Raw genomic sequence first — 55,469 nt, forward strand, 5'->3', positions numbered from 1 at the left:
TTCCATCAGGGCCAGCGGATCATCTTGATCCGCACCACAGGCCGGATATAAGTCTGCAGCCTCGTCCTATCAGTCACACATCGAATATCACCTGGCAAACCGGGAGGCGTCCATATAAGACACCGTGAACGCTTCTCGCCCCAGCCGTCTTGCTGTACGCATCGCCCTGCTTTTCAGCATCTGTGCGCCCACGCTCGCGCTCGCGCAGGTCAAGATCGGCCTCGTGCTTTCGCTCACGGGCCCGGCCGCCTCGCTCGGCATTCCCGCGCGCGACACCGCCGCGATGTTCCCCACCGAGATCGCGGGCCAGAAAGTCCAGTACATCGTGCTCGACGACGCCTCCGACACGACCCAGGCCGTGCAGGACACGAAGAAGCTCATCGACGAACAGCACGTCGATGCGATCATCGGCTCGTCGATCACACCGAACTCGCTCGCGATGCTCGACGTGATCGCGCAGGGCGAGACGCCCACCATCTCGCTCGCGTCGTCGGCGAAGATCATCGAGCCCGTCGACGACAAGCGCCACTGGATGTTCAAGACGCCGCAAACCGACGCGATGATGGCCGGCGCGATCATGGATCACGCCGCCGCGCACAACGTGAAGACGCTCGCCTATATCGGCCAGGCCGACGCGCTCGGCGAGACCTTCTATGCGGAGATCGCCAAGGCCGCGCAGCAGCACGACATCAAGCTCGTCGCGAACGAGCGCTTCAATCGCACCGATCCGGGCGTGACGGGGCAGGTGCTCAAGATCGTCGCGGCGCACCCCGACGCTGTCGTGGTGGGCGCGGCCGGCACGCCCGCCGCGCTGCCGCCCAAGGCGCTCAGGGAGCGCGGCTACAAGGGCGTCGTCTATCACAACCACGGCGTGGGCAACCGCGACTTCCTGCGCGTGTGCGGCGCCGACTGCAACGGCACCTTCCTGCCCGCAAGCCCGGTGCTCGTGGCCGCGCAGTTGCCCGAGGACCAGCCCGGCCGGCGCCACGCGCTCGACTATATTTCGCGTTACGAGGCACGCAACGGCGCGGGCACCGTGTCGGCGTTCGGCGCGTATACGTGGGACGCGGGGCTCTTGCTGCAGAACGCGATACCCATTGCGCTCAAGTCGGCTGCGCCCGGCACGCCCGCGTTTCGCCACGCGCTGCGCGACGCACTCGAAGCGACGCACGGGCAGCATGACACCAACGGCGTCGTCAACATGAGCGCCACCGATCACCTCGGCCTCGACGCGCGAGCACGCGTGATGGTCGAGATCCGCGATGGCAAGTGGGCATATCAGCCGCATTGACGAGCCGCACTGCCAGCGCATTTACGTAATCAGCAATCCGAAGCAAAGGAGGTCCGCCCATGAACGATCCTTTTTACGCCCGCTATCACGCGCTGCGCGTGCGGCGGCACGAGCACGGCATCGTCGAGATCGTGATGAGCGGCGAGGGCACGAACAAGAGCAGTCTCGCGACCGCCGACGCCAACATGCACCGCGAACTCGCCGAGATCTGGCGCGACGTGGACCGCGATCCCGACGCGCGCGTCGCCGTGATTCGCGGCGAGGGCAAGGGCTTTTCGGCGGGCGGCGACCTGCAGCTCGTCGAGGACATGGCCACGCATTTCGACGTGCGCGCGCGCGTGTGGCGCGAGGCGCGCGACCTCGTCTACAACGTGATCAATTGCGGCAAGCCGATCGTCTCGGCCATGCACGGTCCGGCGGTGGGCGCGGGGCTCGTCGCGGGACTGCTGGCCGACATTTCCATCGCCACCAAAACGGCGCGCATCATCGATGGCCATACGCGCCTGGGCGTCGCGGCGGGGGACCACGCGGCGATCGTCTGGCCGCTGTTGTGCGGCATGGCGAAGGCGAAGTACTACCTGCTGCTGTGCGAGCCGGTGAGCGGCGAGGAGGCGGAGCGCATCGGCCTCGTCTCGCTCGCCGTGGACGAGAACGACTTGCTGCCGAAGGCGTTCGAAGTGGCGAAGCGCCTCGCCAACGGTTCGCAAACCGCGGTGCGCTGGACCAAGTACGCGCTCAACAACTGGCTGCGCATGGCGGGGCCGAACTTCGACACGTCGCTTGCGCTCGAATTCATGGGCTTCGCGGGACCCGACGTGCGCGAGGGCGTGCAGTCGCTGCGCGAGCGGCGCGCGCCGCAGTTTCCGGGCGGCGATCCGTTCTGACGCATTTTGGTTCGTGCTTTGTGCCGATTTCTGCTTTTACGCGCGCTATCATCGAAGAGATCGTTTCGAGCCGCCCACGCGCGCGCATTTGACCACCTATCTATGCGAGGGAGTACCGCATGACCGACTCAGCAGGCACCATGCCGCCGTTCCCGGGTTTTCCAGGCTTTCCGCCCGCCGAAATGCTCGACCAGATGTGGGGGATGATGCGCCTCACGCCGTTCGGCGGCGCGTTTCCGGGCGGCGAACCGGGCGTGGCGCAAGCCTTTGGCCCGCCGCTTTCGATGATGACAGACATGATGACGCCGCTCACCAACATCGAGGAGCTCGACAAGCGCATTACCGATCTGCGCGCCGTCGAGCAGTGGCTCAAACTCAATCTCGGCATGTTGCAATCCGCCATCCAGGCGCTCGAGGTACAGCGCGCCACGCTCACCACGCTGCGTGCGTTCGGCGCGTTCGCGCAGGCACAGATGACCCCGACGCACGCCGAATCCGAAGCGCCGAGAGCGGGCGCCGCACGCGAGCGGGCCGCCGAACCGGAGGCCGCGAACGCAGGCGCTGCGTCCGAGGGTGCGGCTGCCGCGCCGCCGGGTTTCGACGCCGCTTCGTGGTGGAATCTCGTGCAGGCGCAGTTCAACCAGCTCGCGCAATTCGCGATGGCGCAGCCCGCGGCCGCGGCGCAGGCCGCGCAAGCGGCGGCGGAAGCGGTGAACGAGGCGCAGGCGAAGACCGAAGCCGCCACGGCCAAACGCAGCAGCACCGCCAAGCGGAGCAGCAACACCGGCAACGCCAGCAACGGCAATGGCAACAGCGGCGGCGCGGGCCGCAGCGCGCCGCGCGGCGCGAAGAAGGCGCCGGCGCAGCCGGAATAAGGCGCGCCGCGTCACGTCACGAAGAACCGTCGCGCGGGACGCAACAGCAAGGCAACAGAAGGCCGACTGCGGGACAAAAGCGAAACCAGCAACGGGGAGCGTCGGCATCATGCGGCTAGCGCTCGTGATGATGGGCGGCGGCGCGCGGGCGGCCTGCCAGGCCGGCGCCTTGCGCGCGCTTGCCGAACTGGCCGGCCAGGCCGCGCCGGCGCGCCGCGCCGCGCCCTTCACGGTGATTTGCGGCACCTCGGCGGGCGCGATCAATGCCACCTCGATCGCCAGCCACGCCGACCAGTTCGCGCACGGCGCGCACGCTGCGCCGCGCACCTTGTTCGACAGCACGCCGCTCGCGCGGATGCTCCCGCACGCGCTCAATTTCCATCGCATCGAGCAGATGCTCGACGAGCGGCTGCTCTACGCCCTCGCCGTCACGGCGTTGATCGAGCTGGGTTACCGCGACACGCTCGCGCAAAGCGATGTTCTTTTGGCTTGGCTCAAAGCTCCAACAGACGGCGCGAGCAACGATTTTGGGGCGCGGCGGAACTGAAACACCGGCATGCTATTATTGTGTAAGGTTTTTCTGGTCATTTGTGGGGGTTGCGGGCGGCGTTGCGGCGCTTCGCCGCGCAGGTTCCACGGCCTTGACGGGCGGGATGTTTGCCCATTGAAAAATCAGCCAGCGAGGTGTGTCAAAAGGACGTCGACGTGGGGTGCTAGAGTGCGGCATTGTGTCGCAAAGGCCCGCGGCGATGGCTTGCACGCCTCGCGGGTATCGGTGGTGATCAGCGGTATCAGGCGGCCGGGTTCGAGGAACGGAGCAGCTACCCAGAATCCACGACGGCGCCTTCATTCCGGTTGGCTGGATTGTCGTGGGGCAACGCGTGTTGCGTTCGCCGGTCTGCGATTGCGTCCAGAGGGCCGGATACCGCGTAAAATTAAATGCTTTTTGCCTGCGCGGCCGCGTTGTATGCGGGCACGCGGCACGCTACGAATTCGTCATGCGCGCGTTTTGCGCAGATCAGGGGCGGGACTATGAACACGATGCTTTATCCGGAACTTTACAAATCGCTCGAATCGGTCCGATGGGACATGGAAAAGGACATTCCCTGGGACAAGTTCGATGCGTCGCTCCTTACCGATGAGCAGGCCGCGACCATCAAGATGAACGCGATCACCGAATGGTCGGCGCTGCCGGCCACGGAAATGTTCCTGCGCGACAACCATCACGACAGCGACTTTTCGGCGTTCATGAGCGTGTGGTTCTTCGAGGAGCAAAAGCATTCGCTCGTGCTCATGGAATACCTGCGCCGCTTCAAGCCGGAAATGGTGCCGACCGAAGAAGAGCTGCACGCCGTGCGCTTCGAGTTCGATCCGGCGCCGCCGCTCGAAACGCTCATGCTGCACTTCTGCGGCGAAATCCGCCTGAACCACTGGTATCGCCGTGCCGCCGAATGGCACACGGAGCCGGTCATCAAGGCCATCTACGAAACGATTTCGCGCGACGAAGCGCGTCACGGCGGCGCTTATCTGCGTTACATGAAGAAGGCGCTCAACAATTTCGGCGACGTCGCGCGTGCGGCGTTTGCAAAGATCGGCGTGCTGATGGCTTCGGCGCGCCGCACCGAAAAGCCGCTGCACCCCACGAACCTGCACGTGAACCAGGCGCTGTTCCCGCGCGACACCGTGCAGTCGCGCCTGCCCGACCCGGAATGGCTCGAGCGCTGGCTCGACGAGCAGATCCGCTTCGACGACGGCTGGGAAAAGAAGGTGATCGAGCGCATTCTGCACAACCTCTCGATCCTGTTCGAGCGCACGTTCACCACGGCACAGGAGCTGAACCGCTATCGCAAGGAAGTAGTGCAGCGCCTGCAAGCCGAGCAAGGCACGCAACTGCCGGCCTGACGCGCCGGGACATCTCGCGTGCGTGCCTGGTGGCGCGCCGCGACCGGGACGGCCCGAAGCGCTTCTCGCGTGACGGGCCGTTTTCATTGGCGCGCGTCTCAACGGCTTGCCCCATGCGGCTTGACCCATGCGGCTTGCCCGATGCGATCCGCGCCCATTTTTTATCCGAGCCTCATTCCATGCCCGCTTCCTTCGAACGCAAGATCATGACCCGCGAGGCGCTCGCGCAACTGCGCGCCTCGCTGCCCGGCCCGGTGGTGTTCACCAATGGCGTCTTCGACATCCTGCACCGCGGACACGTCACCTATCTCGCCGATGCGAAGGCGCTGGGCGCCACGCTGATCGTCGGCGTGAACAGCGACGCTTCGGTGAAGATGCTCGGCAAGGGCGACGACCGCCCCATCAACAACGAGAACGACCGCATGGCGCTGCTGGCGGCGCTGGAGAGCGTGGACTGGGTCGTGCAGTTCGGCGAGCAGACGCCCGTCGAGCTGATCGGGGCCTTGCGCCCCGATATTCTCGTGAAGGGCGGCGACTACGACATGGACGCGCTGCCCGAGTCGGCGCTGGTGCGCGGCTGGGGCGGGCGGGCGCTCGCGATCGCTTTCGAGCACGACCGCTCCACGACGAAGCTGCTGCAGAAAGTGCGCGCGCAGGAAGGATCGAAGTAAGTTCTGACGACCGTCCGCACCGTGCGGCGGACGATGCAAAACCGGCCGCAGGCCGGGCCGCCCAAGGTTTGGGCGTGCCCAGCCTGCGGCCGGTTGCGTTTGAAGCGTGGCTTACTGCGTGAGGGTCGACGCCTGCACCGACGGATCCGCCACCGGGCCGCCGACGGTCGGCACGTCGGCCGACTCGGAGGGCCGGATTGCCTTCACAACCAGCCGCTCGGGGTGGATCTGCCGGTTCAGGTGCTGGGTTTCGCGCGTACCCGACGAGGGCGTCGGGCCGAACACGCCGCCAATGGCGGCAAAGGCCAGCCCGTTGGCGAGAATCAGAATGGCGATCAGCCAGCGCAGCATCGTGTGAAGCTCCTTCGAAATCGTTCGTTCAGGTTCAGGGCCAGATGTGGGCGGCGCGTGGGCCGCGCGCGTCTCAGGACTGCGCCGCGATGAGCGCGAGGCCCGACAGCACCAGTGCATCGTGGCGAGTATGCGGCACCTTGAGCGCCGCTGTCACTTCGGCCGCCGCGCCGCCGCTCACCACGAGCCGCACCGGCATCCTCCACGCATCCTGCAGATCGGCCCAGGCGCGCTCGATGAGCGCGGCCTGCGCGAGCGCACAGCCCGCCGAGATCGAGCTTCGCGTGTCGGTGGCGAAGGCGATGCCGGGGTGAGCAGCATTCGCCATGCCGCCGGCGACCACGGGCAGTTGCGCGGTGTGCTCGCCGAGCGAGCGCATCATGAGCGTGAAACCGGGCGCGATCATGCCGCCGACGAACGTGCCGTCGGCGCGCAGCGCTTCGAGCGTGGTGGCCGTGCCGAATGTCGCGATCAGGAGCGGCTCGTCCGGATACGCGGCGTGCGCGCCGATCATGCCGGCCCAGCGGTCGCTGCCGAGCGCGTCGGGCGTGGCATAGCTGTTCGTCACGCCGCACTGCTGCGCGCAGGCCCGCACCACGGTGCGCGAGAGGCCGGGCCAGTGCGCCTCCACCAGCGCGCCGAGGCGTTCGCCGACTGCCGCGCCCGCGACGTTCGAGATCCACGCGCCGGCGGGCCGGGGCAGCGTCGCCCAGTCTTCGCTTCCGGTTTGGCGTGCGGCCTTGGTGGATTGCGCATCGTCGTCGCGCACATGATCCATCGTTCCCGCGTGCAGGCGCGACCCGTCTGGCGCGACGAGCGCCCATTTGATCCGGCTGTTGCCTGCGTCGATCAGGAGGAAGGGGCCGCGGCTCATGCACCGCTGTCCGCGAGCCGCAGCGACACGTCGCCGGCCGTGACGGTCTCGCGCCCGCCCGGCGTATCGAGGAGCAACTGGCCGCGCTCGTCCACGCCGGCCGCCGTGCCGCGCAGCAGCTCCTTGCCTTGCTCGTAGATGGCGACCTCGCGGCCTGCGTACGCGTGGCACGCATTCCAGCGCGCCTGGAAGGGCGCAAAGCCCGCCGCGCCGAAGCGTTGCAGCGCGGCTTCGAGCGCGTTGAGTTCGGCGGCGAGCGTGTCGGTGAGGTTGGCGTTCGGCCACGCGCGCGACAGCGCCGTGGGCGTCGTGCCGGGCACGACCGCCGCGCTGCCGCCCGCGGCGTTGAGCGCCTCGACGCTGGCGGCGAGCGCATCTTCGCCGCGCACGTTCGTACCGATGCCGATCACGACCGCCGTGGCGTCGGCGGTGGTCCAGGCGGTCTCCACGAGGATGCCCACCAGCTTGTCGCCTTCGAGCAGCACGTCGTTGGGCCATTTGAGCGCGATTTGTCCGGGCGCGGTCACGGGCAGCGTACGCAGGCCGTCCACCAGCGCCGAGCCGACGGCGAGGCTCAAGCCCGCGAGCCCTTCGATGGGGCGCGGCAGCACGCAGCCGATCGAGAACAGCAGCGCGTCGCCGGGCTGCGCGACCCAGGTGCGGCCGCGCCGGCCCCGGCCGGCCGTCTGCAGATAGGCCACGCGCACGATCGGGCGTGCGAGCGCGTCACGCTGTTGCGGCAGCGCCTTCAGGCGCGCCATGAGGTCGGCGTTGGTCGAGCCGGTTTCCTCGACGATCTCGATGGGCCAGTCGTGTGCGGCCGGACCGAACAACGTGATCGCGCGGTTGCGGTCGATGCGCCAGTCGCCGGCGCTCGGAGTCTCGGGGGTGGGGGGCGTCGCGTTCATGTCTCATATTGTAGTGGCTGGGGCGCGGGTAGCAGCCCGCCACGCTGGTTTCGACCCGAAATGTGGGCAATCCACATGCCACCCACAGGCGGCCCACAGGTTATCCACGGAATCGTCCACAGGGTCGAAGGTGGCAATCACCCAGCCGGTCCCCCGCAATTTGCCTAATCTTTGGGCAATTCACAGGCCGCCCACAGGCGGTCCACAAGTTATCCAGAGAGTTGCCCACAGTTCGCCTTGTGTCTGAAAGCCAACCGTGCGCTTTCGGACCGACGAAACGGGGCGCGTTCGCTACAATGTTTGCTCACCCCGTCCGTCGAGTGCTTACCCTTGAATCAAGACACGCCGCCCGGCCTTGAAGTCTCGGCCGGCACCCACGGAAAGACCGTGCGCCTGTCTGGCCAGTGGACAGCGCTCGCGCTCGCGCGCGACCGCGATCAGGGCGGCGCCGCGCGCCGTCTGCGTGCGCTCGCCGAAGAGCGCATCGGCGAATGGGACCTCTCGGGCGTGGAGCGCATGGACCACGTAGGCGGCCAGGCGCTCTGGCGCGTCTGGGGCCACAAGCTGCCCACCGACCTCGTCGACCTCACGCAGACGCAGCGCGACATCTTCGAGCGCATCGCCCTGCTCGACTCGGTGCGCGAGCCGGCGGAGCGCATCGTGCGCATCGATCCGGTCACCCAGCTCGGCCTCGCGATCTTCTCGTTCTTCGACCACCTGTACGGCGGCATCGCCATGTTCGGCCGCGTGATCCTCGATCTGCTGCTCGTGGTGCGCAAGCCCAAGGTCACGCCGTGGATCGAGATTTCGGCGAACATCTACAACGCCGGCGCGCGCGCGCTGCCGATCACGGCGCTCGTCGCGTTTCTGATCGGCATCGTGCTGTCGTACCTCTCGGCGCAGCAATTGCGCCTGTTCGGCGCGAACCAGTTCATCGTCAATATCCTCGGCCTCGCCGTGATCCGCGAGCTCGGGCCCGTGCTCTCGGCGATTCTCGTGGCGGGACGCTCGGGCTCGGCCATCACGGCGCAGATCGGCGTGATGCGCGTGACCGAAGAACTCGACGCCATGCGCGTGATGGGCATCTCGCACGGCCTGCGCCTGATCCTGCCGCGGGTGATCGCGCTCGGCATCGCGATGCCGCTGCTCGTGATCTGGACCGACATCATTGCGTTGCTAGGCGGCGCGATCGCGGCGAAGATCGTGCTGGGCATCGACATTTCGTGGTTCATGCGCTCGATGCCCAGCGTCGTGCCGATCGCCAATCTGTGGATCGGCCTCGGCAAAGGTGTGGCGTTCGGCATGCTGGTGGCGATCGTGGGCTGTCACTTCGGCTTTCGCATCAAGGCGAATTCGCAGAGCCTGGGCGAGGGCACGACCACGTCGGTCGTCACGTCGATCACGATCGTGATCCTCGCCGACGCCGTGTTCGCGATCCTGTTCCAGAACGTGGGGCTTTCATGAGCACGACTGGCACGACGGTTACGACGATCGAGACGAAAACGACCGGCACGATCACCACGCCGCTCAAGGAGGTCGCGCAGGATCTGCCGCTGCCGACCATCGGCGAGCCGGTGATCGAGGTCCACAACCTCTCGAAGCGCTACGGGCGCAACGTCGTCCATCAGCATCTGAACCTCGAAATTCGCCGTGGCGAGATCGTCACGCTGGTGGGCGGCTCGGGCTCGGGCAAGACCACGCTCGTGCGCCAGATTCTCGGGCTCGAGAAGCCGACCTCGGGCACCATCAAGATGTTCGGCGAGAACATCACGACCATCGACGCCGAGCGTGCCCGCCTCATGCGCACGCGCACCGGCATGCTGTTCCAGCAGGGCGCGCTGTTCTCGTCGCTCACGGTGTTCGACAACATCGCCCAGCCGGTGCGCGAACTCGGCAAGGTGCCGGCCGCCCTGCTGCGCGACATCGTGATGCTCAAGCTCGAAATGGTCGGGCTGCCGTGCAAGCACGCCTCGAAAATGCCGGCCGCGCTGTCGGGCGGCATGATCAAGCGCGTGGGTCTCGCGCGCGCGATCGTGCTGGAGCCGGAGCTGCTCTTTCTCGACGAGCCCACGGCCGGGCTCGACCCGCGCTCCTCCGACGAAGTGGTGGAGCTCATCAGCACGCTGCACCGGGCGTTGGGGCTCACCGTGGTGCTCGTCACGCACGACCTCGACGCCATGGTCGCGCTCTCCACGCGCGTGGCCGTGCTCGCCGAGCGCCGGGTGCTCGTGGCGGCGCCCGTGGAGGAGGCGGCGAGCGTCGATCATCCGTTCATCCGCGAGTACTTTCTGGGCATGCGCGGTCGCCGCGCGCTCCAGGCGCTGCCGCCCGAGCGGCGCGCGAAGCTGCCGCCGGCGGCGCTCGCTCCCGCAGCCGTGGGGTACAAGCCGTGGTAGGGCCCGCGCTCGCCTCTATCCGGCCTGACCGGCTCAACCGGCGCGCCGCGGCCGCCAAAGAAGGAATCTGACGATGGAAAACAAACCGCATGCGTTCTGGGCGGGCATGTTCACGATAGGGCTGCTGATCGTGATCGCGCTTGTCGTCGTCTTCTTCAGCGCCGATCGGTCCGTGCGCGTGCCGTACGACCTCATCTCGCGCTCGAGCGTGACGGGCCTCTATCCGGACGCGGCGGTGCGGTTTCGCGGGATCGACGTGGGCAAGGTGCAGTCGATCAAGTTCGATACCCAGCATCCGGGCCAGATCCGCATTCGCATTCTCGTCGACCAGAAGGCGCCGATGACGCGCTCCACCTTCGGCTCGCTCGCGCTGCAGGGCGTGACGGGCATTGCGTTCGTGCAGCTCGACGACAACGGCGTGGACCTCTCGCCGCTGCATTCTTCGCCAGCGCGCGTGGCCGAGCTGCCGCTGCGCCCGGGCTTGCTCGACCAGCTCCAGCGCCGCGGCGACGCGCTCCTGCGCAAGCTCGACAACATTGCCGGCGACATCGACCAAATGCTCTCCGAGGACAACCGCAAGCAGGTGATGCAGGCCGTGAACAGCCTGCAGCAGGCCGCGAGCAGCGTGAACGTGCTCGCCGGGCAACTCCAGCCCGCCACGAAGCAGCTGCCGGGCGCGGTGGCGGAACTGCAGCACACGCTGCAGTCGACCAACACGCTGATCACGAGCATGAACCGCCCGGACGGCCCGTTCCAGACCAACCTGAACAAGGCCGGCACGGCGGCGGCCCAGGCGGGCGCGGCGCTCACCTCGATCGACGTTTCGATCCAGGACCTGTCGGCGCGCGTGGGCTACGACACGCTGCCGCGCGTCGACTCGCTCACCGACGACGTGCGCTCGGCCATGCGCGCCGTGGACCGCGCGGCGGGCGCCTTCAGCACGAGCCCGCGCAGCGTGCTGTTCGGCGGCGCGCCGCAGCCGGCGCCGGGGCCCGGCGAGGCGGGCTTTGCGTGGCCGTCGGCTGCGGGGACGAAGTAGGCCGCGCCGCTGCCCGACGGCCTGACGCGGCACCATTCGATGCAGTTTCGCGCGGCGCATGCGCCGCGCGCCAAAGAAGGAAACGCAATGTCACGCACATCACGCCTGCCACGATCGATGCAACGCGCCGCAACCGCCGGCTCAGCCTGGCTGGCGGCGCTCGCGCTCGGCGCGCTGCTCGCCGCCTGTGCGAGCAATCCGGCGATCAACGAGGCTCGCTACGACCTCGGGCTGCAATCGTCGCAGGAAGCGCCAGGCGCTCAGGCCGCCTCCGGGGCGCCTGGCGCGCCGGGTGCCAGGCCGCTCCTGAAGGTGCTGGCCGTGAGCGCGCCGCCGCCGCTCGATAACGACGGCATCCTCTACCGGATGAATTTCGACTCGCAGCGCACGGCGCGTTACGCGAACAGCCGCTGGACGATGTCGCCGGCGCGCCTGCTCACGGAACACCTGCGCACGTCGCTCGGCGCACACGCGACGGTGCTCGCGGGCGGCGACGCCGTGCAGGCGCCGATGCTCAAGGTCGAGCTGTACGAGTTCGAGCAGGTGTTCGAGAGCCCGACGCAAAGCGCGGGCGTGCTGGCGGCGCGCGCAACGCTCATGCAAGGCGGCAGGGTGCTGGCGCAGCGCTCGTTCGCCACGCGCGCGCCGGCGCCTACGCCGGACGCCGCGGGCGGCGTGCGTGCGCTGCAGGCGGCCAGCGACGATTTCGCCAATCAGGTGGGCGCGTGGCTGAGCACGCAGTCGTTCGCGGGCACGCCTTGAGGGGCATGGAGAGGCGTCGCGCGATCACAATGCGCGGCGTGACGTTGGGGGGCAAGGGCGGGATAGCGGCATGATCGAAGCGGGACGGCTCCGGCTGCGCGCCCCGCACGGCGGGCGGCGCGGGATGGACGGCGACGAGGGTGGTCAAAGCGGTGGCCAGAGCAACGGCCAGGGCGCTGGCGACGAACGCGGTGCGATCGCCAGCGGCGACACGCCCGCGCCCGCGTCATCAGCGTCATCGCCAGCCGCCGCGCGCGAGTCGCTGCCGCGCCAGGCCTCGACGCTCTCGCGCCAGGCGCTCGCGCTCTACACGGCGCTGATCGTTTATGGCTCGTGGTATCCGTTCACCGGCTGGCGCTCGCTCGGCCTCAGTCCCTTCGCCTATCTCGGCGATCCATGGCCGCGCTACTGGACGGTGTTCGACATCGTCACCAACGTGCTCGGCTACATGCCGTTCGGCGCGCTCGTCGTGCTCGCGGCGTGGCCGCGCTGGCGCGGCTGGCTCGCGGTGCTGCTCGCCGCCATTGCGGGCACGCTGCTCTCGGGCGTCATGGAGGCCGTGCAGACCTGGCTGCCCACGCGCGTTGCGTCCAACCTCGATCTCGCCTCGAATGCGCTCGGCGCCTTGCTCGGCGCGCTCGTGGCGGCGCCCGCCACCGGCGCGCTGCTCGAGCGCGGCTTCCTGCGCCGCCTGCGCTTTCGCTGGTTCGAGCGCGACGCGGCCGTGCTGATGGTGCTCGCGGGGCTTTGGCCGTTCGCGACGATGTACCCTACGCCGCGCCTCTTCGGCTTGGGCGAGTGGGCGCGCGCGCTCTGGCAGCGCCTCGACGGCTCGATGCAGGACGCCGTGATTGCCTGGACGCCCGCCGCCTGGCATCTGCGCTCGCTGCCCGACATGCTCGCCGCGCGCCTGCCCGATAGCGGCTGGGAAGCGATCGTCACGACGCTGAACCTGTTCGGCGCGGCGGCGTTCGCGACGCTCCCCATGCGCTCGCGGGCGCCGCGCGCGCGGCTCGTCATCGCGCTGATCGTGGTGACGCTCGTCGTCAAGGTCGGCGCGACCTTTCTGCAGTCGCAAAGCGGGCTGATCTTCGACTGGGCGACGCCGGGGGCGCTCGCGGGCCTCGTGTGGGGCACGCTGCTCGCGTTGCTCGCCTTGCGCCTGCCGCGCGCCGTGCGCGCCGCGGCGGCGACGCTCGCGCTCGCGGTGGCCCTCGTGTTCGTGAACGTGCTGCCCGTGAACCCGTACTTCGACGTCGTGCTCGCGGACTGGCGGCAGGGCCGCTACCTGCACTTCAACGGCCTCGCGCGTTGGCTCGCCTGGACATGGCCCTGGGCCGCGCTCGCGTGGACGGCGTTCTCGCTCGAACGCGCGTGGCTCGTGCGGCGCGCGCGCCGCGCCGCGAAGCGCGCTCGCCAGGACCGGTGAGGGCGCGCGGCGCTGGCCTGAGCGTTCACGCCGCGCTCGTTATAATCGACCGGATCGCCGCGCTGCCACGCTCGCGCGCCACGCAGTCTATTGCCGCCAAGGCGGGCCAGACGCTTTCGGCAAGCCTGCGCTCCCTGCACGACACTCACCGGTGCCTCACGCCATGACCGATTCGTTCTACAAGTACCACGTCTTTTTCTGCCTGAACCAGCGCGACCCCGGCGCGGACCGCCCGAGCTGCGCGAATTGCAACGCCCAGGCCATGCAGGAATACGCGAAGAAGCGCGTGAAACAGCTGGGCCTCGCGGGCCCGGGCCAGGTGCGCATCAACAAGGCGGGCTGTCTCGACCGCTGCGAGGAGGGTCCGGCCGTCGTCGTGTATCCGGAAGGCACGTGGTACACGTATATCGACGAGAGCGACATCGACGAAATCGTCGTCTCGCATCTGCAGAACGGCCAGGTGGTCGAGCGCCTGAAGATCGATCGCTGATTGCCCCAATGCACGGCCAAACAGTACCCGTAAGGACTGCCGCACGATGAACGCCCAGACACAAAAATTCCAGATCGACGGTCCCGTCGGCAAGATCGAATGCGCGCTCGACGTGCCCGACGCCGGCACGACGCCGCGCGGCATTGCGCTCGTCGCGCATCCGCATCCGCTCTTTGGCGGCACGATGGACAACAAGGTTGCGCAAACGCTCGCGCGCACGCTGGTGCAGCTCGGCTACACGACCTACCGCTCGAACTTTCGCGGCGTGGGTGAAACGGCGGGCACGCACGACAACGGCATCGGCGAACAGGACGATCTGCTCGCACTCATCGCTTACATGCGCGCGCAACCGGGCCAGGCCGACGTGCCGCTCGTGCTCGCGGGCTTTTCGTTCGGCACCTTCGTGCTCTCGCACGTCGCGAAGCGCTATCTCGAAGCGGGCGGCGCGATCGAGCGCATGGTGTTCGTCGGCACGGCCGCGAGCCGCTGGGAAGTCGCGCCCGTGCGCGACGACACGCTCGTGATCCACGGCGAACTCGACGACACCGTGCCGATTCTCTCGGTGTACGAATGGGCGCGTCCGCAGGAATTGCCGATCGTCGTGATTCCGGGGGCAGAACATTTCCTGCACCGCAAGTTACATATCCTCAAGCGCATCATCGTCGAAGCGTGGCGCTGAAGCGTCGGCCCGCAGTTGGCCCCGCAGTCGGCCCCGCTGTTTCGGGGCCCGATGCAAGCCGTTCGTCACCACGCGTATGCCCGGCGAAATGCGTGAAAAATGCACGACAGGTATGCGCAAACGTGTGACTTAGCGAAAATTCGCCACGACGTGGCGCGTATAATGTTCGCCAATTTTGTGCTTGCTGCGCCGCGACCGGCGCATGCACGGCACCCGCATTCCGGCTTTCACCGACCGTGCGCCGCATGGCGCGCTACGTTCATCCCGTCCCAATTCAGCCCGACCTGAACCTATGCGTTTTCTCTCCTCCGGCCAACCGTCTTCTTTCGTTCCTTCCTCCGTCGTTCGCAATGTCACGCTCGCAGCGCTGCTGCCCGCCACGCTCCTCGTGAGCGCGAGCGCGTTTGCCCGCACGCCCGCACCCGCCGGCGCGAAAGTGCAGGCACAGCCGCAGGCGCAGGTGTCTGCCGGCGCGGCAGCAGACCAGGTGCTTGGCGGCCTGCCGCCGCCCGGGGTGAACGCGCGCTCGTGGGTGCTCGTCGATGCAACGGCGAACCAGGTGCTCGCCTCCGGCAACGCCGATGAGCGCGTCGAGCCCGCATCGCTCACGAAGCTCATGACCGCGTACCTCGTGTTCGAGGCGCTGCAGACGAAGAAGATCTCGATGGACCAGATCATCGAGCCGAGCGAAGCCGTGCGCCGCGTGAAGAACGACGAGTCGCGCATGTTCATCGAAGCGAACAAGCCGGTCTCGGTGCATGACCTCGTGTACGGCATGATCGTGCAGTCGGGCAACGACGCGGCCATCGCGCTCGCCGAGCTCGTGGGCGGCAGCGAGGCGAACTTCACCAACATGATGAACGCCGAGGCGCAAAAGCTCGGCATGACGCACACGCATTTCGCCGACGTGAACGGCATGCCCGACCCGAATCACTACACGACGGCCGGCGACCTCGCCAGGCTCTCCGCGCGCCTGATCCGCGACTATCCCGAGTACTACGAAATCTTCTCGGTCAAGGAATTCAAGTACAACAACATCAAGCAGCCGAACCGCAACCGCCTGCTGTGGATCGACCCGACCGTCGACGGTCTGAAGACCGGCCACACCGAAGCTGCGGGTTACTGCCTGATCGCATCGGCCAAGCGTCCGATCGCGGGCGGCGCCTCCCGCCGTCTCGTTTCGGTGATGATGGGCGAGCCGAAGGAACACGACCGCGTGCAGGACAGCCTGAAGATGCTGAACTACGGCTATAGCGCGTACGACACCACGCGCATCTATCAGGCGAACCAGGCCGTGGCGACGCCGCGCGTCTACAAGGGCACGCTCGACGCCGTGAAGGTCGGCGTGCAGAAGGATCAGTTCGTCACGCTGCCCAAGGGCGCCGCCGACAAGGCCAAGCCGCAGGTCGAACTCAGCGGCCCGCTGATCGCGCCGCTCGCGGTCGGCCAGCAGGTCGGCTCGGCGAAGTTCGTGGGCGCGGACGGCAAGGTGCTCGCGCAGGTTCCGCTCGTCGCGCTCGAAGCCGTGCCGCAGGCCGGTGTCGTGGGCCGCGTGTGGGATTCGCTCATGCTCATGGTCAACAAGAAGAAGTCATGACGTCTGCTTCAGCGACCCAGGCGGGCGAGCCGCTCGTCTGGCTCAACGGCGAGATCACGCCGCTTGCCGAAGCACGCATTCCCGTGCTCGATCGCGGCTTCATCTTCGGCGACGGCATTTACGAAGTCGTGCCCGTCTATGCGCTCGCCGATGATGAAGGCACGCTGCGCGTGCCGTTTCGCATCGCGCAGCATCTGGCGCGTCTGAAGCGCTCGCTCGAGAAGGTCGGCATTGCGAACCCGTTCGACGAAGCGGGCTGGCGCGCACTCGTCGCGCGTCTGATCGAGGCGAACGAAGCGGCGGGCGCGCTCGCGCGCGATGCGCACGCCAACTTCTACGTGCAGGTGACGCGCGGCGTGGCGCCGCGCGGCCACGCCTTCCCGGCGGCGGCCACGCCCACCGTGTTCGCAATGGTCAATCCGCTCAAGCTGCCGGGCGTTGCGCAGCGCGAGCAAGGCGTGCGCTGTGTGACGGCGGAAGACAAGCGCTGGCTGAATTGCGACATCAAGTCGACCTCGCTGCTCGGCAACGTGCTGATGGCGCAGCACGCGGCGGAAAACGACGCGTTCGAAACGATCCAGCTGCGCGACGGCTGGCTCACCGAAGCGTCGTCGTCGAACGTGTGGATCGTGAAGGGCGGCGCGCTCTTTGCGCCGCCGCGCAGCAACCGCATTCTCGAAGGCATTCGCTACGGCCTGATCGAGGAGCTGGCCGGGGAATGCGGCGTGCGCTTCGAAGCGCGCGAGATCGCCGAAGCCGAGCTGCGCGAGGCGGACGAGATACTCGTGACCTCGGCAACCAAGGAAGTGCTGGCGGTCGTCGCGCTCGACGGCAAGCCGGTAGGCGGCGGCAAGCCGGGCCCGGTCTACGCGGCGCTTCACGCGGCGTACCAGCGCGCGAAGCAGCGCGAGGCGCAGGCATGGCGCGCATCAGCCGCCGAGCTACAGGAAGTGGAGAAATGAACGTGACACAACAGGCAAACCACCCCGCAGCGAAAGAATCGCTGATCGAATTCCCCTGCGACTTCCCGATCAAGGTGATGGGCAAGACGCATCCGGAATTCCAGGACACCATCGTGACGGTGCTGCGCGAATTCGACGGCGGCTTCGACGCCACGACCATCGAGACGCGTCCGTCGAGCGGCGGCAACTACACGGGCCTCACCGTGACGGTGCGCGCCACGAGCCAGGCGCATCTCGACGACATCTATCGGGCCCTCACCGGGCATCCGATGGTGAAGATCGTGCTGTAAGCGGGCAGAAGGCGTTCGCATGAAAAGGGCCGCAACGTGCGGCCCTTTTTGCATCCGGCGCCCACCCAGTGGGTCGTCAGGGCATGTCGCCCACGCGCGCGCGTTGCGCCGCCGCGGCCGCCGTCATCAGCGGACCGGCTTCGCACGCGTCCTCGTAGAGCCGCCGAAAGCGCGCGACCTCGTCGAACACCCAGTCGCGAAACGCCTGCACGCGCTCGGTCTGCATGCGTTGCGGCGGGCAGATGAAGTAGTAGCGCCACGGGCTCGGACCGTCGATGTCCTTGAAAAGGCGCACGAGGCGCCCGAGCGTGATCTCGTGCATGGCGAGCGAGCGGCGCACGAGCGCGATGCCCTGGCCGTCCATGGCCGCCTGAAGCAGGTTCGACGAATCCTGGTAGAGCACGCCGCGCTTCGGTTCCGGCAGGTCCTGGAGGCCCGCGGCGTCGAACCACGGCCGCCAGAGTTCGTCGTCCGAGCGCAGCAGCGGCAGCTTCGCGAGTTCGCACGGGTCGGTGGGCAGCTTGCCGCCGTTGAAATCGGGTGAGCAGGCGGGAAAGAAGATCTCGTCGAGCAGCAGCTCGGCGTGCAGTCCCGGATAGTGTCCGTAGCCGAAGCGGATGGCGACATCGACGTCGTCGCGCGCGAAGTCGGTGAGCGAATTCGTCGATTGCAGTTCGACGTCCCACTGCGGATGCGCCTCGATGAAGCGGCCGATGCGCGGCGTGACCCAGCGCGCCGCGAACGACGACAGCATCGAGACCACGAGCCGCCGGTCGCGGTCGCCGGCGCGGATCTCCTGGGTGGCGTGCGCGAGCTGGCTGAGCGCGTCGCGCACCTGGCCGGCGTAGCGGCGGCCGGTGTCGGTCACGCGCACGCGTTTGCCGTCGCGGGCGAAGAGCGCCACGCCGAGTTCCGCTTCGAGCGCGCGGATCTGGTGGCTCACGGCGCCGTGCGTGACGAAGAGTTCGTCGGCGGCGCGCGAGAAGCTCTCGTGGCGGGCGGCGGCTTCGAAGGCCTTGAGCGCATTCAGCGCGGGTAGCTGACGCAGATCCATATCGTATTTTTTCTCACATAGCCGTGAAAATTGATCGTTTTGCTCGATCCCTTATGGTGTCTACGATTGTAGCTATCGGAGCAGGTCATTCGGAGTCGGAAATGAGAGAAATTTCTTCGGATATCACGTTTGAAGTGGCGGCCGACCAAACGGCCTCGGTGCGCGTCACGCGCAGCACGCGGCTGACCGTCAAGTGCGGCACCGTCTGGGTCACGCGCAGCGACGACACCGCCGACTACTGGCTCGAGCCCGGCCACACGCTGCGGCTGCGGCGCGGCGAGCGCCTGTGGATCGGCGCGGAAGGCGGCGCGGCTGCGTGGGTGGGCTTCGCGGCGCCGGCGCGCCTCGGTGAGCGCGTGGTCGATCTGGCCGCGCGCGCCGCACAACGCGCAGGCGTTCACATCGGCGACGGCTGGCGCACGGTTTGACCTGACGGCTAGCAAGTCAAAGGCGGCGGCGAAGGGAGCCCACCCATCGCCGCCGTTATCCGCAGCATGCCCGGCGCGCTCGTCCCGAATTCGGTAAACTCCCGAAATCATGTGCGCCACCCCGGTTTCACCCTCGCAAATTCCTTCCGACCCCGGCGCGGCCGCGGTCGCGTCTCAAACGGCAAGTTCGCCCATCGTCGTGCGCTGGCGCGGCAACGAGGCTTATCAAGCAAGCTTCGACGCCATGCGCGAGTTCACGGCCGCCCGTGACGCCAGTACGCCCGACGAAATCTGGCTCGTCGAGCATCCGCCCGTGTTCACGCTCGGCCAGGCCGGCAAGCCCGAGCACCTGCTCGTGGCGAACAGCGGCATCCCGCTCGTACAGATCGATCGCGGCGGGCAGATCACGTATCACGGGCCGGGCCAGGTGGTGGCCTACCTGCTGCTCGACCTGCGGCGCCGCAAGCTGATGGTGCGCGAGCTCGTCACCCTCATCGAGGACGCCGTGATCGAAACACTGGCGGCGTATAATCTCGCGGGCGAGCGCAAGGCCGGCGCGCCCGGCATTTACGTGCCAGAAGGCGCCAGCGGCGCGAGCGCTTTGCATGTGGGCGCCAAGGTCGCCGCGCTCGGCTTGAAGATCCGCAACGGCTGCAGCTATCACGGCGTGAGCCTGAACGTGTCGATGGATCTGAGCCCATTTCTCGCGATCAATCCGTGTGGATACGCAGGTCTCGAAACCGTCGACATGGCGACGCTTGGCGTTCAGGCGAACTGGCGCGACGTAGCCGGCACGCTGGCGGCGCAGCTCGAGGCGCATCTCACGGCTCACGCAGCAATACTTCCGACGGTAGCCGAAGCGGCTGCCACAGACCCTTCAGCCGAAGCGGCCGGGATGAACCCGGCCGCAGAGGCGGCTGAAAAGGATGCGGCCGCTTACGCGGCCGCGATGGACCCGGCCGAAGCGGCCATATCAGGCGGGCAACCGCCGCAACCGCAGGCTGACGTCGCACCGGCGGCCTGACTGGATCGAAAGCATGACTGACGTAACCGCGAACCCCGCCGCAAACTCCGCTGGCACGAGCGCCGACGCCGTTGCCTACGACGCCACCGCAAAACAGAAGGCGCAGGCCAAGACCTCGCGCATTCCGATCAAGGTCATTCCCATCGAGAAGCTCAAGAAGCCCGAGTGGATCCGCGTGAAGGCGGCCACGGGCAACTCGCGCTTCTACGAAATCAAGAACATCCTGCGCGAGCACAACCTGCACACGGTGTGCGAGGAAGCGAGCTGCCCGAACATCGGCGAATGCTTCGGCAAGGGCACCGCGACGTTCATGATCATGGGCGACAAGTGCACGCGCCGCTGCCCGTTCTGCGACGTGGGCCACGGCCGCCCCGATCCGCTCGATCCGGACGAACCGGCCAACCTCGCGCGCACCATCGGCGCGCTCAAACTTAAGTACGTCGTGATCACAAGCGTGGACCGCGACGACCTGCGTGACGGCGGCGCCGGCCACTTCGTGGAGTGCATCCGCCAGGTGCGCGAGCAGTCGCCCGAAACGCGCATCGAGATTCTCACGCCGGACTTCCGAGGCCGTCTGGATCGCGCGCTGCAGATCCTCAACGCCGCGCCGCCGGACGTGATGAACCACAATCTCGAAACGGTGCCGCGCCTCTACAAGGAAGCGCGCCCGGGTTCGGACTACGCGCACTCGCTCAAGCTGCTGAAGGACTTCAAGGCGCTGCATCCCGAAGTCGCGACGAAGTCGGGCCTGATGGTGGGCCTCGGCGAAACCGAAGAGGAAATTCTTCAGGTGATGCGCGACCTGCGCGCGCACGATGTCGACATGCTGACGATCGGCCAGTATCTTCAGCCTTCGGAGCACCACCTGCCGGTGCGTTCGTACGTGCATCCCGACACCTTCAAGATGTACGAGGAAGAGGCGTACAAGATGGGCTTCACGCACGCGGCCGTTGGCGCGATGGTGCGTTCGAGCTATCACGCCGATCTGCAGGCGCATGGGGCAGGGGTGGTTTAAACATCCCCCGCTTTCTCGCAAGCACGCAATCGAAAAGCCCGCTGAAAAGCGGGCTTTTTGCTTTTTTGCATCGCGCTGCGCTCGAACAGCGCGACACACCCATCGATTCCAGCGCCATCCATCTCAACGCGAAAAGCAATGCTCCAGCAGCGCCATTAGCTAACGCGGATAAGTTAGAACCGCCCGCCGCCAGACTCCCTATAGTCGGAACCTTCATTCACTCGAACGTCGTTCCGCCGGAGTCTCTCGATGAACCCTCGCGCTCTCCCTGCATTCGCACGCCGCCCGCACATCGCCGCCGTCGCATTCGCCGCGGCCTGCCTCGCCAGCGCGTTCGGCGCGCCGCGCGCGCACGCCGAAACGCGCGAGGTCGTGATCGCGTATCAGGACATGGTGGTGCCGTGGCGCTACGCGCAGGCAACGGGCGAAGTCGAGAAGGAAACGGGCTACAAGGTCACCTACCGCAAGCTCGCGAGCGGCGCCGACGTGATCCGCGCGCTCGCCTCGGGCTCGGTGCAGCTCGGCGAGGCCGGTTCGAGCCCGATCGCGGCCGGCCTCTCGCAGGGCGTGGATCTCTCGCTCTTCTGGATTCTCGACAACATCAACGACGCCGAAGCGCTCGTCGCGCGCGACGGTTCGGGCGTGACCAGCATCGCGGGCCTGAAGGGCAAGACGATCGGCGTGCCGTATGTCTCGACCTCGCACTTTCACGCGCTCGTCGCGCTGCAGAACGCGGGCGTGAATCCCGCCGACGTGAAGATCGTCAACCTGCGTCCGCCCGAGGTCGCGGCCGCCTGGCAGCGCGGCAACATCGACGCGACTTACATCTGGGACCCCGTGCTCGCGCAGGTGAAGAAGAACGGCAAGGTGCTGATTACGTCGGGCCAGGTGGCGAAGGCCACGGGCAAGGCGACCTTCGACGGCTTCGTGGTCGACCGCAAGTTCGCGAAGGACAACGGCGATTTCGTCGCGAAATTCGTGAAGGTGCTGGCCGCCGCCGACGCCGACTACAGCGCGCATCGCCCAGCATGGAACGCGGCCTCGCCGCAGGTGCTGGCGGTGGCGAAGGAGTCGGGCGCGAATGCCGCCGAAGTGCCCGCGAGCCTCGCGCTCTACGCGTTCCCCACGCCCGCCGAGCAGGCCTCGAAGGTTTGGCTGGGCGGTGGCGCGCAGTCGGGGGCGGCGCAGTCGCTGCTCGCCACGGCCGCCTTCCTCAAGGAGCAGGGCACGATCCAGAACGTGCTGCCCGACTACTCGGTAGGCGTCGATCCGCAGTACGTGCAGCGCGCCGCTGCGCATTGAACGCAAGGAGCTACGCATGAGCGCGCTCGCGATCCGTGATCTCACCGTCATCTACGAAGGCGCGCGGCGTGACGCGGCGCCGAACGTCGCGCTCGCCAACGTGAACCTCGAAGTCGCGAGCGGCGAGTTCGTCGTGGCGCTCGGCGCTTCGGGCTGTGGCAAGACCACGCTGCTCAACTGCATCGCGGGCTTCATCGAGCCGGCGCTTGGCGAGGTGCGCGTGAACGGTGCGCGCGTGGAGGGGCCGGGCGCGGAGCGCGGCGTGGTATTCCAGAAGCACGCGCTCCTGCCGTGGCTCGACGTGCTGGATAACGTCGCGCTCGGCTTGCGCTTTCGGCGCGTGCCGAAGGCGCAGCGCGAGCGCATCGCGCGCGAGAATCTCGCGCTCGTGGGCCTGGAGCGCCAGGCGCGCGAACGCGTGTATGCGCTCTCGGGCGGCATGCAGCAGCGCGTGGGCATTGCGCGCGCGCTCGCGAGCGATCCGCAGATCCTGCTGATGGACGAGCCGATGGGCGCCCTCGACGCCCTGACGCGCGAGCAGGTCCAGACGCTCGTGCTCGACATCTGGGCGCGCACGCAGAAGACGGTGTTCTTCATCACGCACAGCGTGGAGGAGGCGCTCTTTCTGGCGACGCGCATCGTCGTCATGACGCCGGGGCCGGGCCGCATCGAGCGCGAGTACGAGGTGCCGTTCGCGCGCCAGTATCTCGCCACGCGTGACGCGCGCGCCGTGAAGTCGTCGCCGGAATTCATCGCGTGGCGCGAGCGGCTGGTGGATTTGCTGCACGCGGACGCCGGCTCGCACGCACCCGAGGAGCCGGTATGAGCGTGCCGCACGAATCGTTGAGAGAGGTCGCGCTGAAGGCACGCCGCGTCGATGCACCCGCCGCGCGCGAGGCGCAACCGGCGCGCTCGAAAGTCTGGCGCATGCCCGGCGAGGGCCCCACCGCTGCGCTGAGCGCGGCCTCGGTGGCGGCGCTCGCGCTGCTCTGGTGGCTCGCGACGCACCTGCACTGGCTGCCGCCGCTCTTCCTGCCGACGCCCGAAGCCGTCTGGCAAGCCTTCACCGATGCGCTGCACGGCCGCATCCAGGGCGGCCTGCCGCTCTCCGAGCATCTGTTCTGGAGCGCGCTGCGCGTATTCGGCGCGTTCCTGCTGGCGTTGGTGACGGCCGTGCCCGTCGGCATTCTGATGGGCGTGTCGCGCGTCGCGCGCGGCCTGCTCGATCCGCCGCTCGAGTTCTACCGGCCGCTGCCGCCGCTCGCCTATCTGCCGCTCGTGGTGATCTGGTTCGGCATCGACGAGACGGCCAAGATCGTCGTGATCTGGCTCGCCTGTTTCGCGCCCATCGCCATGGCCGCGCGCGCCGGCGCGAAGAGCGCGAGCGTCGAGCAGATCCGCGCGGCGGCGTCGCTGGGCGGCGGCCTCGCGCAGATCGTGCGCTTCGTCGTGCTGCCGGCCGCATTGCCGGAGATCCTCACGGGCCTGCGCATCGCCATCGGCTTCGGCTGGACCACGCTCGTGGCCGCCGAGATGGTCGCCGCCACGGCGGGCTTGGGCCAGATGGTGCTCAACGCGTCGAGCTTCCTGCGCACCGACGTCGTGGTGATGGGCATCGTGCTGATCGGGCTGATTGCCTGGGGCTTTGATCTGGGCATGCGTGCGCTCGAGAAGCGGCTCGTGCCGTGGAAGGGACGCGGCTAAGGCGGCTGCCGTCTTTCTGGAAATCCAAACACCCAAAGGGCGCGATTCTGGAAAACCAGATTCGCGCCTTTGTTCGCTGGATAAAAGTCCTTATAAATCAATGCTGTGAGCGATTGCGCTAGCTGGCATTCTCCTTGCAATTAAGAACGCGCGGCCACCCCGGCCGCGACAAAAAAACAGCAGCTATGCATGGGGCCGGAGTAAGCGCTAAAGCGCTAACACCGGTCGCAAGGAGACAGCCGATGTCCGATCCCATCTTCCGGTTTCGCTGATCCCCAGTTTCGACCTGTCGCGGCCCGAACTCGCTTCGTTCGGCCATTGGCTTAACTCATTTGCAGGAACCATCGTGAAGAAACCTCTCCACAAAGTCCTCTATTTCCAGGTGATCGTGGCGATCGTCATCGGCGTGATTCTCGGCCACTACTGGCCTGCGATCGGCATCGACATGAAGCCGTTCGGCGACGCCTTCATCAAGCTCATCAAGATGGTGATCGGGCCGATCATCTTCTGTACCGTCGTGACCGGCATCGCCGGCATGGAGGACATGAAGAAGGTGGGCCGCGTGGGCGGCAAGGCGCTGCTCTACTTCGAAATCGTCTCGACCTTCGCGCTCGTGCTCGGCCTGATCGCCACGCACGTGCTGAAGCCGGGTGCGGGCTTCAACGTCGACGTCCATTCGCTCGACGCCAAGGCCGTGGCCAGCTTCGCCGAAAAGGCCCATGGCCAGAGCAGCGTCGACTTCCTGATGCACATCATTCCGGACACGATCACCTCGGCGTTCGCGCAGGGCGAAATCCTCCAGATCCTGCTCATCGCGCTGCTGTTCGGCGCCGTGCTCACGCAACTGGGCGAGCGCGGCCGCGTGGTGACCGAGTTCATCGACAGCATCTCGGGCGTGCTGTTCGGCGTCGTGAAGATCGTCACGAAGCTCGCACCGATCGGCGCGTTCGGCGCGATGGCGTTCACCATCGGCAAGTACGGCGTGGGCTCGCTGATCCCGATGCTCAAGCTCATCGGCACGTTCTACCTCACGTCGATCGTGTTCGTGCTCGTCGTGCTCGGCGCGATCGCGCGCTTCACGGGCTTCTCGATCATCCGCTTCGTTTCCTACATCAAGGAAGAGCTGCTGATCGTGCTCGGCACGAGCTCGTCGGAATCGGCGCTGCCACAACTGATGCAGAAGCTCGAGCGCCTTGGCTGCTCGCGCTCGGTCGTCGGCCTCGTGGTGCCGACCGGCTACTCGTTCAACCTCGACGGCACCAACATCTACATGACGATGGCGGTGCTCTTCATCGCCCAGGCGACCAACACCGACCTCACGTGGACACAGCAGCTCACGCTGCTCGCGGTGACGATGCTCACCTCGAAGGGCGCGAGCGGCGTGACCGGCGCGGGCTTCATCACGCTGGCGGCCACGCTCGCCGTGGTGCCGACCATTCCGCTCTCGGGCATGGTGCTGATCCTCGGCATCGACCGCTTCATGAGCGAGTGCCGTGCGCTGACCAACATCGTCGGCAACGGCGTGGCGACGGTCGTGGTCTCGGCATGGGAAAAGGAGCTCGACCGCAACAAGCTGCGCGCCGTGCTCTCCGGCGAAGTCGAAGAAATGAAGGAAAGCGCAGGCGCATAAGCCGCGCTGGGCGGGCGCGCGCAAGCCGCAAGGCGCGCCGCCCGCCGATGTCTGTTCTCTCGATGTTTCGCGGCGATGGCCGCTGGGCGGCGCAAGCGTTTCCCCTGCGCGAGCGCCGTCCGTTTTTGTTTTCCCGTCTGACCTGGCGGCAGTCTGGCCGGGTGGGCCCGAAGCGCGCTGTCCGACCCGGACGCCCCGGCGCGGCCGTGTGCCACAATCTCCCTCATCCCCTCGACCGTCTGGAAGCCGCTCACGTGACGCGCCGCCTCATCATCCTCTTCGCGCTCGCAGCCGGCCTCGTCGCGGTCTGCGCGCTGACGTGGGCGCTCACGTGGCAGGCCGGCATCGACGCGCTGCGCCGCAACGCCGCCGTGCGCGGCGACCGCACCGCGGCTTCGCTCAAGAGCACGCTGGAGCGCTACGATTCACTTCCGTATATCGTCGGCGAGCATCCGCTCGTGCAGGACGTGCTGGTCGAACAGCGACCCGAGTGGGTGGCCGCCGCCAACCGCTATCTCGAAGACGTGAACCGCCACGCGCGCGCCACGACGACCTACATCATCCGCGCCGACGGCATGAGCATCGCGGCCAGCAACTGGCGCGACCCCGATAGCTTCGTGGGCGCGGATTACCGCTTCCGGCCGTATTTCATCGACGCGATGAACGGCCGCGTGGGGCGCTTCTTCGGCATCGGCACGATCTCGCACGATCCGGGCTACTACGTGTCGCAGCCCGTGCGGCGCGACGGCAAGATCGTCGGCGTGGCCGTGGTGAAGCTCAATCTCGAATGGTTTCCGGGCACCGATGCCTCGGAGCCGCTGCTCGTCACCGACGACCACGGCGTGATCTTTCTCTCCTCGGTGCCCGCGTGGAAGTACCGCACGGTGCGCCCGCTGGCGCCGGCCGTGGTGGCCTCGATCGACGCCACGCGCCAGTATGCGAGCGAGCCGATCGCGCCGCTGCCGACGAGCGTCGAACGCGTGTTGCAGGGCGGCGCCGACATCGTGCGCATGGGCGCGGGCATCCGCGCGCCGCGCTACCTGGAAACGCGCCGCTCGCTCGTCGAGCCCGACTGGCATCTCGTCACCATGTCGTCGATCGACCCTGTGCTCGAAGCCTCGCGCAACGCGACCATCATGACGGGCTTCGGCTACGTTTCGCTGTGCCTGTTCGGCTTCTACTGGCGCATGCGGCGCGCCCGCGTGAGGGAAGTGATGCGCAGCCGCGCGATGCTGCAAAAGGCCTACGCGATGCTCAACGAACGCGTGGCCGAGCGCACCGCCGATCTCTCGCAGGCCAACGAGCGCCTGCAGCGCGAGGTGGCGGAGCGCACGCGCGCCGAGGCGGAACTACGCGCGACCCAGGACGAGTTGATCCAGGCGAGCAAGCTCGCCGCACTCGGCCAGATGGCGGCGGGCATCACGCACGAACTGAACCAGCCGCTCGCGGCGCTGCGCAGCTTCTCGGACAACACGCGCGTGTTTCTGGAGCGCGGCCAGTACGCGGTGGCGACCGAAAACCTCGAGGCGATCGGCTCGCTCACCGAGCGCATGGGCAAGATCGTCAATCAGCTCAAGCTGTTCGTCGGACGTGCGCGGCCCAGGAGCGCGCGCGCGCCGGTCGCCCGCGCGCTGCGCAACTCGCTCGCGCTGCTCGGCAAGCGGCTCGACGGCGTGCGCGTCGATCTCACGTTGACGGAAGACGGCGCGCCGACCGTGCCGCTCGACGTGGACGCCGGGTACCCGGACCTGAGCGCGCAGAGCGACGACCTGCGGCTCGAGCAGGTGCTCATCAACGTGCTCGGCAATGCGCTCGACGCCGTGGCGGGCCTGCCGTCGCCGCGCATCGCGATCGACGTGCAGGCGAGCGCCGCGACGCTCGCCATCGCGGTGAGCGACAATGGGCCGGGCATTCCCGAAGAGGTGCTGCCGCGCCTCTTCGAGCCGTTTTTCACGACGAAGGAAATGGGGCAGGGGCTCGGCCTCGGACTCGCGATCTCCTCGTCGATCGCACGCGACTGCGGCGGCTCGCTCACGGCGAGCAACGTGCCGGAGGGCGGCGCACGCTTCGTGCTGACGTTGCGCCGCGCGCGTGCGGATGCCGCGAGCGCGGCGCGTGCCGCCGGGTTGTGACGCTGGGTTGTGACGCTGGGTTGTGTGGCTGGCTTTTGAATCAGGATGACGAACGAACATGGTGAACACCACGCCCGGCCGGGTGCTCTACGTAGAGGATGACGAACTCGTGCGCCGCGCGGGCGTGCAAAGCCTGCAGCTCGCGGGCTTCGACGCCGCCGGTTTCGCCAACGCGGAAGGCGCGCTGCCGCTCGTCGATGCCGACTTCGCGGGCGTCGTGGTGAGCGACATCCGCCTGCCGGGCATGAGCGGGCTCGATCTGCTCGCGCAGTGCCACGAGCGCGCGCCCGAGGTGCCGATCATCCTCGTGACGGGCCACGGCGATATCTCGATGGCCGTGCAGGCCATGCGCGACGGCGCCTACGACTTCATCGAGAAGCCGTTTGCCTCCGAGCGCCTCATCGAAACGGTGCGGCGCGCGCTGGAGCGGCGCCTGCTCGTGCTCGAAAACCTCGCGCTGCGCCGCGAACTGGCGGGGCATGACACGCTCGCGCCGCGCATCATCGGCAAGAGCCCGGCGATCGAACAGGTGCGCAAGCTGATCGCGAACGTCGCGCCGACGGACGCCTCGGTGATCATCAACGGCGACACCGGCGCGGGCAAAGAGTTGATCGCGCGCAGCCTGCACGAGCTTTCGCCGCGCCACGACAAACCATTCGTCGCCGTGAACTGCGGCGCGCTGCCCGAGCCGATGTTCGAATCGGAGATGTTCGGCTACGAGGCGGGCGCGTTCACGGGCGCAGCCAAGCGCCGGATCGGAAAGCTCGAGCACGCGAGCGGCGGCACGCTCTTTCTCGACGAGATCGAGAGCATGCCGCTCTCGCTACAGGTGAAGCTGCTGCGCGTGCTGCAGGACGGCGTGCTGGAGCGCCTCGGCTCGAACCAGCCGGTGCGCGCCGACTTGCGCGTGGTCGCGGCGGCCAAGGGCGACATGAGCGAGCACGTGGCGGCGGGGACCTTCCGGCGCGACCTGCTGTACCGGCTGAACGTCGTGACGATCGCGCTGCCGCCGCTGGCCGAGCGCCGCGAGGACATCGTGCCGCTCTTCGAACACTTCCTGCTCGACGCGGCGGTGCGCTACCAGCGTCCCGCGCCGCTGCTCACCGAGCGCGACCGCATGCGGCTCGCGCAGCGCGACTGGCCGGGCAACGTGCGCGAGCTGCGCAATGCGGCGGACCGCCGGGTCCTCGGGATTCCCGACGATCTGACGGCCGGCGCGGCGGCCGGCGAGGACGACGCGTTGCCGCTCAAGGAGCGCGTGGAGCAGTACGAGCGCGCGCTGATCGCCGACGCCCTGCAGCAGAGCAACGGTGCGGTCGCCCAGGCCGCCGAGCGGCTGCAGATGGCGAAGGCCACGCTGTACGAGAAGATTCGCCGCTATGGGCTGGTGGCGCGCGGCGAGGCGTAAAGCGGCACAAGGAGGCATAAAAAAAGCAGCGGGATATCCGCTGCTTTTTTATTGGCTACGCGAATCGCGTATCAGGTCGCCAGCGCCTTCTGCAGCAACTGGTCGAGTTCGGCGAACTGCGGCTCGCCCACGTAGCGCTTGAGGATCTTGCCGTCGCGGCCGATCACGAAGGTGGTCGGTGTGAGCTGGACGTTGCCGAACTGCTTTGCCGCCGAACCATCGTCCATTGCCACCTTGAACGGCAGCTGGCGCGTTTGCGCGTAGTTGGCGACGTACATCGGCGCGTCGTAGTTCATCGCCACCGCGACGAACTCGAGGCCTTCGCCCTTGAAGCGGTTATAGGTCTGGACCATCTTCGGCATTTCCGCCATGCAGGTGGTGCAGCTCGTCGCCCAGAAGTTGACGAGATAGACCTTGCCCTTTAGGTCGTGCGTGGAGACCTTCTGGCCGGACAGCAGCGTGAAGGTCGCGTCGGGCACGCGCTGCTGGCTGCCGAAGAACGCGAAGTAGCCGGCCACGGCGATCGCGACGACGACCACCGCCGCGCCAATGCGCATGAGTGCGCCGGAACGCTTGTTCGAGGAATTCGGGGATGCAGCGGTCATGAGCCTTGCCTCGTGCGCCAAAGGACGCGGGTGTTGAGCGCAAATATTGTAGCGCCGAATTTCCCGGCATAGCGGTTGCGAGACAACATCCGGGTATGCGCCGACGGATAATGTCGCGCACCTTTCACTTCCGTGACGAACCTCGCCCCATGGTCCTGGACATCCTTCGCCGTGCCCGACTCCCGTTGAATCTGCCGATGGCCGCCTTCGTTCCGGCCCGCGCGGCGACGCTGGGCATACTTGCCGCCGCGTTCGCGCTGGCCGCCTGCGCGCCCACTTACGACTGGCGCACGATTTCGAACGATGCGAGCGGCTACACGATCGATCTGCCGGCCAAGCCCGACAAGGACGAGCGCAGTATCGACGTGAACGGCACACCGATGCGCATGCGCGTGCAGACGGCCGAAGTCGCCGGCGACGTGTTCGTGGTCGGCGCGCTCGATCTGCCCGACGCGCAGCCCGCGACGCAGCAAAAGGCGCTCGACTTCCTGCGCGCGGGCCTCGCGCGCAACGTGGGCGCGCCGGCCGAGGCACACGCGGTGGCGGTGCCGCTTGCGACGGGCGGCTCGATCGAGGGCGTGGAGATGCGCATGGCCGGCAAGGCGGGCGCCAACGGCGAAGCGCGCACGATCCACGCGCGGCTCGTCGCCAAGGGCGCGCGGGCCTACCAGGTGGCGATCGTCGGGCGCAGCGAGCCGCCGGTCGAGCAGATCGACCAGTTCTTCGGATCTTTCAAGCTGTACTGAGTTTTGGGACTCCGCAGTACGCCTCGCGCCGCCATGTTTCACTCACGCAGCGGCGGGCGTTTGCGCGACGAAGTGAAGGTTGCGCTGCAGGTAAACACGCTAATTATCGGATTTGATTGAGGGTTTACTGGTTACCCACAGGAGCTGTGGGTAACTTTGTGGAAAACAGCGCCACGTTGGCCGGAACAGGCCGTCCTGTGGGCTTTCTGTTAGTTTTGGCCGCTTTTCTGCAAATCTAGAAAAGTAGAAGAATCAAAGGGTTACCGAAGTGGCCCCGGCGTAATGCGAACCATGCACAGAACCGGGGTCAACACGACGAAATGTGCATAAGTCAAGTCTTGACTTCGACTTATTGGCGCTATTCACATTCCCCGCAGCGCAAAGCGGCGGCGTTTTCCGGCGAAATGGCGCTGTGCATGGCTATCGCTCGGCAAACACACGCCGGTACTGCACGGCCTCCGCCACGTGCGTGGCTTCGGGCATCGCGGCGCCCGCGAGATCGGCGATCGTGCGCGCGACCTTGAGCACCCGGTAGTGCGCGCGCGCCGACCAGCCGAAGCGCTCGCCCGCTTCGCGCAGCAGCGCTTCTCCGGCGGCGTCCGGCTGGCAGACTGCATCGGTTTCGCGGCCGGTCAATGCGCGATTGGTTTTACCCTGGCGCGCCAGCTGGCGTTCGCGCGCCGCCTGCACGCGCGCGGCGATCGCGGCGCTCGGTTCGGCGTTCGCGCTCGCGCGGGCGGCCAGTTCGGCGGGCGGCAGCGCCGGAATCTCGATTTGGATGTCGATGCGGTCCAGCAGCGGCCCCGACAGCTTGCGCAAATAGCGCGCGGCGCTTTCGGGCGTGCAGCGGCAGCGCCCGGCGGGGTCGCCGCGCCAGCCGCACGGGCAGGGATTCATCGCGGCGACGAGCTGACACGCGGCCGGAAAGTCGGTCTGCCAGGCGGCGCGCGAAATCGTGATCGCGCCCACCTCGAGTGGTTCGCGCAGGGTCTCGAGCACGTGGCGATCGAACTCGGGGAGCTCATCCAGAAATAGCACCCCTAAATGGGCGAGCGTGATCTCGCCCGGCTGCGGCGGATTGCGCCCGCCGATCAGCGCGGCCGCACTCGACGAATGATGCGGCGCGCGAAACGGCCGCTTGCGCCACTGCTGCGGCGTGAAGCCGACTGCGCTGGCGGAGAGCAGGGCGGCGGAGGCGAGCGCCTCGTCGTCCGTCATCGGCGGCAGGAGCCCGGGCAGGCGCGCGGCGAGCATCGACTTGCCGGCGCCCGGCGGCCCCACCATCAGCAGATGGTGGCCGCCGGCCGCCGCGACTTCGAGCGCGCGGCGCGCGCCGCGCTGGCCGACCACGTCGGCCATGTCGGGTGGCGCGGCGGCCGGTGCGGCGTCGAGGGCGCTCGCGCGCACGGGGGCGAGGCGCGCTTCGGGATCGGCGCCCGCAAGGTGGGCACACAGGGAGCGCAGATCTGCCGCGCCGTACACCGCGACATCGGGCACGAGCGCCGCTTCGGCGGCGTTCTGCGCAGGGAGATAAAGCTCGGGCATGCGCGAGCGCGTGGCTTCGCCGGTCTCAGCATCAGGAATCCGAAGGATGTCGCTCGCGACAATGGTCTGAAGGCTGGAGGCTGCCGCTTCGTCGACACGCGCTACGCGCTCCCTATGCGCGCGTGCCGTGCCACATGCCATGGCGAACGCGCCGCGCATGGGCCGCACGGCGCCGGTGAGCGAAAGCTCGCCCGCGAACTCCCGGTGCGCGAGCGCCGCAACCGGAAGCTGCCCGCTCGCCGCGAGAATGCCGAGCGCGATCGGCAGATCGAAGCGGCCGGATTCCTTGGGCAGATCGGCGGGCGCGAGATTGACGGTGATGCGCCTCACCGGGAAATCGAAGCCGCAGTTCGAGAGCGCGGCGCGCACGCGCTCGCGGCTTTCGCGCACTTCGAGGTCGGGCAGCCCGACGATGGAAAACGACGGCAGCCCGTTGGCGAGATGAACTTCGACAGTGACTTCGGGCGCGCGGCCAGCAGCCGGCGCGCGGCTGCGCACCACGGCAAGCGACATGGGATTCTCCGGAAGGCTCGCGTGCGGGGAGTGGCGCGCGTGGTACGAAGCTTTGGTCCGGGCTTCGTACATGTTTCGCGCGCCGTGCATGCGCCAGGCTGGTGAGGCGTCTGCCCCTTTACGGTTCCATTGCGATCACGCTACGGATCGCTTGCGGCGGTGCGGCATGGCGGCTGCACTCGATTGCGCACAGGAGTGCGCAAGGAATTGATCAGGAGGACTGGCTGGTCACCGGCAGCTTCTGCTCGAGCTCGGCGACGCGGCGCTCGAGTTCTTCGAGACGCTGGCGCGTGCGCACGAGCACCTGCGTTTGCGCATCGAATTCCTCGCGCGTGACGAGGTCCAGCTTCGAAAAGCCTTGCGACAACATTGCGCGAACATTGCGTTCGACATCGCGCGCCGGCGAGTTCTTGAGCAGATCGCTCACGCGCGACTGCAGATCATTGAATACGTCGTTAGGTTGCTTCATTCGATTCCCCTTCGCTGCACAAAAAATGTGCAAGTTTTGTTTCGCCTGTGCCCCGCGACGGACAGTGATCGATCTTGGTGCGAACTCGCAGGGCCACGGCCAGGTGTGCGCGCAAGTGGTGCGCACTGCAGGCCCGTGTGCTTCGCGCTGTGGCGCGGCGGCCATTTCCAGCCGCCATGCGGCGCCCAGCGCGGCAGCGATGCCTGAGAACACTGTAGCAACGTTCCCCCCGCCACGCCACCGCGCGCGCCACGCTGGCCGTTCGGCCAGGGCCTTGCACGCCGCGCGCCTCAAGGCGCGGACCGCATTGTCCACGGCTTTGAGCGCGCTTGCATCGAAGTCCATCACACCGCCTTTACGCACGGGCTGCAGCAAATTGGCACGGGTGTTGCTAATACTGCCCCGCGCACCGAACGACGGTTGGCTCACGGTGTGCCAGCGACGCGGCGAAGCATCACGCGCCGTTCGCCGGGCGCCCGTTGCAGAAGCAGACAAAGGAATGAAGCAAACCACAGCGAGGACTACATGAAACTCATTACAGCAATCATCAAGCCGTTCAAGCTCGATGAGGCGCGCGAAGCCCTTTCGGCGATCGGCGTTTCGGGGATCACGGTGACGGAGGTGAAAGGCTTCGGTCGCCAGAAGGGGCACACCGAGCTGTACCGCGGCGCGGAGTACGTCGTCGACTTCCTGCCGAAGGTGAAGATCGAAGCCGCCGTGGCCGACGACATCGTCGAGCAGGCCATCGAGGCGGTCGAACGCGCGGCCCGCACGGGCAAGATCGGCGACGGCAAGATTTTCGTCACCCCGATCGAACAAGTGATCCGCATCCGCACCGGCGAGACCGGCGCCGACGCGCTGTAAAGCCTAAAGAGACCGAGACAAGAGGAAAGAGGAAACCGAGATGCGCAAACTTTTGATGTCCCTGATGATGGCCGGCTCGCTGCTGGCCGGCGGCGTCGGCGCCGCGCTGGCGGACGACGCATCCGCGCCCGCCGCGGCCTCCGCGCCGGCCACCACCGCGTCGGCGCCCGATGCGTCCGCAGCCGCTCCGGCTTCGGCGCCCGCAGCCGACGCGGCTTCGGCCCCGGCAGCAGCAGCCAGCGCACCGGCCGCCGCCGCAAGCGCCCCGGCCGACGCATCGGCTGCCGCAGCCGCCGCGGCGCCCGCCGCACCGACCGCGCCGTTCTCGGTCGATTCGTCGAAGATCAACTCCGGCGACACCGCGTGGATGCTGACCTCCACCGCGCTCGTGCTGTTCATGACGATCCCGGGCCTCGCGCTCTTCTACGGCGGCATGGTCCGCAAGAAGAACGTGCTCTCGACGCTCATGCAGAGCTTCGCGATCACCTGCGTGGTCACGGTGATCTGGACGGTGGTCGGCTACTCGATCGCGTTCACGCCGGGCGGCTCGTTCATCGGCGGCTTCTCGCGCATCTTCCTTGAGGGCATGAACTACATCAAGGGCGACAAGGCGACGACGCTCACCGTGAGCCACCTCGCGCCGACCATCCCGGAGACCGTGTACTTCGTCTACCAGATGACGTTCGCGATCATCACGCCGGCGCTCATCACCGGTGCGTTTGCCGACCGCATGAAGTTCTCGGCGATGCTCGTGTTCATGTCGCTGTGGTCGATCATCGTCTACTCGCCGATCGCGCACATGGTGTGGGAGCCGACCGGCTGGCTCGCCAGCGCCGGCATCCTCGACTTCGCGGGCGGCACGGTCGTGCACATCAACGCCGGTGTCGCGGGCCTCGTGTGCTGTATCGTCCTCGGCAAGCGTGTGGGTTACGGCCGCGAAGTGATGGCGCCGCACAACCTCGTGCTCACGCTGATGGGCGCGGCGATGCTGTGGGTGGGCTGGTTCGGCTTCAACGCAGGTTCGGCAGTGGCGGCCGACGGCCGTGCGGGCTTCGCGATGCTCACGACGCAAGTCGCTACCGCCTGCGCCGCACTCGGCTGGATGTTCGCGGAGTGGATCGCCAAGGGCAAGCCGTCGGTGCTCGGCATCGCCTCGGGCGCCGTGGCGGGTCTCGTGGCCGTGACGCCGGCATCGGGCTTCGTCGGCGTGCTGGGCGCGATCGTGATCGGCGTGGTGGCCGGCGTGGTCTGCTTCTGGTCGGCGACGTGGCTCAAGCACAAGTTCAACTATGACGACTCGCTCGACGCGTTCGGCGTGCACGGCATCGGCGGCATCATCGGCGCGCTGCTGACCGGCGTGTTCGCGGTGAAGGACATCGGCGGCGCGGATGGCAGCCTCATCCTGCAAGCCAAGGGCGTGCTCACGACCCTCATCTACAGCGGCGTGGTGAGCTTCGTCCTGCTGAAGGTGATCGACATGGTGATGGGCCTGCGCGTTTCGGAAGAAGAAGAGCGCGAAGGTCTCGACGTGGTTCTGCATGGCGAGCGCGTGGAATAAGCGCGCCGCGTTCGATGGTTTGATCTAGCAGGGCAGCAAGCAGCGACCTGGGCCCGCCGTTCGGCGGGCCCTTTTCTTTTGCGCGCCCGGGCGGCGGGTGTGGGCCTTGCTCTCGCGCCAGGGAGCGGGCCAGGGCGGAATAAGCACCTCGCTGGCGCGTTCGCATAGTGCCCCTTCAGTGCGTGGGCCCAATTGCGCCCGGCGCCGCGGGCGGTCCAGAATGGATATCCGGCGTGAATATCCGTGCGCGGCACGCTCGATTGACCCTACCGCGCTCAAGGGATTTCACGACCCAGATTCATGAGGGCAATCCCGTCTTGCAACTGGCGCAATCGTCCCCAGATAAACGACCGGTTTCCCTACAATCAAAGCATTTCGTCCGCGAGTCACCCCTTATGGTCCCGCATCTGGTTACGGCGTTGAACGGCCCGCTCCTCGAACTGGAGCAGCGCATCCTCGATGCGACGCCGGCCATCGAGCGCTGGTTCCGCCTCGAATGGCAGGAGCACACGCCGCCGTTCTACGCCTCGGTGGACCTGCGCAACGCCGGCTTCAAGCTCGCGCCGGTCGACACCAACCTGTTTCCCGGCGCCTTTCACTGCCTGCCGCAGGAAGTGCTGCCGCTCGCCGTGCAGGCGGCCATGGCCGCCATCGAAAAGATCTGCCCGGACGCCAAGAACCTGCTGGTGATTCCGGAGATGCACACGCGCAACGCGTTCTATCTGGAGAATGTCGCGCGCCTCGCCACGATCATGCGCCAGGCGGGCCTGAACGTGCGCTTCGGCACGCTCGACGAAACGATCGCCGGGCCGGTGACGATCTCGCTCGCCGACGGCCAGAAGATCGTGCTCGAACCGCTCGAGCGTTCGCAGCGGCGCCTGGGCCTGAAGAACTTCGACCCCTGCTCGGTCCTGCTGAACAACGATCTTTCGGGCGGCATCCCGCCCGTGCTCGAAAACCTGCACGAGCAGTACGTGCTGCCGCCGCTGCACGCGGGCTGGGCGGTGCGCCGCAAGTCCACGCACTTCTCCTGCTACGACGACGTGGCGAAGAAGTTTGCGAAGATGGTGGGCGTTGACCCGTGGATGATCAATCCGTACTTCGCGCACGTGGAAGGCGTGGACTTCGAGGCGCGCACGGGCGAGGAGCAAGTCGCGACCGCCATCGACGCCGTGCTCAAGAAGATCGCGAAGAAGTACCGCGAGTACGGCATCACCGAAAAGCCCTATGTCGTCATCAAGTCCGATGCCGGCACGGACGGCCGCGGCGTGATGACGGTGCACGACGCCTCGGAGGTCGCCGCACTCACGAAGCGCGAACGTGCGAAGATGTCGGCCACGAAGGACGGGCTCGAAGTGCACGACGTGATCGTGCAGGAAGGCGTCTACACGTTCGAGCACATCGGCGACGAAGTGGCCGAGCCGGTCGTGTACATGATCGACCGCTATGTGGTGGGCGGCTTCTACCGCGCGCACGGCAGCCGCGAGCGCGACCAGAACCTGAACGCGCCGGGCATGCACTTCGTGCCGCTCGGCTTCGAGCACACGGCGCTGCCTGACACGCGCGCAAAAGCGGGTGCGGCGCCGCCGAACCGCTTTTACATGTACGGCGTGGTGGCGCGGCTCGGCTTGCTGGCGGCCTCGGTCGAGCTGGAGAAGACCGACCCCGAAGCGATCCAGGTCTGATCCGGCCGTCATCATTCACACAATCGAACGCAGCGCCCGCCACCGTGCGGGCGTTGCCGTCATGAAAGCAGGCGCGCCACCAGGCGCCACGCAGCGACAGGACAGGGACAAGGCAGAGACGATATGGACATTCTCTTCATCGCCGATCCGCTCGAGCGGTTCAAGATCTACAAGGACTCGACCTACGCGATGATGGCCGAGGCCGCGAAGCGCGGCCACCGGCTCTTCGCGTGCGAGCCCCAGCACCTCGCATGGGTGAACGGCCAGGTGGAGGCCGACGTGCGGCGCTTCACGATCATCGGCGATACGGCGGACCTGCATCGTGAAACCTGGTTCGAAGCCACAGCCGATTCGCGCGCGCTCACCGGTTTCGACGCCGTCGTCATGCGCAAGGACCCGCCGTTCGACATGGAGTACGTCACCTCGACGTGGCTGCTGGAGATCGCCGAGCGCGCGGGCGCGAAGATCTTCAATAAGCCGCAGTCGATTCGCGATCACTCGGAGAAGCTCGCCATCGGCGAGTTTCCGCAGTTCGTCGCGCCGACGCTCGTGACGCGCAGCGCCGCGCGCCTGCGCCAGTTCCATGAAGAGCACCAGGACGTGATCCTCAAGCCGCTCGACGGCATGGGCGGCATGGGCGTGTTCCGCGTGAAGGCGGACGGCATGAACCTCGGCTCGATCATCGAGATGCTGAGTCACGACGGGGCGCGCAGCGTGATGGCGCAGAAGTTCATCCCCGAAATCAAGGCCGGCGACAAGCGTATCCTGCTGATCGGCGGCGAGCCGGTGCCGTTTTCGCTCGCGCGTATTCCTCAGGGCAATGAAGTGCGCGGCAATCTGGCGGCGGGTGGGCTCGGCGTCGCGCAGCCGCTCACCGGGCGCGACATGGAGATCGCCAAAGCGCTCGGCCCGACGCTCGCGGCACGCGGCCTGCTGCTTGTCGGGCTCGACGCCATCGGCGACTGGCTCACGGAGGTCAATGTCACGAGTCCGACGTGTTTCCGCGAAATCATGGAGCAGACGGGCTTCGACGTGGCCTCGATGTTCATCGACGCGCTGGAGCGCGCGGCGGCCTGAATCCGGCCGGCGTCCGGCTTCGAAACGGCGACCGGGTGCATTTGAAGCCCGCACCTGGAGCGCGGACTTGAAAGCCGCGTGTATGGCGGCATTTGCGGGATGTGGGGGCCTTGCAGGGTGGGCGCCCCATCGAGACCTTGACTGGCGGGCAGTTGCGGACCACGAAAGGTCGAGCGCGAGCGCGGAGCCTGTAAATCGCGCGCGACATCTGTCGCCGCTGTGAGCAGAACCGCCTCGCGTGCGCGAAAATGACCCTGCTACAATGCCGCGAGCCCGCGTTCCGGGCTGGCAGGCGGGCGTCGACAAGACGTTCCGGCTGCCGCGCGGCGCGTGTTCCGACCCTGCGAGCTCACGGCTGGCTGCGGGGTTGGCGCTGCAGGACGCGATCTACGGGTCGTCCGAGCATCAACCGGAGCCGTTTTTTGCAGTCAAGCTGACATGGCAGGGATTCTGATCATTGCGCACGCACCGCTCGCCACCGCGCTACGCGAGTGCATCGCGCATATCTATGGCGGTTGTCCGGCGCGCATCGGCGCGCTCGACGTGCTCCCCGACAGCGACCCGGCTGAAGTGGTCGCCAAGGCGAATTCGGAGATCGAGCGCCTGCGCGAAGACAACGGCGCGCTCGTGTTGACCGACATGTTCGGCGCCACGCCTTCGAACATCGCGGCGCGCCTCGCCACGGTGCCCGAGGTGCGCGTGCTGGCCGGCGTGAATCTGCCGATGCTGGTGCGGGCCGTGTGCTACCGCGCAACGCCGCTCGACACGCTGGTCGAAAAGGCGCTGGCCGGCGCGAGCAAGGGCGTCCAGACCATCGGTCCGACCATGCCGCCCGTTGCGCCCGCGAGCGAATGCGCTTGCCCGCCCACGCCCTGCACCGAAGCCACCGCCGACGCGGCAAAGCAGGCCGCGAATCCGGTAGCGGGCCAGAGCGCGAGCCAGCCTGCCGCCGCGACGCGGGGCGCGGCTTGCACCGGTGGCGTAGCGGCCGGCGTATTCAGGCCGGCTGGCAGCACCTGAACCGGCGGCGCGCCAGCGAAAGCCAACAACAAGGCACAGCGAAACAACCCAGTCACACTTCCACACACCGCGTCCGGATCGACCTATGCTGCAACAAGAAACGACCATCGTGAACAAACTCGGCCTGCACGCGCGGGCGTCGGCGAAGCTGACACAGCTCGCAGGCAACTATCAGTCGGAAATCTGGATGAGCCGCAACGGCCGCCGCATCAACGCCAAGAGCATCATGGGGGTCATGATGCTGGCCGCAGGCATCGGCAGCACGGTGATGATCGAAACCGAAGGCCCGGACGAGGCCGACGCCATGAGCGCGCTGCTCAAGCTGATCGCCGATAAGTTCGGCGAAGGCCAGTAAGACGCGCGCAGTCAACGCGTCTTGCCCGGAACGCCGCGGTTTGCCGCGGCGTTTTTATTTGTGGGCGGCGACTGCTGCACAAGGCCGCAGTCATGCACGGACAGGTGCGCATGGCTACATTCCGCCGCGCTGGAATTTATAATCATCGCCGGGGTCTGAGAGAGCGCATTGCAGCGGTTTGCCGCAGCATCAAATAACCAGAGGAGGTGCGCGTGCCGTTCACGCTGCATGGAATTCCCGTATCACGCGGTATAGCCATCGGGCGAGCGTATCTGATCGCCCCGGCTGCACTCGACGTCGACCACTACCTCATCGAGCACGCGCAGATCGAAGACGAAATCGTGCGTTTTCGCGCGGCGCTGCAGGCCGTGGAGCACGAGCTCGACGCGCTGCGCGCCGACCTCGCCGCCGACGCCCCTTCCGAAATGGGCGCATTCATCGGCGTACACCTCATGATCCTGAACGACGTGATGCTCGTGCAGGAGACCATCGACCTCATCCGCACGCGCCGCTTCAATGTGGAGTGGGCGCTTACCGAACAGCTCGAACGCCTCTCGCGTCACTTCGACGACGTCGAGGACGAGTACCTGCGCGAGCGCAAGGCCGATATCGAGCAGGTCGTGGAGCGCGTGCTGAAGTCGCTCGCGGGTGCCATGCCGCCTTCGCTGCACGGCGGCTGCGACGAGATGATCGTCGTCGCGCACGACATCGCGCCGGCCGACATGCTGCAGTTCAAGGGGCAAACCTTCCAGGGTTTCGTCACCGATCTGGGCGGGCGCACCTCGCACACGGCGATCGTCGCGCGCAGCCTCGGCATTCCGGCGGCGGTGGGCGTGCAGCAGGCGAGCGCGCTGATCCGCCAGGACGATCTCATCATCGTCGACGGCGACCATGGCGTCGTGATCGTCGATCCCGCGCCGATCGTGCTCGAGGAGTACACCTACCGCCAAAGCGAGATGGCGCTCGAGCGGCGCAAGCTGCAGCGCCTGAAGTTCTCGCCCACGCAAACGCTGTGCGGCGCGAAGATCCAGCTCTACGCGAACATCGAGCTGCCCGACGACGCGCAGGCCGCGCTCGACTCGGGCGCGACGGGCGTGGGCCTCTTTCGCACCGAGTTCCTGTTCATGAACCACAAGAACCACTTGCCGGAGGAAGACGAGCAGTTCGCCGCCTACCGCCGCGCGGTGGAGCTCATGAACGGGCTGCCCGTGACGATCCGCACGATCGACGTGGGCGCGGACAAGCCGCTCGACGCCATGAATGCGGGCGACGGTTACGAGACGGCCGCGAACCCGGCGCTCGGCCTGCGCGCGATCCGCTGGAGCCTGTCCGAGCCGCAGATGTTCCTCACGCAGCTGCGGGCAATCCTGCGCGCCTCGGCGTTCGGTTCGGTCAAGATCCTGATTCCGATGCTCGCGCACGCGCAACAGATCGACCAGACGCTTGACCTGATCCGCGAGGCGAAGCGTCAGCTCGACGACGCCGGTCTCGCCTACGATCCCAACATCCAGGTCGGCGCGATGATCGAGATTCCGGCGGCCGCGCTCGCGTTGCCGATGTTCCTGCGCCGGCTCGACTTCCTCTCGATCGGCACCAACGACCTGATTCAGTACGCGCTCGCCATCGACCGCGCCGACAATGCGGTGGCCGACCTGTACGATCCGCTGCATCCGGCCGTGCTGCAGCTGATCGCGCATACGCTGCGCGAGGCGAAGCGCGCGGGCGTGCCGGTTTCGGTGTGCGGGGAGATGGCGGGCGACCCGTCGTTCACGCGTTTGCTGCTCGGCATGGGTCTCACCGAATTCTCGATGCACCCGAGCCAGTTGCTCGTGGTGAAGCAGGAAATCCTGCGCTCGCAGCTCAAGACGCTGGAGAAGCCGGTGGCGGAGGTGCTGGCCGCTTACGAGCCCGAGGAGCTGCAGGCCGCGCTGCAGCGTGTGGCCCAGGCCTGAGCGTCCACCTGTTGATACGCGAAAATGCAGAAAGCCCCGGCATGTCCGGGGCTTCTTTCTTGCCTTGGCTCGCGCAGGCTTCAGCCGTGCCGGTGGCGCTCGCCGCACACCGGGCAATCCGGCTGCCGCGCCACGCGCATCGTGTTCCATTCCATGCGCAGCGCGTCGAGCATCATGAGCCGCCCGACGAGCGGCGCGCCGATGCCGCCGATCACGCGCAGCGCCTCGGCCGCCTGCATCGCGCCGATGATGCCCACCGTGGGCGCGAACACGCCCATCGTCGAGCACGCCACTTCCTCGAATGGCTGGTCTTCGGGAAACACGCAGGCGTAGCAGGGCGAGGCGTCGTCGCGGAAATCGAACGTGCTGATCTGTCCGTCGAAGCGCAACGCGGCGCCCGAGACGAGCGGCACGCCGTGCTTCACGCACGCGCGGTTGATGGCGTGGCGCGTGGCGAAGTTGTCGGTGCAGTCGAGCACGACCGTCGCGCCCGGCACCTGCGCGTCGAGCCACGCATCGTCGATGCGTACTTGCAGCGCGTTCACCTTCACCTCGGGATTCAGGCGCGCGATGGCGTCGCGGCCCGACTCGGCCTTCGCGCGGCCGACCGACGCCGTCTCGTGCATGATCTGCCGCTGCAGATTGGTGAGGTCGACGGTGTCGTTGTCGACGAGCGTGAGCGTGCCCACGCCCGAGGCCGCGAGATACATCGCCGCTGGAGACCCCAGGCCGCCCGCGCCCACGACGATCGCATGCGCGTCGAGAAAGCGCTGCTGCGCCTCGATGCCGATCTCGTCGACGAGGATATGGCGGGAATAGCGGAGGAGTTGGTCGTCGTTCATCGCGATGCGCTGGTTCGATGGCGCTGCGATGGACCTCGAGAGCCTGAATGGCCCTGAATGGGGGAGCGCGCGCCGGGGAAATACCGTGCCGTTATTGTAACGACGCCAGCGGCTGGAGGAGGGGCGGCCTCGCGACCGGCGCACGAGGCGCGCGAGTCGCGAGGCGGGTCGGCGTGTTACTTCGCCGGTGCCGGAGCGGAGGCCGGCGCGGCCGCGGAGCCCGGAGCCGGCGCCATGATGAGCGCGCCCGGCTTCACGGCGATCGGCGCGGAAGCCGAGGTAGGCGGCTTCTGCTGCGCGAGGCGGCGCTCCATCGGCGACTTCGATTCGGCCACCGGCTTGCCCTGGAGCTTGTTCAGCGCCTGCTGGAGCATGTAGTCGTCGGTGGAGCCGAAGTCGACCGGCTTGCGCTCGCGATCCTTCTGGCGCTGCTCCGGCGTCTTCTTGTCGTTCTGCTCCTCGAGCTGACGCAGCATGTCCATGCGCTCCTGCTCGCGCACTTCCTGCTCCTTCTTCTCGTCCGGATCCTGCGTGTTGGCGAGGTGGTTCTGGTAGTCCACTTCGCGCGTGACGAGTGCGTCGTCCGGATCGCCGTCGGCGTACTGGTCGACCGCGATATCAGGACGGATGCCCTTGTTCTGGATCGAGCGGCCGCTCGGCGTGTAGTAGTACGCCGTGGTCAGGCGCAGCGCCGTGTCGGCCGTCATCGGGCGCACGGTCTGCACCGAGCCCTTGCCGAACGTCGTCTTGCCGACGATCAGCGCACGCCTGGAGTCCTGCAGCGCGCCCGCCACGATTTCCGAGGCCGACGCCGAGTAGGCGTTGGTCAGCACGACCATCGGCACGGTCTTGAACTCGGCCGCCTCGCCCTTGAGCGGGTCGCCGTCGAACGACGGCAGGCGGTAGTTCTCGTAGGTGTCGCGGTAGACCTGCTTCGAGTCCGGGATCTGGCCGTTCGTCGAGACGACGACCGAATCCGGCGGCAGGAACGCGCCCGCCACGCCCACGGCGCTTTGCAGCAGGCCGCCGCCGTTGTTGCGCAGGTCGAGGATGATGCCCTTGAGGTTCGGCTCCTGGCGCGCGATATCCTGCAGCTTCTGGGCGAGGTCGGGGACCGTGCGCTCCTGGAAGCTCGTGATGCGGATATACGCGTAGCCCGGCTGCAGGATCTTCGACTTCACGCTCTGCACCTTGATGATGGCGCGCGTGATGGTGAGCGGGAAGGTGCGGTCGTCGGTCTTGCGGAAGATCGTGAGCGTGACCTTGGTGCCCGGGTCGCCGCGCATCTGCTTGACGGCCTGGTCGAGCGTCATGCCGCGCACCGGCTTGTCGTTGATGCGCGTGATGAGGTCGCCCGGACGGATGCCGGCGCGATACGCGGGCGTGTCTTCGATCGGCGAGATCACCTTGATCAGGCCGTCTTCCGACGAGATTTCGATGCCGAGGCCCGCGAAGCGACCCTTGGTCTGCTCCTGGAGCTCCTGGTAATCGGTCTTGTCGAGATACGACGAGTGCGGGTCGAGGCTCGACACCATGCCCTTGATGGCGGCGGTGAGGAGCTTCTTGTCGTCCACCGGCACGACATACTCATGCTTGATTTGACCGAACACTTCGGCGAAGAGCCTCAGCTGGTCGAGCGGCAGCGGTTCTACGACCGTCTGCTGGGTTTGCTGCGCCTCGGCGGATATCTGCAGGGTGGCAAATACGCCGGTCGCGAGGCCAGCGGCGATCAGGCCGATGTTTTTCAGGTTCTTTCGCATAGAGTATGTTGCGTGCGGTCGAAAAGGCGCGTGGCAGCGTCTATTGGAAAAGCGACGGACAAGTATAACTGCACACCCGCCGTGGCTGTGTATATGGCGCGTACGATGGGACTAAGACAGTGCTGCAGCCGCCTGGTTCGCAAACCGTGTGCCGCAATTTCGGTTCTGGCACGGTGCTGGCAGGGCGCTGGCAATCCTGCCAGCCAGGCCCGGAAAAAGGCAGAAAAGGGGAATGTGCAACGAATTTCCAGGGCGGCCAGGGCGAACCCGCACGGCGCCCGCGTGGCCGCAGGGCTGGCCCACGCACAGCCGCCGGCCCGACGGACCGGCGGCTGCCTGAATCGACAAGGCACGGCCACGTGGCAGCCGATGCCGGGCGGCGCTAAGCGTCAGCCCGCCTTCTTGCCCTGGTTCGCCACGGCGGCCTGCGCCTTCGCGATGGCTTCGGCGTCGCCCAGATAGTAGTGCTTGATGGGCTTGAGGCTCTCGTCCAGCTCATAGACGAGCGGCACGCCGTTCGGGATGTTCAGGCCGACGATGTCGTCATCCGAAATGTTGTCGAGGTACTTCACGAGCGCGCGGATCGAGTTCCCGTGCGCGGCGATCACCACCTTCTTGCCCGCCTTGATGGCCGGCGCGATCGACTCGTTCCAGATCGGCATCACGCGCGCGACCGTGTCCTTCAGGCACTCGGTGAGCGGCAGTTCCTCGCGCGGCACCTTCGCGTAACGCGGGTCGTTGTATGCCGTGCGCGAGTCGGACGGCTCGAGCGCCGGCGGCGGCGTGTCGTAGCTGCGGCGCCAGACCAGCACCTGCTCGTCGCCAAATTTGGCCGCCGTTTCGGCCTTGTTCAGGCCCGAAAGCGCACCGTAGTGACGCTCGTTCAGGCGCCACGAGTGGACCACGGGCAGGTACATCTGGTCCATCTGGTCCTGCACGTGCCAGAGCGTGCGGATCGCGCGCTTGAGCACCGAGGTGTAGGCGATGTCGAACGTGTAGCCGGACTCCTTGAGCAGCTGGCCTGCCTGCTGCGCTTCGCGGTTGCCCTGCTCGGTGAGGTCGACGTCCACCCAGCCGGTGAAGCGGTTTTCCTTGTTCCAGGTCGATTCGCCGTGGCGGATGAGTACGAGTTTGTACATGAGGATGCCGGTCGGTAGTGAAGGAAGCGGTAATCGGGGACGGAGGACGCAACACGGCAGCAGCGCCATGGCGGCGGTCCAGGCCCGGAGGGCGGCACGCCCGGGCTGGGGGACGGTAACCCTGCGACAAACGGTTATTTTATAATGAGCGGATTGTCCGAATCCGATTTCGCACGATTTCTCCGACTTTCCCTTTTTCCGGCGGACCCTCCGTGACGTTCTTCACCAACTACATCAACCTTGTACTCATCGCGATCGTCCTCATCTCAGGAGGGTTGCTCCTGTGGCCGACGCTCAAGCGCGGCGGCCGCGGCGGGGTTTCCACCGCCGAGGCGACGCAGCTCATCAACCGCCGCAACGCGGTGGTGGTCGACCTGCGTCCCGCGGGTGAATTCGCGAAGGGTCATCTGCCCTCGGCGCGCCAGGTCGAATTTGGCGAACTCGAGACGAAGATCGGCCAGCTCGTGAAGAACAAGAGCAACCCGGTGTTGCTGGTCTGCCAGACGGGCCAGCAGTCGCACAAGGCGCTGCGCCTCGTGAAGGACGCCGGTTTTGCCGAAGTCCACGTGCTGGACGGCGGCGTGAACGCCTGGCAGCAGGCCGGCATGCCGGTCGTGAAACAAGGAGGTTCGAAGTGAGCAAAGTGGTCATGTACAGCACCCAGGTGTGCCCGTATTGCCAGATGGCCGAGCGTCTTTTAAAGTCGCGCGGCGTCGAACACATCGAGAAAGTGCTGATCGACCGGGACCCGGCGCGGCGCGAAGAGATGATGACGCGCACCGGCCGGCGTACCGTGCCGCAGGTTTTCATCGGCGAGACGCACGTGGGCGGTTACGATGACCTCTCCGCGCTCGACCGTGCGGGCGGCTTGATGCCGCTGCTCGAAGCCGCCTGAGGTTACTCGGGCGGATTCAAGGCCTGATTCGCAGCCCGATAGCCGTGCGGCCTCGGTCCGCAGGCGGGCTGCGCAGCGTGACGTAGCGACGCAGGGTTTCGGCCCGCGCGAGCCAGTGAGGCTCGCGCGGGCCTGTTGCCGTTCATTGCCGTAGCGCGGCGCATTTTCGGGACTTCGAGACGTCACGACGATGCCGCCGCGATCCATTCAATCAGGGAAGCCATACACCATGTCTGACGAGAACAACCAGCCGTTCTTCAATATCCAGCGCATCTACCTCAAGGACATGTCGCTCGAGCAGCCGAATTCGCCGGCCATCTTCCTTGAGCAGGACATGCCTTCGGTCGAAGTGGAAGTCGACGTCAAGGCCGAGCGCCTCGCCGAATCGGTGTTCGAGATCATCGTCACCGGCACCGTCACGGCCAAGGTCAAGGACAAGGTTGCGTTCCTGATCGAAGCCAAGCAAGCCGGCATTTTCGACATCCGCAACATCCCGGCCGAACAGGTCGATCCGCTCGTCGGCATCGCATGCCCGACCATCCTGTTCCCGTACCTGCGCTCGAACATCGCCGACGCGATCACGCGCGCGGGCTTCCCGCCGATCCACCTGGCCGAGATCAACTTCCAGGCGCTCTACGAGCAACGCCTGCAGCAACTCGCCCAGCAAGACGGCGCAAGCAGCGCAACGCACTAAAGCGTACGTTGATCGTTTCCACGAACTACCGGTGCGGAGTATCGGAATGAACATCGCCGTTCTCGGCGCCGGAGCGTGGGGCACCGCGCTGGCGGGGCATCTCGCCCAGGCGCATCACACGCTGTTGTGGGCGCGCGATGGCGCGCTCGTCGACACCTTGCGCAAGACGCACGAAAACGCCCGCTATCTCGCAGGCGTCGCGCTGCCTGAAACTCTCCAATACGAAACGGATCTCGCCGCCGCGCTCGACCATGCGTCGGGCGAGGCGGATCTCGTCGTGCTCGCCACGCCCGTGGCGGGCCTGCGCGGCATGCTTTGCACGCTGCGCGACATGGGCCGCGTGCCCGCGCACTTCGTCTGGCTCTGCAAGGGCTTCGAAGCCGAAACGCAGTTGATGCCGCATCAGGTCGTGGCGGCCGAACTGCCGGGCCACGCGAGCAACGGCGTGCTGTCGGGGCCGAGCTTCGCGCGCGAAGTGGGCGAGGGCCTGCCCGTCGCGTTGACGGTGGCGAGCGCCTCCGCCGCTTGCCGCGAGCGCACGCTCGCGGCGTTCCATCACCGCGCGATGCGCATTTATACCGGCGACGACGTGGTCGGCGTGGAGGTGGGCGGCGCGGTCAAGAACGTGCTCGCGATCGCGACCGGCATCGCCGATGGCCTGGGCCTCGGCCTGAACGCACGCGCGGCGCTCATCACGCGCGGCCTCGCCGAGATGACGCGCCTTGGCGTCACACTCGGCGGGCGCGCCGAGACCTTCACGGGACTGACCGGCCTCGGCGACCTCATCCTCACCGCCACGGGCGACCTCTCGCGCAACCGCACCGTGGGCAAGCAGCTCGCGAGCGGCCGCACGCTCGACGACATCCTCGGCGCACTCGGCCACGTGGCCGAAGGCGTACGCTGCGCGCAGGCCGTGCTGGCGCTCGCGCGCGCGCATGGCATCGACATGCCGATCACCCAGGCGGTATGCGCCGTGCTGTTCGACGGTGTCACGCCGCGCGACGCCGTGAGCGCGCTGCTCCGGCGCGACGCGAAGGCGGAGTAGGGCGCTTCGGTCCTGCTGCGCCTGGCTTGAAGCTCGCACGCTTTGCGTGCGACCGGAGCGCAAAGGAGGACCGTATGCTGACCATCGGAAACTGCCGCATCGAAGCGCAGGCCGTCGACATCACCACGTTGAAGGTCGATGCGATCGTCAACGCCGCGAACGAATCGCTGCTCGGCGGCGGCGGCGTGGACGGCGCGATTCATCGCGCCGCCGGGCCGGACCTGCTGCGCGAATGCGAGACGCTGAACGGCTGCCCGACCGGCGACGCCAAAATCACCGGCGGCTATCGCCTGCCCGCCAAACACGTCATCCATACCGTGGGGCCCGTCTGGTACGGCGGCGGCCGTGACGAAGCGCATCTGCTCGCTTCCTGCTACCGGCGCTCGCTCGAGTGCGCGCGCGAGGCGGGCGTGACGAGCATCGCGTTTCCGGCAATCAGTTGCGGCGTCTACCGTTTTCCTGCCGACGATGCCGTGACGATCGCCGTCGCGACCGTGATCGACGAGCTATTGAAATACCCGACGCTCGAGCACGTGATCTTCGCTTGCTTCGACAATGCGATGCTCACGCGCTATGAGCGTGAGCTGGCGGCGCGCGGCAAGGCGTAGGGCAGCGCGTAACGACGCACCCGCCTCATTCGCCACCTTCGAACCCCGCCTGACGCCACGCTTCGAACACCACGACCGCGACCGTGTTCGAGAGATTCAGGCTGCGATTGCCGGGCCGCATCGGCAGGCGCACGCGCTGTGGCGTCTCGAAACGCTCGAGCACCGCGTCGGGCAGGCCGCGCGTTTCCGCGCCGAACACGAACCAGTCGCCCGGCTGGAATGCATGCGCATGAAAGCGGCCCGATCCGCGCGTCGTGAACGCGAACATGCGCGACGGGTCCGGGGCTTCTTTGGCGATGAAGGCATCCCAGTCGGCGTGCACGTGCATTTGCGCGTACTCGTGGTAGTCGAGCCCCGCGCGGCGCATTTTCGCGTCGTCGAGGGGAAAGCCGAGCGGTTCGATCAGATGAAGCCGCGCACCGGTGTTCGCGCACAGGCGGATCACGTTGCCGGTGTTCGGCGGGATTTCGGGTTCGACGAGAACGACGTTGAACATGACGATGAAACTCTCTCGATGTCTTGAACAGGGTGAGGCCGATCAGTCTTTCGGCGTACGCAGCGCGACGAAATTCGTCACGCGCCTTGCGCCAGCGGCCTTGAGCGTATGCGCGAGCGCGTCGAGCGTGGCGCCCGAGGTCATCACGTCGTCGACCACACCCACGTGCTGGCCGGCAAGCGGCCGCGTGAGCGCGAAGGCCCGGCCGACGTTGCGGCGGCGCGTCTCGCGATCGAGCTTCGATTGCGGCGCCGTATGCAGGATGCGTCGTACGAGCGTGGCGTCCGCTTGCGTGCCCAACCGGCGCGCGAGCGGCCGCGCGATCTGCCAGGCCTGGTTGTAGCCGCGCTCGATGAGGCGCTCGCGCGAGAGCGGCACCGCCACGACGAGCTCCGGCATGCCGTGCTCATCGCACAGATCTTGTGCGGCCAGCGCGAGGCGTCGCGCAAATTCCTCGCCGAGTGCGAGGCGCGCGCGAAACTTCAGGCCGCGCGCGAGCAGGTCGAGCGGCGCGCGATAATCGGCGAGCGCGAGCGTGGCGTCGAATGCGGGCGGTGCGTCGGTGCAGGCCTCGCAGCGGTAGCGCGCGTGTCCCGCCGCACCGCGTCTGTGCGCGAGCGGCATGGCGCAGACCGTGCAGCGCAGGCGCGGCTCATTCCAGTACGCGGCGTCGCAGCACACACAGAGCGTGGCTCGCGACAAATTGCCGCATAATGGGCACAGATTGGGCAGCACGAAGTGGGCAAGCCGTGACGGCAGCGCCCGCGCTTTTCGACAGACGCGCGCAACGCCCGCAAGACGAGTGCGGTGCGAAGCGGGCGGTGTGACGCGCGCTGCATTGCGTGCATCACGTGAAGAAGGGCGCGGCGGCATCGAAGGACGGCCCGGGCAGCGGGCTCGCGTGACTGAAAGGAAAGGAGTGAGCGAGTATACTTCGCAGACTTCGCCAATACGACCGACATGTCCCCGTCTTCCGCAAGAACTGGCCGTCCGGATTATGACACCCGGCACCTTCGGCGCATCTTCGATCGCCGTGCGGCGACTTTCGACGACGTTGCCTTCCTGCCGCGTGAAATCGCGCAACGCATGCGCGAGCGCCTCGAGTACATCAAGGTGAAACCTGCGGCCGTGCTCGACATCGCGTGCGGCCAGGGCGACGACCTGCCCAGCTTGCGCGAGCGCTTTCCCGAAGCGCCCGTGTTCGGCACCGATCTCTCCCTCGCCATGCTGCGTCGTGCCCGCGAGCACGACGCCCCCGACACGAGCTGGCGGCGTTTTCTGCCCGCATCGGTTGGCCGCGCGCTCGGTTCGCGCGGTCCGCGGGTTGCGCAAGCCGACTTCGCCGAACTGCCGTTCGCGCACGGCGCGTTCGAGCTGCTGTGGTCGAATCTCGCACTGCACTGGCATCCGCGCCCCGACCTCGTGTTCGGCGAGTGGCAGCGCGTGCTTAAAGTCAACGGCCTGCTGATGTTCAGCACGCTCGGTCCCGACACGCTCAAGGAGCTGCGCGGCGCGTACGCCGAAGTCGAGGCCGCGCACGGCGTACCGTCGCGCGCGCACGTCATCGATTTCGTCGACATGCACGATCTGGGCGACATGCTCGTCGAGAACGGCTTCGAGATTCCGGTGATGGACCAGGAAACGCTCACCATCACCTACAAGACGCCGGAAAAGCTGCTCGCCGACGTGCGCCGCTGGGGCGCATATCCGTTCGAGCGCAACGGCGATGGCGAGGGCGAGAACGGCGGCACCGCGCGGCGCCTGCACCGTGCGCTCGTGGCCGCGCTCGAGGCGCGCCGCTGCACGGACGGTCCGCACGCGAGCACGATCCCGCTGACCTTCGAGATCATCTACGGCCACGCGTGGAAAGCCGTGCCCCGCACGACCGCCGAAGGCCATGGCATCGTGCGCATCGAAGACATCGGCCGGGGTCCTGCAAGGAATCGGTAACGTGGCAAGGGGGCTTTCGTTATGCCTGAAATTAGCGCCTGAAAAGCCCCGGGGAAATGCCTGATAAATCGCTGCAAGGCCCGTCTGATATGGGTTTGCGGGCGATTGGGCCTTGCTTGTGAGGGCAGGGGATCGCGCCTATAATGCGTCAGTTTGCTGCACGGAAGGGTCCCCAAAATCCATTGTGGCAAGTCCAGATGTTCCCGTAGTTGTGCGAGGCGCGACGCGGCGATAGTCTGGCGAGGTTGCAAGTGGGGGAAGCGAGCGATGCAGGCGTCTGATCTGCTGGCGAGTCCGGAACCGGTCCTGAAAGACTGGACCATGAAGCGCAACTGTTCGGTTTCGCCCAGGCAATTCGTGTTCTTCTATGTTTCGCTGGCGCTGGTTTCCATCGCGATCGCCGTTCTGTTGTTGATCCACGGCGCCTGGCTGGTTTTGCCGTTTACCGGTATCGATCTGTTGGTAGTAGGCGGCGCTTTTGTCATCTATGCGCGCCATGCTGTCGATTACGAACGTATCAGGCTTTATCCGAACCGGCTGGTGATCGAACAGATGAGCGCCGACGCGCTCACGCAGTTCGAATTCAATCCCCGCTGGGTCCGGGTCGAGCCGGGCGCGACCCCACGCGACCCGGTGCGTCTCGTGTCCCGCGGTCAGGCGGTCGCTGTCGGGTTGCATCTGCCGCAATATCGGCGTGCGCAGTTCGCGCGGGAACTGCGTGCCTGGCTTGCGCGCGCGCCTTGATGCGCGGCGCGTGAGTTTGCCGGTTGGCGGTACGAGCGTCCCAGGGGGCGCCCTGGTTGCAAAACCTTCCTGCGGGGTCGAGGGTTTGAATGGAAATTATGGGTAAGGAAGCTATGAAAACAATCAAGCGAGCCCTCCAGGGCGTGCTGGCGTGCAGCGGATTCCTCGTCGCCGGCGCGGCACTCGCAGTCGGAGACAGCCCAGGCGGCCCTGCGGTGAACGAGATCAATTTCCAGCCGCCCGTCACGCGCATCGCCGAAGAGCTTTACAGCCTCCATATGATGATGCTGCTCTTGTGCGTCGTGATTTTCGTCGGCGTGTTCGGCGTCATGTTCTATTCGATCTACGCGCACCGTAAGGCGAAGGGCCACAAGGCCGCTCACTTTCATGAGAGCACCACGGTCGAAATCATCTGGACGGTGGTGCCGTTCATCATCGTCGTGCTGATGGCGCTGCCCGCCACCAAAGCGGTCGTCGCGATGAAGGACACCTCCAACGCCGACCTCACCGTGAAGGTCACGGGCTACCAGTGGAAATGGGGCTACGACTACGTGAAGGGCCCGGGCGAGGGCATCAACTTCCTCTCCACGCTCAGCACGCCTCGCTCCGAGGTGAACAACCGCGTGCCGATCACCGATACGTACCTGCAGGAAGTCGACAATCCGCTCGTCGTGCCGGTCAACAAGAAGATCCGCATCATCACCACGGCCAACGACGTCGTGCACTCGTGGTACGTGCCCGCGTTCGGCGTGAAGCAGGACGCGATTCCGGGCTTCGTGCGCGACACGTGGTTCAGGGCCGACAAGGTCGGCACCTATCGCGGCTTCTGTACCGAGCTATGCGGCAAGGAGCACGCGTTCATGCCGGTCGTCGTCGAGGTGCTCTCCGACGAGGACTACGCAAAGTGGGTCGATACGCAAAAGGCGAAGATGGCCGCCGCCAACGACGACCCGAACAAGACCTACACGCTGGCCGAGCTCAAGGAGCGCGGCGAAAAGGTCTACAACTCGAACTGCGCGGTGTGCCACCAGCCCACCGGCAAGGGCGCGGGCGCGTTCCCGGCGCTCGACGGCAGCAAGGTCGTTCAGGGTCCGCTCGCCGGGCACGTGAGCATCGTCCTGCACGGCAAGAACGCCATGCCTTCGTGGGCGCCTACGCTGAACGACGTCGAGATCGCTTCGGTCATCACGTTCGAGCGCAACTCTTGGGGCAACCACACCGGCGACATTCTACAGCCGCGTCAGGTGGCCGACGCGCGTAACGGCAAGATGCCCGAGGGCGGCGGCACGACGGCGGCAGCGGGCGAGGGCGGCGCGAGCGGCGCGGCCGCGGCAAGCGGGGCGGAAGCCGCCAGCGGCGCGGCCGAAGCGAGTGCGGCAAGCGGTGCGGCGCCCGCAAGCGGCGCGGCCGAAGCGAGTGCGGCAAGCGGTGCGGCGCCCGCAAGCGGCGCGGATCAGGCGTCGGGCGCAGCGGCGCCGAACGCAGCAGCTGCGCTGCCGGCAAGCGTCTACTTCGAAGTGGGCAAGAGCACGCTGCCCGCCGACGCGAAGGACGCCATCCAGGCGGCAGCCGACTACGCGAAGGCGCATCCGGATGCGAAGTTCACGCTCTCGGGCTACACCGATTCGAGCGGCAACGCCAGCACCAACGCCGACCTCGCCAAACACCGGGCGCAAGCGGTGCGCGACGCGATGAAGGCGGCAGGCATTGCCGAAGACCACATCATTCTGAAGAAGCCGGAAACGATCACGGGCGGCGCGAACGCGAAAGAAGCGCGCCGGGTGGAGATCAGCGCGGCGGCCTGAGCGGGCCCGCGCCATAAGAACAAGCAGCAAGAGACGCAAAAGCGATTCGCTTCAGCATTTCAATTGCATGGGGCTGGAGTCAGGCGCCAACGCGCCAACTCCGGACCGACAGGAGATAAGACATGTCTAGCATCGGACACGATGTAGCTGGCGGGCACGGTCACGTGCATGGCGACCACGCGCACGCCACGCCCCACGGCTGGCGCCGCTGGCTGCTCGCGACGAACCACAAGGACATCGGAACGCTGTATCTGCTGTTCTCGTTCGTGATGTTCCTCTCGGGCGGCGTCATGGCGCTCGCCATTCGTGCGGAGTTGTTCGAGCCGGGCATGCAGATCATGCGCCCCGAGTTCTTTAACCAGCTCACCACGATGCACGGTCTCATCATGGTGTTCGGCGCGATCATGCCGGCGTTCGTGGGCTTCGCGAACTGGATGATTCCGCTGCAGGTCGGCGCCTCGGACATGGCGTTCGCGCGCATGAACAACTTCAGCTTCTGGCTGCTGCCCGCCGCCGGGTGCCTGCTGGTCGGCTCGTTCTTCTCGCCGGGCGGCGCGACCGCCGCGGGCTGGACGCTCTACGCGCCGCTTTCCACGCAGATGGGCCCGGGCATGGACTTCGCGATCTTCGCGCTGCACATGATGGGCGCCTCGTCGATCATGGGCGGCATCAACATCGTCGTGACGATCCTGAACCTGCGCGCACCCGGCATGACGCTCATGAAGATGCCGATGTTCGTGTGGACGTGGCTCATCACCGCCTACCTGCTGATCGCCGTGATGCCGGTGCTCGCGGGCGCCATCACGATGCTGCTGTTCGACCGCCACTTCGGCACGAGCTTCTTCAACGCGGCCGGCGGCGGCGACCCGGTGATGTACCAGCACATCTTCTGGTTCTTCGGGCACCCCGAGGTCTACATCATGATCTTGCCGGCGTTCGGGATCGTTTCGCAGGTGATTCCGGCGTTCTCGCGCAAGCCGCTGTTCGGCTATAGCTCGATGGTGTACGCCACGGCGTCGATCGCGATTCTCTCGTTCATGGTCTGGGCGCACCACATGTTCGCCACCGGCATGCCGGTCACGGGCCAGCTGTTCTTCATGTACGCGACGATGCTGATCGCCGTGCCGACAGGCGTGAAGGTGTTCAACTGGGTCGCCACGATGTGGCGCGGCTCGCTCTCGTTCGAAACGCCGATGCTGTGGGCCGTGGGCTTCCTGATCGTGTTCACGTTCGGCGGTCTCTCGGGCCTGATGCTCGCCATGGCGCCGCTCGACATCCAGTATCACGGCACTTACTTCGTGGTGGCGCACTTCCACTACGTGCTGGTGGCGGGGTCATTATTCGCGTTGTTCTCAGGGTGGTACTACTGGGCGCCCAAATGGACCGGCTGGATGTACAACGAGACGCGCGGCAAGATCCACTTCTGGTGCTCGCTTATCTTCTTCAACCTCGCGTTCCTGCCGATGCACTTCGTCGGTCTCGCCGGAATGCCGCGACGCTATGCCGACTATCCGGCCCAGTTCACCGACTGGAACCAGGTGATCACGATCGGCGCCTTCGGCTTCGGGCTTTCTCAGGTGTACTTCCTGTTCTTTGTCGCGCTGCCCGCGTATCGCGGCGGCGGCGAGCTGGAAAAGGCCGGCGACAAGCCGTGGGACGGCGCAACGGGCCTCGAGTGGACCGTGCCGAGCCCGGCGCCGTTCCACACGTTCGAGAATCCGCCGACGGTCGAGTGAGCCGTTGAGTCTGTGGCGTCCGGCTGTGCGCAGCCGGACGCGAGCGAAGTCCGCGGTCTTCACGCAGTCTTCATCGGAGCACGTACGAGAGGCGATTGACGATGCAAGGAGAAGCCGCGGCCAGCCGCGCTGAACGCATGACCCGGGATCCACAAAAAAGACGCACGCCCGAGCAGATCCGCGCGGGCAATCTACGGCTCGGCCTCATCTTGCTGGCCGTCGTAGTCGGTTTCTTTGTGGCTGCCGTCGTCAAGCAGGTGTATTTCCCC

The 55,469-nt window shown here is 66.9% G+C and carries 54 protein-coding genes and 1 pseudogene (1 of these 55 running past the window's edge); 43 read left to right on the forward strand and 12 right to left on the reverse strand.

Annotated features, from left to right (window positions below):
* Nucleotides 1-124 precede the first annotated feature (124 nt).
* From AB4Y40_RS39700 to rfaE2, 6 genes and pseudogenes are all read left to right on the forward strand, one after another.
* Nucleotides 125-1,291, forward strand: a complete 1,167-nt coding sequence (locus AB4Y40_RS39700) for an ABC transporter substrate-binding protein (protein WP_368692509.1) — start codon at nucleotides 125-127, stop codon at nucleotides 1,289-1,291.
* Between the two features lie 59 nt (nucleotides 1,292-1,350).
* Nucleotides 1,351-2,175, forward strand: coding sequence for an enoyl-CoA hydratase/isomerase family protein (locus tag AB4Y40_RS39705; protein ID WP_368692510.1), 825 nt, complete (start codon nucleotides 1,351-1,353; stop codon nucleotides 2,173-2,175).
* A 119-nt stretch (nucleotides 2,176-2,294) separates the two neighbouring features.
* Nucleotides 2,295-3,050, forward strand: coding sequence for a PhaM family polyhydroxyalkanoate granule multifunctional regulatory protein (locus tag AB4Y40_RS39710; protein ID WP_368692511.1), 756 nt, complete (start codon nucleotides 2,295-2,297; stop codon nucleotides 3,048-3,050).
* A 109-nt stretch (nucleotides 3,051-3,159) separates the two neighbouring features.
* Nucleotides 3,160-3,489: pseudogene (locus tag AB4Y40_RS39715) on the forward strand (patatin-like phospholipase family protein); the annotation flags it as partial.
* Nucleotides 3,490-4,082: 593 nt separating this feature from the next.
* On the forward strand, nucleotides 4,083-4,952 hold the full coding sequence (locus AB4Y40_RS39720) for a ferritin-like domain-containing protein (RefSeq protein WP_368692512.1): 870 nt from the start codon (nucleotides 4,083-4,085) through the stop codon (nucleotides 4,950-4,952).
* Nucleotides 4,953-5,131: 179 nt separating this feature from the next.
* Nucleotides 5,132-5,623 (forward strand): D-glycero-beta-D-manno-heptose 1-phosphate adenylyltransferase, encoded by a 492-nt coding sequence (rfaE2, locus tag AB4Y40_RS39725; protein WP_368692513.1) that lies wholly within the window; start codon nucleotides 5,132-5,134, stop codon nucleotides 5,621-5,623.
* Between the two features lie 111 nt (nucleotides 5,624-5,734).
* Here rfaE2 and AB4Y40_RS39730 read toward each other — a convergent pair whose 3' ends face one another.
* From AB4Y40_RS39730 to AB4Y40_RS39740, 3 genes are all read right to left on the reverse strand, one after another.
* Nucleotides 5,735-5,974, reverse strand: coding sequence for a hypothetical protein (locus tag AB4Y40_RS39730; RefSeq protein ID WP_133185352.1), 240 nt, complete (start codon nucleotides 5,972-5,974; stop codon nucleotides 5,735-5,737).
* 73 nt (nucleotides 5,975-6,047) lie between these two features.
* Nucleotides 6,048-6,848 (reverse strand): type III pantothenate kinase, encoded by an 801-nt coding sequence (locus AB4Y40_RS39735; protein ID WP_368692514.1) that lies wholly within the window; start codon nucleotides 6,846-6,848, stop codon nucleotides 6,048-6,050.
* Nucleotides 6,845-7,756 carry a biotin--[acetyl-CoA-carboxylase] ligase gene (locus AB4Y40_RS39740; protein WP_368692515.1) on the reverse strand — a complete coding sequence of 304 codons (912 nt, stop codon included), beginning with the start codon at nucleotides 7,754-7,756 and terminating at the stop codon, nucleotides 6,845-6,847. Before AB4Y40_RS39740 ends, AB4Y40_RS39735 begins: the two co-directional genes overlap by 4 nt.
* A gap of 330 nt (nucleotides 7,757-8,086) precedes the next feature.
* On the opposite strand from AB4Y40_RS39740, the gene AB4Y40_RS39745 reads away from it, so the two are divergent.
* From AB4Y40_RS39745 to AB4Y40_RS39790, 10 genes are all read left to right on the forward strand, one after another.
* The gene (locus AB4Y40_RS39745) at nucleotides 8,087-9,220 is read left to right on the forward strand and encodes an MlaE family ABC transporter permease (protein WP_368692516.1); all 1,134 of its coding nucleotides are present in this window, start codon (nucleotides 8,087-8,089) and stop codon (nucleotides 9,218-9,220) included.
* Nucleotides 9,217-10,152, forward strand: a complete 936-nt coding sequence (locus AB4Y40_RS39750) for an ATP-binding cassette domain-containing protein (protein WP_324155968.1) — start codon at nucleotides 9,217-9,219, stop codon at nucleotides 10,150-10,152. Before AB4Y40_RS39745 ends, AB4Y40_RS39750 begins: the two co-directional genes overlap by 4 nt.
* Nucleotides 10,153-10,225: 73 nt before the next feature.
* Nucleotides 10,226-11,191: an MlaD family protein gene (locus AB4Y40_RS39755; protein WP_368692517.1), complete on the forward strand. Its 966-nt coding sequence runs from the start codon at nucleotides 10,226-10,228 to the stop codon at nucleotides 11,189-11,191.
* Nucleotides 11,192-11,278: 87 nt separating this feature from the next.
* A complete protein-coding gene (locus AB4Y40_RS39760; protein WP_368692518.1) occupies nucleotides 11,279-11,953 on the forward strand; it encodes an ABC-type transport auxiliary lipoprotein family protein in 675 nt (224 codons plus the stop codon).
* Nucleotides 11,954-12,023: 70 nt separating this feature from the next.
* Nucleotides 12,024-13,382: a VanZ family protein gene (locus tag AB4Y40_RS39765; protein WP_368692519.1), complete on the forward strand. Its 1,359-nt coding sequence runs from the start codon at nucleotides 12,024-12,026 to the stop codon at nucleotides 13,380-13,382.
* 163 nt (nucleotides 13,383-13,545) lie between these two features.
* Nucleotides 13,546-13,872: a ferredoxin gene (locus AB4Y40_RS39770; protein ID WP_069265095.1), complete on the forward strand. Its 327-nt coding sequence runs from the start codon at nucleotides 13,546-13,548 to the stop codon at nucleotides 13,870-13,872.
* A gap of 46 nt (nucleotides 13,873-13,918) precedes the next feature.
* On the forward strand, nucleotides 13,919-14,551 hold the full coding sequence (locus AB4Y40_RS39775; protein ID WP_368692520.1) for an alpha/beta hydrolase: 633 nt from the start codon (nucleotides 13,919-13,921) through the stop codon (nucleotides 14,549-14,551).
* A gap of 292 nt (nucleotides 14,552-14,843) precedes the next feature.
* Complete coding sequence (locus AB4Y40_RS39780) at nucleotides 14,844-16,148, forward strand: D-alanyl-D-alanine carboxypeptidase family protein (RefSeq protein WP_368692521.1); 1,305 nt, start codon at nucleotides 14,844-14,846, stop codon at nucleotides 16,146-16,148.
* Nucleotides 16,145-17,110 (forward strand): D-amino acid aminotransferase, encoded by a 966-nt coding sequence (locus AB4Y40_RS39785; RefSeq protein ID WP_368692522.1) that lies wholly within the window; start codon nucleotides 16,145-16,147, stop codon nucleotides 17,108-17,110. Before AB4Y40_RS39780 ends, AB4Y40_RS39785 begins: the two co-directional genes overlap by 4 nt.
* The gene (locus tag AB4Y40_RS39790) at nucleotides 17,107-17,400 is read left to right on the forward strand and encodes a DUF493 family protein (protein ID WP_368692523.1); all 294 of its coding nucleotides are present in this window, start codon (nucleotides 17,107-17,109) and stop codon (nucleotides 17,398-17,400) included. Before AB4Y40_RS39785 ends, AB4Y40_RS39790 begins: the two co-directional genes overlap by 4 nt.
* Before the next feature lie 76 nt (nucleotides 17,401-17,476).
* On the opposite strand, the gene AB4Y40_RS39795 is transcribed toward AB4Y40_RS39790, so the two are convergent.
* Complete coding sequence (locus AB4Y40_RS39795) at nucleotides 17,477-18,454, reverse strand: transcriptional regulator GcvA (RefSeq protein ID WP_368692524.1); 978 nt, start codon at nucleotides 18,452-18,454, stop codon at nucleotides 17,477-17,479.
* Nucleotides 18,455-18,555: 101 nt separating this feature from the next.
* Here AB4Y40_RS39795 and AB4Y40_RS39800 point away from each other — a divergent pair, with 101 nt between their 5' ends.
* The 9 genes from AB4Y40_RS39800 to AB4Y40_RS39840 all read left to right on the forward strand — a co-directional run bounded on the left by AB4Y40_RS39800 (nucleotide 18,556) and on the right by AB4Y40_RS39840 (nucleotide 29,097).
* The gene (locus AB4Y40_RS39800; RefSeq protein WP_368692525.1) at nucleotides 18,556-18,882 is read left to right on the forward strand and encodes a DUF2917 domain-containing protein; all 327 of its coding nucleotides are present in this window, start codon (nucleotides 18,556-18,558) and stop codon (nucleotides 18,880-18,882) included.
* A 109-nt stretch (nucleotides 18,883-18,991) separates the two neighbouring features.
* The gene (lipB, locus tag AB4Y40_RS39805) at nucleotides 18,992-19,906 is read left to right on the forward strand and encodes a lipoyl(octanoyl) transferase LipB (protein ID WP_368692526.1); all 915 of its coding nucleotides are present in this window, start codon (nucleotides 18,992-18,994) and stop codon (nucleotides 19,904-19,906) included.
* 13 nt (nucleotides 19,907-19,919) lie between these two features.
* Nucleotides 19,920-20,921, forward strand: a complete 1,002-nt coding sequence (gene lipA, locus AB4Y40_RS39810; RefSeq protein WP_342949553.1) for a lipoyl synthase — start codon at nucleotides 19,920-19,922, stop codon at nucleotides 20,919-20,921.
* Between the two features lie 249 nt (nucleotides 20,922-21,170).
* Complete coding sequence (gene tauA, locus AB4Y40_RS39815) at nucleotides 21,171-22,223, forward strand: taurine ABC transporter substrate-binding protein (protein WP_368692527.1); 1,053 nt, start codon at nucleotides 21,171-21,173, stop codon at nucleotides 22,221-22,223.
* A 16-nt stretch (nucleotides 22,224-22,239) separates the two neighbouring features.
* Nucleotides 22,240-23,049 carry a taurine ABC transporter ATP-binding protein gene (locus tag AB4Y40_RS39820; protein ID WP_368692528.1) on the forward strand — a complete coding sequence of 270 codons (810 nt, stop codon included), beginning with the start codon at nucleotides 22,240-22,242 and terminating at the stop codon, nucleotides 23,047-23,049.
* On the forward strand, nucleotides 23,046-23,927 hold the full coding sequence (locus AB4Y40_RS39825; RefSeq protein WP_368692529.1) for an ABC transporter permease subunit: 882 nt from the start codon (nucleotides 23,046-23,048) through the stop codon (nucleotides 23,925-23,927). The genes AB4Y40_RS39820 and AB4Y40_RS39825 overlap by 4 nt, the downstream gene beginning before the upstream one ends.
* A 343-nt stretch (nucleotides 23,928-24,270) precedes the next feature.
* A complete protein-coding gene (locus tag AB4Y40_RS39830) occupies nucleotides 24,271-25,557 on the forward strand; it encodes a dicarboxylate/amino acid:cation symporter (protein WP_165822738.1) in 1,287 nt (428 codons plus the stop codon).
* A gap of 47 nt (nucleotides 25,558-25,604) precedes the next feature.
* Complete coding sequence (locus AB4Y40_RS39835; RefSeq protein ID WP_368692530.1) at nucleotides 25,605-27,689, forward strand: ATP-binding protein; 2,085 nt, start codon at nucleotides 25,605-25,607, stop codon at nucleotides 27,687-27,689.
* A gap of 58 nt (nucleotides 27,690-27,747) precedes the next feature.
* Nucleotides 27,748-29,097 carry a sigma-54-dependent transcriptional regulator gene (locus AB4Y40_RS39840; protein ID WP_368692531.1) on the forward strand — a complete coding sequence of 450 codons (1,350 nt, stop codon included), beginning with the start codon at nucleotides 27,748-27,750 and terminating at the stop codon, nucleotides 29,095-29,097.
* 71 nt (nucleotides 29,098-29,168) lie between these two features.
* Here the strand turns inward: AB4Y40_RS39840 and AB4Y40_RS39845 are convergent, their stop codons facing one another.
* A complete protein-coding gene (locus AB4Y40_RS39845) occupies nucleotides 29,169-29,702 on the reverse strand; it encodes a TlpA disulfide reductase family protein (protein WP_368692532.1) in 534 nt (177 codons plus the stop codon).
* A gap of 197 nt (nucleotides 29,703-29,899) precedes the next feature.
* On the opposite strand from AB4Y40_RS39845, the gene AB4Y40_RS39850 reads away from it, so the two are divergent.
* A complete protein-coding gene (locus AB4Y40_RS39850) occupies nucleotides 29,900-30,448 on the forward strand; it encodes a hypothetical protein (RefSeq protein ID WP_368692533.1) in 549 nt (182 codons plus the stop codon).
* 420 nt (nucleotides 30,449-30,868) lie between these two features.
* Here the strand turns inward: AB4Y40_RS39850 and AB4Y40_RS39855 are convergent, their stop codons facing one another.
* Nucleotides 30,869-32,506 carry a YifB family Mg chelatase-like AAA ATPase gene (locus tag AB4Y40_RS39855; protein WP_368692534.1) on the reverse strand — a complete coding sequence of 546 codons (1,638 nt, stop codon included), beginning with the start codon at nucleotides 32,504-32,506 and terminating at the stop codon, nucleotides 30,869-30,871.
* Nucleotides 32,507-32,717: 211 nt separating this feature from the next.
* Nucleotides 32,718-32,975 carry an accessory factor UbiK family protein gene (locus tag AB4Y40_RS39860; RefSeq protein WP_028201802.1) on the reverse strand — a complete coding sequence of 86 codons (258 nt, stop codon included), beginning with the start codon at nucleotides 32,973-32,975 and terminating at the stop codon, nucleotides 32,718-32,720.
* Between the two features lie 525 nt (nucleotides 32,976-33,500).
* On the opposite strand from AB4Y40_RS39860, the gene AB4Y40_RS39865 reads away from it, so the two are divergent.
* The 7 genes from AB4Y40_RS39865 (at nucleotide 33,501) to ptsP (ending at nucleotide 41,486) form a co-directional block, all read left to right on the forward strand.
* Nucleotides 33,501-33,839 carry a P-II family nitrogen regulator gene (locus tag AB4Y40_RS39865; protein WP_028201804.1) on the forward strand — a complete coding sequence of 113 codons (339 nt, stop codon included), beginning with the start codon at nucleotides 33,501-33,503 and terminating at the stop codon, nucleotides 33,837-33,839.
* Nucleotides 33,840-33,879: 40 nt separating this feature from the next.
* Nucleotides 33,880-35,397 (forward strand): ammonium transporter, encoded by a 1,518-nt coding sequence (locus AB4Y40_RS39870; RefSeq protein WP_368692535.1) that lies wholly within the window; start codon nucleotides 33,880-33,882, stop codon nucleotides 35,395-35,397.
* 395 nt (nucleotides 35,398-35,792) lie between these two features.
* Entirely contained in the window at nucleotides 35,793-37,082 is a 1,290-nt protein-coding gene (gene gshA / locus AB4Y40_RS39875) for a glutamate--cysteine ligase (protein WP_368692536.1), read from the forward strand.
* Between the two features lie 123 nt (nucleotides 37,083-37,205).
* On the forward strand, nucleotides 37,206-38,159 hold the full coding sequence (gene gshB, locus AB4Y40_RS39880; RefSeq protein WP_368692537.1) for a glutathione synthase: 954 nt from the start codon (nucleotides 37,206-37,208) through the stop codon (nucleotides 38,157-38,159).
* A 438-nt stretch (nucleotides 38,160-38,597) separates the two neighbouring features.
* Nucleotides 38,598-39,179, forward strand: coding sequence for a PTS sugar transporter subunit IIA (locus AB4Y40_RS39885; protein ID WP_368692538.1), 582 nt, complete (start codon nucleotides 38,598-38,600; stop codon nucleotides 39,177-39,179).
* A gap of 85 nt (nucleotides 39,180-39,264) precedes the next feature.
* On the forward strand, nucleotides 39,265-39,534 hold the full coding sequence (locus AB4Y40_RS39890; protein WP_042270095.1) for an HPr family phosphocarrier protein: 270 nt from the start codon (nucleotides 39,265-39,267) through the stop codon (nucleotides 39,532-39,534).
* Between the two features lie 212 nt (nucleotides 39,535-39,746).
* A complete protein-coding gene (ptsP, locus tag AB4Y40_RS39895; RefSeq protein WP_368692539.1) occupies nucleotides 39,747-41,486 on the forward strand; it encodes a phosphoenolpyruvate--protein phosphotransferase in 1,740 nt (579 codons plus the stop codon).
* An 80-nt stretch (nucleotides 41,487-41,566) separates the two neighbouring features.
* Here the strand turns inward: ptsP and AB4Y40_RS39900 are convergent, their stop codons facing one another.
* From AB4Y40_RS39900 to gpmA, 3 genes are all read right to left on the reverse strand, one after another.
* Nucleotides 41,567-42,328 (reverse strand): ThiF family adenylyltransferase, encoded by a 762-nt coding sequence (locus AB4Y40_RS39900; RefSeq protein ID WP_368692540.1) that lies wholly within the window; start codon nucleotides 42,326-42,328, stop codon nucleotides 41,567-41,569.
* A gap of 176 nt (nucleotides 42,329-42,504) precedes the next feature.
* On the reverse strand, nucleotides 42,505-44,088 hold the full coding sequence (locus tag AB4Y40_RS39905) for a S41 family peptidase (protein ID WP_368692541.1): 1,584 nt from the start codon (nucleotides 44,086-44,088) through the stop codon (nucleotides 42,505-42,507).
* Nucleotides 44,089-44,477: 389 nt separating this feature from the next.
* A complete protein-coding gene (gene gpmA, locus AB4Y40_RS39910; protein WP_368692542.1) occupies nucleotides 44,478-45,227 on the reverse strand; it encodes a 2,3-diphosphoglycerate-dependent phosphoglycerate mutase in 750 nt (249 codons plus the stop codon).
* A 212-nt stretch (nucleotides 45,228-45,439) separates the two neighbouring features.
* Here gpmA and AB4Y40_RS39915 point away from each other — a divergent pair, with 212 nt between their 5' ends.
* From AB4Y40_RS39915 to AB4Y40_RS39935, 5 genes are all read left to right on the forward strand, one after another.
* A complete protein-coding gene (locus AB4Y40_RS39915) occupies nucleotides 45,440-45,865 on the forward strand; it encodes a rhodanese-like domain-containing protein (RefSeq protein WP_042270087.1) in 426 nt (141 codons plus the stop codon).
* Nucleotides 45,862-46,122 (forward strand): glutaredoxin 3, encoded by a 261-nt coding sequence (gene grxC, locus AB4Y40_RS39920; protein WP_042270085.1) that lies wholly within the window; start codon nucleotides 45,862-45,864, stop codon nucleotides 46,120-46,122. The genes AB4Y40_RS39915 and grxC overlap by 4 nt, the downstream gene beginning before the upstream one ends.
* Nucleotides 46,123-46,351: 229 nt before the next feature.
* Nucleotides 46,352-46,816, forward strand: a complete 465-nt coding sequence (gene secB, locus AB4Y40_RS39925; RefSeq protein WP_042270084.1) for a protein-export chaperone SecB — start codon at nucleotides 46,352-46,354, stop codon at nucleotides 46,814-46,816.
* Nucleotides 46,817-46,862: 46 nt separating this feature from the next.
* A complete protein-coding gene (locus AB4Y40_RS39930; protein ID WP_368692543.1) occupies nucleotides 46,863-47,861 on the forward strand; it encodes an NAD(P)H-dependent glycerol-3-phosphate dehydrogenase in 999 nt (332 codons plus the stop codon).
* A gap of 74 nt (nucleotides 47,862-47,935) precedes the next feature.
* Nucleotides 47,936-48,469 (forward strand): O-acetyl-ADP-ribose deacetylase, encoded by a 534-nt coding sequence (locus AB4Y40_RS39935; RefSeq protein WP_368692544.1) that lies wholly within the window; start codon nucleotides 47,936-47,938, stop codon nucleotides 48,467-48,469.
* Nucleotides 48,470-48,494: 25 nt separating this feature from the next.
* Here AB4Y40_RS39935 and trmL read toward each other — a convergent pair whose 3' ends face one another.
* Both trmL and AB4Y40_RS39945 read right to left on the reverse strand, forming a co-directional pair.
* Complete coding sequence (trmL, locus tag AB4Y40_RS39940) at nucleotides 48,495-48,965, reverse strand: tRNA (uridine(34)/cytosine(34)/5-carboxymethylaminomethyluridine(34)-2'-O)-methyltransferase TrmL (protein ID WP_368692545.1); 471 nt, start codon at nucleotides 48,963-48,965, stop codon at nucleotides 48,495-48,497.
* A gap of 42 nt (nucleotides 48,966-49,007) precedes the next feature.
* On the reverse strand, nucleotides 49,008-49,838 hold the full coding sequence (locus AB4Y40_RS39945; RefSeq protein WP_368692546.1) for a phosphoribosyltransferase family protein: 831 nt from the start codon (nucleotides 49,836-49,838) through the stop codon (nucleotides 49,008-49,010).
* A gap of 87 nt (nucleotides 49,839-49,925) precedes the next feature.
* On the opposite strand from AB4Y40_RS39945, the gene AB4Y40_RS39950 reads away from it, so the two are divergent.
* The 5 genes from AB4Y40_RS39950 to AB4Y40_RS39970 all read left to right on the forward strand — a co-directional run.
* A complete protein-coding gene (locus AB4Y40_RS39950; RefSeq protein ID WP_368692547.1) occupies nucleotides 49,926-50,915 on the forward strand; it encodes a methyltransferase domain-containing protein in 990 nt (329 codons plus the stop codon).
* 267 nt (nucleotides 50,916-51,182) lie between these two features.
* Nucleotides 51,183-51,659: a DUF2244 domain-containing protein gene (locus AB4Y40_RS39955; RefSeq protein ID WP_324148383.1), complete on the forward strand. Its 477-nt coding sequence runs from the start codon at nucleotides 51,183-51,185 to the stop codon at nucleotides 51,657-51,659.
* Nucleotides 51,660-51,748: 89 nt separating this feature from the next.
* Nucleotides 51,749-53,464: a cytochrome c oxidase subunit II gene (coxB, locus tag AB4Y40_RS39960; RefSeq protein WP_368692548.1), complete on the forward strand. Its 1,716-nt coding sequence runs from the start codon at nucleotides 51,749-51,751 to the stop codon at nucleotides 53,462-53,464.
* Between the two features lie 122 nt (nucleotides 53,465-53,586).
* Complete coding sequence (gene ctaD, locus AB4Y40_RS39965) at nucleotides 53,587-55,200, forward strand: cytochrome c oxidase subunit I (RefSeq protein ID WP_368692549.1); 1,614 nt, start codon at nucleotides 53,587-53,589, stop codon at nucleotides 55,198-55,200.
* Nucleotides 55,201-55,337: 137 nt separating this feature from the next.
* On the forward strand, nucleotides 55,338-55,469 hold the 5' portion of the coding sequence (locus AB4Y40_RS39970; protein ID WP_208867222.1) for a cytochrome oxidase small assembly protein. 9 nt of this gene lie beyond the right edge of the window; only the first 132 of its 141 coding nucleotides appear in the window; the start codon lies at nucleotides 55,338-55,340; its stop codon lies beyond the right edge, outside the window.

It is taken from the genome of Paraburkholderia sp. EG287B (assembly GCF_040965595.1).
Classification (GTDB): domain Bacteria; phylum Pseudomonadota; class Gammaproteobacteria; order Burkholderiales; family Burkholderiaceae; genus Paraburkholderia.

Coding starts and splice junctions, on each gene's coding strand:
- AB4Y40_RS39705 (WP_368692510.1), top strand. CDS start 1,351: ATGAACGATCCTTTTTACGCCCGCTATCACGCGCTGCGCGTGCGGCGG.
- AB4Y40_RS39710 (WP_368692511.1), top strand. CDS start 2,295: ATGACCGACTCAGCAGGCACCATGCCGCCGTTCCCGGGTTTTCCAGGC.
- AB4Y40_RS39720 (WP_368692512.1), top strand. CDS start 4,083: ATGAACACGATGCTTTATCCGGAACTTTACAAATCGCTCGAATCGGTC.
- rfaE2 (WP_368692513.1), top strand. CDS start 5,132: ATGCCCGCTTCCTTCGAACGCAAGATCATGACCCGCGAGGCGCTCGCG.
- AB4Y40_RS39730 (WP_133185352.1), bottom strand. CDS start 5,974: ATGCTGCGCTGGCTGATCGCCATTCTGATTCTCGCCAACGGGCTGGCC.
- AB4Y40_RS39735 (WP_368692514.1), bottom strand. CDS start 6,848: ATGAGCCGCGGCCCCTTCCTCCTGATCGACGCAGGCAACAGCCGGATC.
- AB4Y40_RS39740 (WP_368692515.1), bottom strand. CDS start 7,756: ATGAACGCGACGCCCCCCACCCCCGAGACTCCGAGCGCCGGCGACTGG.
- AB4Y40_RS39750 (WP_324155968.1), top strand. CDS start 9,217: ATGAGCACGACTGGCACGACGGTTACGACGATCGAGACGAAAACGACC.
- AB4Y40_RS39755 (WP_368692517.1), top strand. CDS start 10,226: ATGGAAAACAAACCGCATGCGTTCTGGGCGGGCATGTTCACGATAGGG.
- AB4Y40_RS39760 (WP_368692518.1), top strand. CDS start 11,279: ATGTCACGCACATCACGCCTGCCACGATCGATGCAACGCGCCGCAACC.
- AB4Y40_RS39765 (WP_368692519.1), top strand. CDS start 12,024: ATGATCGAAGCGGGACGGCTCCGGCTGCGCGCCCCGCACGGCGGGCGG.
- AB4Y40_RS39770 (WP_069265095.1), top strand. CDS start 13,546: ATGACCGATTCGTTCTACAAGTACCACGTCTTTTTCTGCCTGAACCAG.
- AB4Y40_RS39775 (WP_368692520.1), top strand. CDS start 13,919: ATGAACGCCCAGACACAAAAATTCCAGATCGACGGTCCCGTCGGCAAG.
- AB4Y40_RS39780 (WP_368692521.1), top strand. CDS start 14,844: ATGCGTTTTCTCTCCTCCGGCCAACCGTCTTCTTTCGTTCCTTCCTCC.
- AB4Y40_RS39785 (WP_368692522.1), top strand. CDS start 16,145: ATGACGTCTGCTTCAGCGACCCAGGCGGGCGAGCCGCTCGTCTGGCTC.
- AB4Y40_RS39790 (WP_368692523.1), top strand. CDS start 17,107: ATGAACGTGACACAACAGGCAAACCACCCCGCAGCGAAAGAATCGCTG.
- AB4Y40_RS39795 (WP_368692524.1), bottom strand. CDS start 18,454: ATGGATCTGCGTCAGCTACCCGCGCTGAATGCGCTCAAGGCCTTCGAA.
- AB4Y40_RS39800 (WP_368692525.1), top strand. CDS start 18,556: ATGAGAGAAATTTCTTCGGATATCACGTTTGAAGTGGCGGCCGACCAA.
- lipB (WP_368692526.1), top strand. CDS start 18,992: ATGTGCGCCACCCCGGTTTCACCCTCGCAAATTCCTTCCGACCCCGGC.
- lipA (WP_342949553.1), top strand. CDS start 19,920: ATGACTGACGTAACCGCGAACCCCGCCGCAAACTCCGCTGGCACGAGC.
- tauA (WP_368692527.1), top strand. CDS start 21,171: ATGAACCCTCGCGCTCTCCCTGCATTCGCACGCCGCCCGCACATCGCC.
- AB4Y40_RS39820 (WP_368692528.1), top strand. CDS start 22,240: ATGAGCGCGCTCGCGATCCGTGATCTCACCGTCATCTACGAAGGCGCG.
- AB4Y40_RS39825 (WP_368692529.1), top strand. CDS start 23,046: ATGAGCGTGCCGCACGAATCGTTGAGAGAGGTCGCGCTGAAGGCACGC.
- AB4Y40_RS39835 (WP_368692530.1), top strand. CDS start 25,605: ATGTCTGTTCTCTCGATGTTTCGCGGCGATGGCCGCTGGGCGGCGCAA.
- AB4Y40_RS39840 (WP_368692531.1), top strand. CDS start 27,748: ATGGTGAACACCACGCCCGGCCGGGTGCTCTACGTAGAGGATGACGAA.
- AB4Y40_RS39845 (WP_368692532.1), bottom strand. CDS start 29,702: ATGACCGCTGCATCCCCGAATTCCTCGAACAAGCGTTCCGGCGCACTC.
- AB4Y40_RS39850 (WP_368692533.1), top strand. CDS start 29,900: ATGGCCGCCTTCGTTCCGGCCCGCGCGGCGACGCTGGGCATACTTGCC.
- AB4Y40_RS39855 (WP_368692534.1), bottom strand. CDS start 32,506: ATGTCGCTTGCCGTGGTGCGCAGCCGCGCGCCGGCTGCTGGCCGCGCG.
- AB4Y40_RS39860 (WP_028201802.1), bottom strand. CDS start 32,975: ATGAAGCAACCTAACGACGTATTCAATGATCTGCAGTCGCGCGTGAGC.
- AB4Y40_RS39865 (WP_028201804.1), top strand. CDS start 33,501: ATGAAACTCATTACAGCAATCATCAAGCCGTTCAAGCTCGATGAGGCG.
- AB4Y40_RS39870 (WP_368692535.1), top strand. CDS start 33,880: ATGCGCAAACTTTTGATGTCCCTGATGATGGCCGGCTCGCTGCTGGCC.
- gshA (WP_368692536.1), top strand. CDS start 35,793: ATGGTCCCGCATCTGGTTACGGCGTTGAACGGCCCGCTCCTCGAACTG.
- gshB (WP_368692537.1), top strand. CDS start 37,206: ATGGACATTCTCTTCATCGCCGATCCGCTCGAGCGGTTCAAGATCTAC.
- AB4Y40_RS39885 (WP_368692538.1), top strand. CDS start 38,598: ATGGCAGGGATTCTGATCATTGCGCACGCACCGCTCGCCACCGCGCTA.
- AB4Y40_RS39890 (WP_042270095.1), top strand. CDS start 39,265: ATGCTGCAACAAGAAACGACCATCGTGAACAAACTCGGCCTGCACGCG.
- AB4Y40_RS39900 (WP_368692540.1), bottom strand. CDS start 42,328: ATGAACGACGACCAACTCCTCCGCTATTCCCGCCATATCCTCGTCGAC.
- AB4Y40_RS39905 (WP_368692541.1), bottom strand. CDS start 44,088: ATGCGAAAGAACCTGAAAAACATCGGCCTGATCGCCGCTGGCCTCGCG.
- gpmA (WP_368692542.1), bottom strand. CDS start 45,227: ATGTACAAACTCGTACTCATCCGCCACGGCGAATCGACCTGGAACAAG.
- secB (WP_042270084.1), top strand. CDS start 46,352: ATGTCTGACGAGAACAACCAGCCGTTCTTCAATATCCAGCGCATCTAC.
- AB4Y40_RS39930 (WP_368692543.1), top strand. CDS start 46,863: ATGAACATCGCCGTTCTCGGCGCCGGAGCGTGGGGCACCGCGCTGGCG.
- AB4Y40_RS39935 (WP_368692544.1), top strand. CDS start 47,936: ATGCTGACCATCGGAAACTGCCGCATCGAAGCGCAGGCCGTCGACATC.
- trmL (WP_368692545.1), bottom strand. CDS start 48,965: ATGTTCAACGTCGTTCTCGTCGAACCCGAAATCCCGCCGAACACCGGC.
- AB4Y40_RS39945 (WP_368692546.1), bottom strand. CDS start 49,838: ATGCCGCCGCGCCCTTCTTCACGTGATGCACGCAATGCAGCGCGCGTC.
- AB4Y40_RS39950 (WP_368692547.1), top strand. CDS start 49,926: ATGTCCCCGTCTTCCGCAAGAACTGGCCGTCCGGATTATGACACCCGG.
- AB4Y40_RS39955 (WP_324148383.1), top strand. CDS start 51,183: ATGCAGGCGTCTGATCTGCTGGCGAGTCCGGAACCGGTCCTGAAAGAC.
- coxB (WP_368692548.1), top strand. CDS start 51,749: ATGGAAATTATGGGTAAGGAAGCTATGAAAACAATCAAGCGAGCCCTC.
- ctaD (WP_368692549.1), top strand. CDS start 53,587: ATGTCTAGCATCGGACACGATGTAGCTGGCGGGCACGGTCACGTGCAT.